The sequence below is a fragment of the Mesobacillus foraminis genome (assembly GCF_004340465.1).
Taxonomy (GTDB): Bacteria; Bacillota; Bacilli; order Bacillales; family Cytobacillaceae; genus Mesobacillus_B; species Mesobacillus_B foraminis.
Genome location: NZ_SLVV01000015.1, coordinates 1 through 57,671, shown reverse-complemented (window position 1 = coordinate 57,671; position 57,671 = coordinate 1). Strand labels below are relative to the sequence as shown.

General features: G+C 45.8%; 49 protein-coding genes, 1 rRNA gene and 1 riboswitch (1 of these 51 running past the window's edge). Of the genes, 5 read left to right on the top strand and 45 right to left on the bottom strand.

What is annotated here, in order from left to right:
• The 6 genes from EV146_RS23645 to EV146_RS23620 form a co-directional block, all read right to left on the bottom strand.
• A protein-coding gene (locus EV146_RS23645) for a malate synthase (protein ID WP_132011202.1) crosses the window boundary here: on the bottom strand, positions 1-80 show its start. It extends 775 nt beyond the left edge of the window; only the first 80 of its 855 coding nucleotides appear in the window; the start codon lies at positions 78-80; its stop codon lies off the left edge, out of view.
• A gap of 407 nt (positions 81-487) precedes the next feature.
• Positions 488-1,858, bottom strand: a complete 1,371-nt coding sequence (gene rlmD / locus EV146_RS23640) for a 23S rRNA (uracil(1939)-C(5))-methyltransferase RlmD (protein ID WP_132011201.1) — start codon at positions 1,856-1,858, stop codon at positions 488-490.
• 72 nt (positions 1,859-1,930) lie between these two features.
• Entirely contained in the window at positions 1,931-4,069 is a 2,139-nt protein-coding gene (gene recQ / locus EV146_RS23635; protein ID WP_132011200.1) for a DNA helicase RecQ, read from the bottom strand.
• Between the two features lie 149 nt (positions 4,070-4,218).
• Complete coding sequence (locus EV146_RS23630; RefSeq protein WP_132011199.1) at positions 4,219-5,697, bottom strand: nicotinate phosphoribosyltransferase; 1,479 nt, start codon at positions 5,695-5,697, stop codon at positions 4,219-4,221.
• A gap of 41 nt (positions 5,698-5,738) precedes the next feature.
• Complete coding sequence (locus EV146_RS23625; protein WP_132011198.1) at positions 5,739-6,290, bottom strand: cysteine hydrolase family protein; 552 nt, start codon at positions 6,288-6,290, stop codon at positions 5,739-5,741.
• 507 nt (positions 6,291-6,797) lie between these two features.
• Positions 6,798-7,760: a diacylglycerol kinase gene (locus EV146_RS23620; RefSeq protein ID WP_132011197.1), complete on the bottom strand. Its 963-nt coding sequence runs from the start codon at positions 7,758-7,760 to the stop codon at positions 6,798-6,800.
• Between the two features lie 289 nt (positions 7,761-8,049).
• Here EV146_RS23620 and putP point away from each other — a divergent pair, with 289 nt between their 5' ends.
• Both putP and EV146_RS23610 read left to right on the top strand, forming a co-directional pair.
• Positions 8,050-9,546 (top strand): sodium/proline symporter PutP, encoded by a 1,497-nt coding sequence (putP, locus tag EV146_RS23615; protein WP_132011196.1) that lies wholly within the window; start codon positions 8,050-8,052, stop codon positions 9,544-9,546.
• A gap of 288 nt (positions 9,547-9,834) precedes the next feature.
• A complete protein-coding gene (locus tag EV146_RS23610) occupies positions 9,835-10,056 on the top strand; it encodes a hypothetical protein (protein WP_132011195.1) in 222 nt (73 codons plus the stop codon).
• Between the two features lie 4 nt (positions 10,057-10,060).
• Here EV146_RS23610 and gatB read toward each other — a convergent pair whose 3' ends face one another.
• The 5 genes from gatB to aceA form a co-directional block, all read right to left on the bottom strand.
• Positions 10,061-11,488, bottom strand: coding sequence for an Asp-tRNA(Asn)/Glu-tRNA(Gln) amidotransferase subunit GatB (gene gatB / locus EV146_RS23605; protein ID WP_132011194.1), 1,428 nt, complete (start codon positions 11,486-11,488; stop codon positions 10,061-10,063).
• 12 nt (positions 11,489-11,500) lie between these two features.
• Positions 11,501-12,952, bottom strand: a complete 1,452-nt coding sequence (gene gatA, locus EV146_RS23600) for an Asp-tRNA(Asn)/Glu-tRNA(Gln) amidotransferase subunit GatA (protein WP_132011193.1) — start codon at positions 12,950-12,952, stop codon at positions 11,501-11,503.
• A gap of 12 nt (positions 12,953-12,964) precedes the next feature.
• On the bottom strand, positions 12,965-13,255 hold the full coding sequence (gatC, locus tag EV146_RS23595) for an Asp-tRNA(Asn)/Glu-tRNA(Gln) amidotransferase subunit GatC (protein ID WP_121610167.1): 291 nt from the start codon (positions 13,253-13,255) through the stop codon (positions 12,965-12,967).
• 173 nt (positions 13,256-13,428) lie between these two features.
• Positions 13,429-13,878: a YueI family protein gene (locus EV146_RS23590; protein ID WP_132011192.1), complete on the bottom strand. Its 450-nt coding sequence runs from the start codon at positions 13,876-13,878 to the stop codon at positions 13,429-13,431.
• 227 nt (positions 13,879-14,105) lie between these two features.
• Positions 14,106-15,401 (bottom strand): isocitrate lyase, encoded by a 1,296-nt coding sequence (gene aceA / locus EV146_RS23585; RefSeq protein ID WP_132011232.1) that lies wholly within the window; start codon positions 15,399-15,401, stop codon positions 14,106-14,108.
• 404 nt (positions 15,402-15,805) lie between these two features.
• Between aceA and EV146_RS23580 the strand changes: the two genes are divergently transcribed.
• Positions 15,806-16,576 (top strand): DeoR/GlpR family DNA-binding transcription regulator, encoded by a 771-nt coding sequence (locus EV146_RS23580; RefSeq protein ID WP_132011191.1) that lies wholly within the window; start codon positions 15,806-15,808, stop codon positions 16,574-16,576.
• A 39-nt stretch (positions 16,577-16,615) separates the two neighbouring features.
• Complete coding sequence (locus tag EV146_RS23575; RefSeq protein WP_132011190.1) at positions 16,616-17,005, top strand: tautomerase family protein; 390 nt, start codon at positions 16,616-16,618, stop codon at positions 17,003-17,005.
• Between the two features lie 86 nt (positions 17,006-17,091).
• Here the strand turns inward: EV146_RS23575 and EV146_RS23570 are convergent, their stop codons facing one another.
• The 19 genes from EV146_RS23570 to EV146_RS23485 all read right to left on the bottom strand — a co-directional run bounded on the left by EV146_RS23570 (position 17,092) and on the right by EV146_RS23485 (position 41,920).
• Complete coding sequence (locus EV146_RS23570; RefSeq protein WP_241994033.1) at positions 17,092-18,159, bottom strand: Gfo/Idh/MocA family oxidoreductase; 1,068 nt, start codon at positions 18,157-18,159, stop codon at positions 17,092-17,094.
• 75 nt (positions 18,160-18,234) lie between these two features.
• Entirely contained in the window at positions 18,235-19,257 is a 1,023-nt protein-coding gene (gene iolG / locus EV146_RS23565; protein WP_132011188.1) for an inositol 2-dehydrogenase, read from the bottom strand.
• A gap of 15 nt (positions 19,258-19,272) precedes the next feature.
• Positions 19,273-21,018 (bottom strand): solute:sodium symporter family transporter, encoded by a 1,746-nt coding sequence (locus EV146_RS23560; protein ID WP_132011187.1) that lies wholly within the window; start codon positions 21,016-21,018, stop codon positions 19,273-19,275.
• A gap of 67 nt (positions 21,019-21,085) precedes the next feature.
• Positions 21,086-21,949: a class II fructose-1,6-bisphosphate aldolase gene (fba, locus tag EV146_RS23555; protein WP_277873243.1), complete on the bottom strand. Its 864-nt coding sequence runs from the start codon at positions 21,947-21,949 to the stop codon at positions 21,086-21,088.
• Positions 21,950-21,993: 44 nt separating this feature from the next.
• Positions 21,994-22,902: a myo-inosose-2 dehydratase gene (iolE, locus tag EV146_RS23550; protein ID WP_132011185.1), complete on the bottom strand. Its 909-nt coding sequence runs from the start codon at positions 22,900-22,902 to the stop codon at positions 21,994-21,996.
• A 16-nt stretch (positions 22,903-22,918) separates the two neighbouring features.
• Positions 22,919-24,829, bottom strand: a complete 1,911-nt coding sequence (gene iolD, locus EV146_RS23545; protein ID WP_132011184.1) for a 3D-(3,5/4)-trihydroxycyclohexane-1,2-dione acylhydrolase (decyclizing) — start codon at positions 24,827-24,829, stop codon at positions 22,919-22,921.
• A gap of 14 nt (positions 24,830-24,843) precedes the next feature.
• Positions 24,844-25,833 carry a 5-dehydro-2-deoxygluconokinase gene (gene iolC, locus EV146_RS23540; protein ID WP_132011183.1) on the bottom strand — a complete coding sequence of 330 codons (990 nt, stop codon included), beginning with the start codon at positions 25,831-25,833 and terminating at the stop codon, positions 24,844-24,846.
• A gap of 24 nt (positions 25,834-25,857) precedes the next feature.
• Complete coding sequence (gene iolB / locus EV146_RS23535; protein WP_132011182.1) at positions 25,858-26,676, bottom strand: 5-deoxy-glucuronate isomerase; 819 nt, start codon at positions 26,674-26,676, stop codon at positions 25,858-25,860.
• A gap of 156 nt (positions 26,677-26,832) precedes the next feature.
• The gene (iolA, locus tag EV146_RS23530) at positions 26,833-28,305 is read right to left on the bottom strand and encodes a methylmalonate-semialdehyde dehydrogenase (protein WP_132011181.1); all 1,473 of its coding nucleotides are present in this window, start codon (positions 28,303-28,305) and stop codon (positions 26,833-26,835) included.
• 417 nt (positions 28,306-28,722) lie between these two features.
• On the bottom strand, positions 28,723-30,270 hold the full coding sequence (gene pruA / locus EV146_RS23525; RefSeq protein WP_132011180.1) for an L-glutamate gamma-semialdehyde dehydrogenase: 1,548 nt from the start codon (positions 30,268-30,270) through the stop codon (positions 28,723-28,725).
• A gap of 238 nt (positions 30,271-30,508) precedes the next feature.
• A complete protein-coding gene (locus EV146_RS23520) occupies positions 30,509-31,477 on the bottom strand; it encodes a nuclease-related domain-containing protein (RefSeq protein WP_158287200.1) in 969 nt (322 codons plus the stop codon).
• A gap of 235 nt (positions 31,478-31,712) precedes the next feature.
• Positions 31,713-31,853 carry a hypothetical protein gene (locus EV146_RS27305; RefSeq protein WP_158287199.1) on the bottom strand — a complete coding sequence of 47 codons (141 nt, stop codon included), beginning with the start codon at positions 31,851-31,853 and terminating at the stop codon, positions 31,713-31,715.
• A 234-nt stretch (positions 31,854-32,087) separates the two neighbouring features.
• Positions 32,088-33,302, bottom strand: coding sequence for a CamS family sex pheromone protein (locus tag EV146_RS23515; protein WP_132011178.1), 1,215 nt, complete (start codon positions 33,300-33,302; stop codon positions 32,088-32,090).
• A gap of 55 nt (positions 33,303-33,357) precedes the next feature.
• Positions 33,358-35,364, bottom strand: a complete 2,007-nt coding sequence (gene ligA, locus EV146_RS23510) for an NAD-dependent DNA ligase LigA (RefSeq protein WP_132011177.1) — start codon at positions 35,362-35,364, stop codon at positions 33,358-33,360.
• 111 nt (positions 35,365-35,475) lie between these two features.
• Positions 35,476-37,773, bottom strand: coding sequence for a DNA helicase PcrA (gene pcrA / locus EV146_RS23505; RefSeq protein WP_132011176.1), 2,298 nt, complete (start codon positions 37,771-37,773; stop codon positions 35,476-35,478).
• 117 nt (positions 37,774-37,890) lie between these two features.
• Entirely contained in the window at positions 37,891-38,577 is a 687-nt protein-coding gene (pcrB, locus tag EV146_RS23500) for a heptaprenylglyceryl phosphate synthase (RefSeq protein WP_132011175.1), read from the bottom strand.
• A gap of 168 nt (positions 38,578-38,745) precedes the next feature.
• The gene (locus EV146_RS23495) at positions 38,746-39,057 is read right to left on the bottom strand and encodes a YerC/YecD family TrpR-related protein (RefSeq protein ID WP_132011174.1); all 312 of its coding nucleotides are present in this window, start codon (positions 39,055-39,057) and stop codon (positions 38,746-38,748) included.
• 36 nt (positions 39,058-39,093) lie between these two features.
• Entirely contained in the window at positions 39,094-40,122 is a 1,029-nt protein-coding gene (locus EV146_RS23490; RefSeq protein ID WP_132011173.1) for a DUF3048 domain-containing protein, read from the bottom strand.
• A 58-nt stretch (positions 40,123-40,180) separates the two neighbouring features.
• Complete coding sequence (locus EV146_RS23485; RefSeq protein WP_132011172.1) at positions 40,181-41,920, bottom strand: adenine deaminase C-terminal domain-containing protein; 1,740 nt, start codon at positions 41,918-41,920, stop codon at positions 40,181-40,183.
• Positions 41,921-42,098: 178 nt separating this feature from the next.
• Here EV146_RS23485 and EV146_RS23480 point away from each other — a divergent pair, with 178 nt between their 5' ends.
• Positions 42,099-42,386, top strand: coding sequence for a YgaP family membrane protein (locus EV146_RS23480; protein ID WP_132011171.1), 288 nt, complete (start codon positions 42,099-42,101; stop codon positions 42,384-42,386).
• 37 nt (positions 42,387-42,423) lie between these two features.
• On the opposite strand, the gene purD is transcribed toward EV146_RS23480, so the two are convergent.
• The 15 genes from purD to rrf form a co-directional block, all read right to left on the bottom strand.
• On the bottom strand, positions 42,424-43,695 hold the full coding sequence (gene purD, locus EV146_RS23475; RefSeq protein WP_132011170.1) for a phosphoribosylamine--glycine ligase: 1,272 nt from the start codon (positions 43,693-43,695) through the stop codon (positions 42,424-42,426).
• 163 nt (positions 43,696-43,858) lie between these two features.
• Positions 43,859-45,397, bottom strand: a complete 1,539-nt coding sequence (gene purH / locus EV146_RS23470; protein ID WP_132011169.1) for a bifunctional phosphoribosylaminoimidazolecarboxamide formyltransferase/IMP cyclohydrolase — start codon at positions 45,395-45,397, stop codon at positions 43,859-43,861.
• Positions 45,394-45,978, bottom strand: coding sequence for a phosphoribosylglycinamide formyltransferase (purN, locus tag EV146_RS23465; RefSeq protein WP_132011168.1), 585 nt, complete (start codon positions 45,976-45,978; stop codon positions 45,394-45,396). The genes purH and purN overlap by 4 nt, the downstream gene beginning before the upstream one ends.
• Entirely contained in the window at positions 45,975-47,018 is a 1,044-nt protein-coding gene (gene purM / locus EV146_RS23460) for a phosphoribosylformylglycinamidine cyclo-ligase (protein ID WP_132011167.1), read from the bottom strand. Before purM ends, purN begins: the two co-directional genes overlap by 4 nt.
• A gap of 96 nt (positions 47,019-47,114) precedes the next feature.
• Complete coding sequence (purF, locus tag EV146_RS23455; protein ID WP_132011166.1) at positions 47,115-48,527, bottom strand: amidophosphoribosyltransferase; 1,413 nt, start codon at positions 48,525-48,527, stop codon at positions 47,115-47,117.
• Positions 48,512-50,728, bottom strand: coding sequence for a phosphoribosylformylglycinamidine synthase subunit PurL (purL, locus tag EV146_RS23450; protein WP_132011165.1), 2,217 nt, complete (start codon positions 50,726-50,728; stop codon positions 48,512-48,514). Before purL ends, purF begins: the two co-directional genes overlap by 16 nt.
• Positions 50,712-51,398: a phosphoribosylformylglycinamidine synthase subunit PurQ gene (purQ, locus tag EV146_RS23445; RefSeq protein ID WP_132011164.1), complete on the bottom strand. Its 687-nt coding sequence runs from the start codon at positions 51,396-51,398 to the stop codon at positions 50,712-50,714. Before purQ ends, purL begins: the two co-directional genes overlap by 17 nt.
• Positions 51,395-51,649, bottom strand: coding sequence for a phosphoribosylformylglycinamidine synthase subunit PurS (gene purS, locus EV146_RS23440; protein WP_121610199.1), 255 nt, complete (start codon positions 51,647-51,649; stop codon positions 51,395-51,397). Before purS ends, purQ begins: the two co-directional genes overlap by 4 nt.
• Complete coding sequence (gene purC / locus EV146_RS23435) at positions 51,637-52,362, bottom strand: phosphoribosylaminoimidazolesuccinocarboxamide synthase (RefSeq protein ID WP_132011163.1); 726 nt, start codon at positions 52,360-52,362, stop codon at positions 51,637-51,639. Before purC ends, purS begins: the two co-directional genes overlap by 13 nt.
• A 103-nt stretch (positions 52,363-52,465) precedes the next feature.
• Positions 52,466-53,758: an adenylosuccinate lyase gene (purB, locus tag EV146_RS23430; RefSeq protein ID WP_121610201.1), complete on the bottom strand. Its 1,293-nt coding sequence runs from the start codon at positions 53,756-53,758 to the stop codon at positions 52,466-52,468.
• A 41-nt stretch (positions 53,759-53,799) separates the two neighbouring features.
• Positions 53,800-54,957, bottom strand: coding sequence for a 5-(carboxyamino)imidazole ribonucleotide synthase (gene purK, locus EV146_RS23425; RefSeq protein WP_132011162.1), 1,158 nt, complete (start codon positions 54,955-54,957; stop codon positions 53,800-53,802).
• Positions 54,944-55,432, bottom strand: a complete 489-nt coding sequence (gene purE, locus EV146_RS23420) for a 5-(carboxyamino)imidazole ribonucleotide mutase (protein ID WP_121610203.1) — start codon at positions 55,430-55,432, stop codon at positions 54,944-54,946. The genes purK and purE overlap by 14 nt, the downstream gene beginning before the upstream one ends.
• Before the next feature lie 141 nt (positions 55,433-55,573).
• Positions 55,574-55,675, bottom strand: a riboswitch (purine riboswitch).
• A gap of 148 nt (positions 55,676-55,823) precedes the next feature.
• Positions 55,824-56,042: an NETI motif-containing protein gene (locus EV146_RS23415; protein WP_132011161.1), complete on the bottom strand. Its 219-nt coding sequence runs from the start codon at positions 56,040-56,042 to the stop codon at positions 55,824-55,826.
• Positions 56,039-56,581, bottom strand: a complete 543-nt coding sequence (locus EV146_RS23410) for a DUF2179 domain-containing protein (RefSeq protein WP_132011160.1) — start codon at positions 56,579-56,581, stop codon at positions 56,039-56,041. Before EV146_RS23410 ends, EV146_RS23415 begins: the two co-directional genes overlap by 4 nt.
• A gap of 995 nt (positions 56,582-57,576) precedes the next feature.
• Positions 57,577-57,671 (bottom strand): 5S ribosomal RNA (gene rrf, locus EV146_RS23405); the annotation flags it as partial.

Sequence of the window (57,671 nt, the reverse complement as noted above, 5' to 3'; positions counted from 1 at the left end):
TCAATACTAGAATCATTTTGTTTAACTATACTTCCCATGCCAAAACGCTTGTGTGTAACTTTCTTATTGATTAGATTCATTATTCTAGTCCTCCTTGCAGAATAAAACTCTGTTCCTATTAGTTAAATAAATTGATCAATTTATTTAACTAACTTTCCTTTAAAGTTCACACAACTGTTTGCTTTTTCTCCGGATTAAAAAAGGTTATAAAAAAAACGTATCCATCATTCTATCTGCAAAAAAATACAGCGGAGATCGGATACGATAAAAAAACCATTATAAGACTATTATAACATTTTTAAAAAATATTGCAAATTTATTATTGACAACCTATTTTATTGTGAGTTAAAATAAAAAGTTTTACTCTAATTACTCGCAATTGGCATACCTCAAAGTATGTTCTTTTTTGTTAAAAGACACTTTACAAGGTCTCCTATGCGGGTACAAAAAATGGCCCAGTATGCACCTACTAGGCCGTAAAATTTTATTATCTCAGCACAAGCTTTGCAACACATTCTACATGTGTTGTCTGCGGGAACATATCGACCGGCTGCACTTCGAGCGTAGTGTAGCCTCCGTCCTCCAGGATCCGCAAATCACGGGCCAGCGTTGCTGGGTTGCAGCTGACATAGACGACTTTCTTTGGCTTCATTTCAATGATTGTTTTTAACAATGCCTCATCACAGCCTTTACGCGGCGGGTCCACCACAAGGACATCTGCCCTGACCCCATCTTCGTACCATTTGGGGATGACCGTCTCCGCTTCCCCCACCGCAAATTTCGCGTTGGTGATTTCGTTCAGGGCGGCATTCCTTTTGGCGTCTTCGATTGCCTCCGGGACAATTTCGACTCCATAGACCTTCCCGGCTTTTTGAGCAAGGAACAATGAAATCGTACCGATGCCGCAATAAGCATCAATCACTGTTTCTCCCCCGCTGAGACCTGCATATTCCAATGCTTTATCGTAAAGCACCTTGGTCTGGTCAGGGTTCACCTGATAAAAGCTTAAAGCCGAGATGGCAAACTTCACATTGCCAATATAATCATAAATGACTTCATTGCCCCAAAGAATGTTGATTTTGTCCCCTAAGATGACGTTTGTCCGTTTTGAATTGATATTATGGACGATGGACTTAAGCTTTGGAAGCCTGGCGGTCATTTTTTCAATCAGCTGATTTTTTTGAGGAAGCTCCGCTGTCCGGGTAATCAGGACCACCATCAGCTCTCCTGTCTGTTTCCCGTAGCGGGCCATGATATGGCGGAGATCGCCTTTATGGGTTTGCTCATCATAAGCCTTGATGCCAAGCTCGCTGCAGATTTCCTTCACGGTCTGGATGGCCTCGTTGACCTCCGGAAGCTGGATCAGGCTTTCATCTGTATCAACGATTTCATGGCTGCGCGGCTTGAAAAACCCGGCAACCAGCTTTCCGTCCTTTTCTCCTACCGGCACCTGCGCCTTATTCCGGTAATGCCATGGATGCTCCATTCCAAGCACAGGATGAACTTTTACATTATCCAGCTTACCAATGCGAGTGAGCACTTGCTCCACCTGGCTTTTCTTATATTCCAGCTGTCCTTCGTAGCTAATATGCTGAAGCTGGCAGCCTCCATATTTATGGGCATCTTCCTCGGAGACTTCAACGCGGAAATGGCTCCGTTCAAGGATTTCCACCAGACGGCCAAAGCCATAGCCCTTATTTACCTTAATGACCTTGATCTTTGCCTTCTCGCCCGGCAGGCCTCCAGGCACAAAAATCGGGTAGCCTTCCACCTTGGCAACTCCCGCTCCATCGTGCGTCAAATCTGTAAATTCTGCGTCTATATAATCGTTCTTTTGAACCGGCAATGTTTTGCTCATCCAATCTTCCTTTGCAGTAAATTCGCTATCCACGATTTTATCACATCAGGGAGGCAAATGCGAAATCACCTATTACTCTGCAGGAGCCTTCTCCTTTTCGCGCAGCTTGTATAAAAAGGCTTTTATCATAAAATAGCTGATTTTATCCGGAAGCAATTCCTTGATCGGCTTGAGCCTTTCCCGTCCAGCCTCTCCAACTGCATCGTCCAATAGCGCCAGGAATTCTTCAGGTATCAACAGGCTATAGTCGACTTCCATTCCATGCTGGATGCATTGCATCAAGTGATTTTCAATTGTACTTTCCGCTAGCTCCCGTTTTCCGGCTATTTCTGGTACAGTCATCCCTTCCTGATGAAGCTTGTAGGTTTCAAGATGGGAATCGGTGACAGCCTTTTTCGCAGGCTTGGCAGGCTGGGATGGGGCAAGCACCTTTTCTCTCTCAGGATGGGCGGCACAATAAGCGGCGATGGCTTTGATAAATACCTCTCCATACTTTTCGAGCTTATTGGCACCAACGCCGGAAACACCAACGAATTCCTCGTTATCCTGAGGAAGCTTGGCGCACATATCCTTCAGGGAGGAATCTGAGAAAATCACAAACGGTGGCACTTTCTCTGCTTCGGCCACTGATTTCCTGAGCTGCCTCAGTTCTTCAAACAGTGGATCGTCATTCGATACCTGGCGAATTTTCACCGCTTCTTTCCGGAATACCTGCTGCTTTCCAGTAAGGACATCCTTTCCGGCAGCTGTCACATAAATCGTTGGATAAGTCCCGTGCTCCACCCCGATCAAATTGGCAGAGATAAGGAATTCAATCAGTTCGCCAGCCTGTTTGGCACTTTGATCCTTCATGATTCCGTAGGTTGGCAGTTTATCAAAGCCAAGTTCAACTATTTTCTTATTTTTTGACCCGGTCAGGACTGCAGCGGTCAATGCCTTGCCAAACCTCTGGCCCATCCTGATGATGCAGCTCAGCACCATCTGGGCTTCGCGGGTAACCTCAACACTTGAGCGCGAGTCTGTGCAATTTCCGCAGCGTCCGCAGGCATAGGCTTCATGCTCCCCAAAATACTCGAGGATAAAAGCCTGCAGGCAGTTTTCCGTATGGCAATAATCTGCCATCTGCTGCAGCTTTTGAAGCTCCTGTGACATCCTTCCCTGCTCTGAGGACTGGTCAATCAAGAATCGTTGAATCTGGACATCCTGAGGAGAGTATAAGAGGACACATTCACTGTCCAGGCCATCACGCCCTGCACGTCCTGCTTCCTGATAATAGCTTTCCATGTTTTTTGGCATTTGAAAGTGGACCACATAGCGGATATTGGATTTATCGATGCCCATGCCAAATGCAGAAGTCGCCACCATTACATCCGCTTTATCCTGGAGAAACCTTTCTTGTTCCGCAGACCGCTCTGCGTCGCTCATTCCTGCATGATAACGCGCAGCATCAATATTTTCCTTACGGAGCCATTCATGGAGCTGGTCAACGGTCTTTCTGGTTGCTGCATAGATAATCCCTGCTTCTTTGCTGTTCTTTTTCACATAATCCTTCAGATAGGCTTGCCTGTCCTGGCCTTTGATGACCGAAAAGGACAGATTGGTCCGTTCAAACCCAGTCAGGACTGAATGGGCGGGATCGATGTAAAGCGAAGCACAAATATCCTCACGAACCTGAGGTGTTGCCGTTGCAGTCAGAGCCAGCACCACGGGGTTCCCCGGCAAATTGTTGACCATCCGGGCAATCTGAAGATAGCTTGGCCGGAAATCGTGGCCCCATTGGGAAATACAGTGTGCCTCATCGACTGCCACAAGAGGGATATCGATTCGTTTCAGCGTCTCGGTAAATTCCCGTGATTCAAGGCGTTCAGGCGCAACATATAGAAGCTTGTACCCTCCCTGGACAGCCTCTTCCATTGTTTCGGCCGCCTCCCTTGCACTTAGGGAACTATTGATAAAGGCGGCGGGTATTCCCAGCTGCAGAAGTGTATCCACCTGATCCTTCATAAGGGAGATCAGAGGCGAAATAACCAGAGTGGTTCCAGGCATGATCAAAGCCGGAATTTGATAGACGATGGATTTCCCTCCGCCTGTAGGCATGACGCAGACTGTATTATTTCCTTCCAGAACAGAGGTAATTGCCCGCTCCTGACCATTGCGGAAGGAGGAATAGCCAAAATAGTTTTTAAGATGTTGAAGGGCTTGATTTAGCAAGATTGATGGCTCCTTTCGAATGCAGACTTTCTAATTTCTTGGGGGAAGTTTTGAGATGTTGTCGGGGGATTTTCTGTTTTTATAGTAACATACTTTCGTCGATTGGAGGCGAAATGAAGGGCTAGCCCGATATAGGCCAGCCCTAATTTTTACCGATGATGACTTTCTCCGAGAGCAGCGACTTTGTCCCTGACTTCTTCAATGTTGCGCATCTTGTTATCCCAGCATTTTTGGCTGAGGTCCACGGGATATTCCTCCGGGTTAAGTGAGCGCTGATATTCATCCCACAACAGGTTTAGGGAGTCAGATGAGTATTTTCTGATTTCTTCCAGATCCGGGAGGGTATATACCTGCTCGCCGTTCACAAAAATATCCTGGTGGAGGTCCCTCGCCTCAAAATTGGTTACAAACTTGCTGATATACGTATGGGTCGGGTGGAACATTTTTAAGCGTTCCTCGCCTTGAGGATTCTCCTCTTCAAGGGCGATATAATCCCCTTCCGAACGTCCGTTGGTTTGATTGATGATCCGGTAGACCTTCTTCAAGCCTGGAGTTGTCACCTTTTCAGGGTTTGAGGAGATTTTAATCGTATCATTCATCTTCCCATTCTCGTCTTCAATGGAGACAATTTTATAAACGGCCCCAAGCGCCGGCTGATCATAGGCAGTGATTAGCTTTGTCCCAATCCCCCAAGTGTCGATTTTCGCTCCCTGGGCTTTCAGGTTCATGATCGTGTATTCATCAAGGTCACTGGACGCCACAACATGCGCCTCCGTGAAGCCTGCTTCATCAAGCATCCTTCTTGCTTCTTTGGATAAATAAGCCAGATCCCCGCTGTCCAGACGGATTCCGATAAAATTTATTTTATCCCCGAATTCCTTTGCCACCCGAATGGCGTTCGGCACTCCGGAACGAAGGGTATCATAAGTATCCACTAAAAAAACACAATCCTTATGTGTCTCGGCATATTTGCGGAAGGCTGTATACTCATCGCGGTAAGCCTGAACCATGGAATGGGCATGGGTACCTGAAATCGGGATGCCAAATACCTTGCCGGCCCTCACATTGCTCGTTGCTTCAAACCCCGCAATATAGGCGGAGCGGGCACCCCAGATGGCGGCCTCCATTTCCTGGGCACGCCGTGAACCGAATTCAAGGGCCATCTCATTAAGAAGAACATGCTTGATCCGTGAAGCCTTCGTCGCAATCAGCGTCTGATAATTAACAATGTTCAGGAGCACCGTTTCAATCAGCTGAGCTTCCGCAAGCGGTGCATCAATTCTGATGAGCGGCTCACCCGCAAAAACAATTTCCCCTTCCTTCATGGAGCGGATTGTTCCGGTAAACTTCATATTTGCAAGGTATTCAAGAAAATCATCCCCGTACCCGCATTCGGATTTAAGATATTCTATATCATCCTCCGTGAACTTAAAGTTCTTGATGATGCTGACAATTTTCTCAAGCCCTGCATAGACCGCATATCCATTTCCAAAAGGGAGCTTCCTGAAAAAGAGCTCGAAAACGGCCCTGCGATTATGGATTCCATCCCGCCAATACGTCTCCACCATATTAATTTGGTAAAGATCCGTATGAAGCATAAAACTATCATCATTATATTTGCTTGCCATTAAACTAACCTCCGAATTCCGCTTCATGTTGAACGATCTGTCTACTTTACGTTTGCCCCCATGGCACCCTCAAAATGACCAAGTGCCCAATGATGCCCTTCCTGGTTGAAAGAGGCCACTGCATCTTTATATACAACGATTTGAAACCCGCGATTATAAGCATCTACTGCTGTATGCAGGACACAAATGTCGGTGCATACACCCACAAGGTGGACTTCTGTAATTCCCCGTTCACGCAATTTGATTTCAAGATCTGTTCCGGCAAATGCGGAGTAGCGGGTTTTATCAAGATAACAGACATTGTCACGCCCCTGGTGGTCTTCATAAACTTTCTTTAAGCTTCCGTATAAATCTCTCCCTTTGGTTCCGCGGATATTATGTGGAGGATACAGCTTTGTTTCAGGATGGAATTCATCCCCTTTATCATGCACATCAATAGCAAATACAACGAGGTCTCCGTTCGCAATAAATTCCTCCGTCAGTTCCACAACCTTTGATTCAATCCGCTGCCCAGGCTCTCCGCAGGTCAAAGCCCCGTCATCCGCTACAAAATCATATGTATAATCAATATTAATAAGTGCTCTCTTTTCCATCGTGTCCCCTCCGTTCTCCGCTCTTTTTCAATTTTTCTTTTATTTTACCCTTTATTTTCTTCGATTCGCGGGAATTCATCAACTTTTTATATTTAAAAAAGTAAAATACATAAAATATCCTTATTTTTCGGATGGAGGGAAACCGTGTCCTGCTTTTTTTTCTAAGTGAGGGCTCCCCAGGTCTTCATGGGAGATGATGACAGCTTCTCATTGGATTCCTATTGGATTTCGTCAACGGCATGATGCTGTCTACTTTTTATTGAGGTTTGCTCCAGTTTCATCTTCAACGATGATATGATGTCATCCTCTTTCGGATTTTCGCGTCGATTTGGTCTTCATTGCCGCTATGACGTCTATATTCTATTGAATTCTGGCCCCATCTTCACCAATCCAATGATATGATCTTGCTGCCTTCATCTTGCCTTCATCACCCATCGGCCCTCAAAACCAAAAAAGGCCTGAATCCCAAATGAATTCAAGCCTGGCAACCCTCTCGCATGCGTGCTGTCAGGATTGGTTTTCTGCTGGTTGACCCGGAATGTCCGTCTCAGCCCAAATATCCGGCCTGTCTTCCGGACGAATTTGATCAAGCGGAACAAAGACGTCAATATGCCGGTAAAGGTTCTCAAATTCCGCAGGGAGGTTGCCCCCGTATTCTCCGTCGAGGTTCAGCTGCATGGTTTCTTTTGAATGCACTTTGATCCTGTTTGCCTTGGTATAAATGACATTGGGGTCATTAATATGTTCACCCCTGACAGCCAAAGTGGCAATCCTGATAAAGTCAGCAAGGTTTGTTTTCTTTAAAACGAGCAGTGAAAACATCCCGTCGTTGATCGAGGCATTGGGAGCGAGCCTTTCAAACCCTCCTACCGAGTTTGTCAATCCGATGAGAAACAGCATGACTTCGCCTTCAAACAGTTTTCCGTCATACTCAATGCTTACTTCGGAAGCCTTCAGCGATGGCAGCATTTCGATTCCTTTTAAATAATAGGCCAGCTGCCCAAGCATAGTCTTCAGCTTGCTTGGCACTTCATACGTCAGCTCCGTTAGACGCCCGCCTCCAGCGATATTGATAAAGTACTTTTCATTGATCCGGCCCACATCAACAGGAATACTTTCACCTTTTATAATAATGTCGACGGCCGCTTCGATGTCACGCGGGATATGGAGTGCCCTCGCAAAGTCATTGGTTGTGCCGGTAGGGATCACGCCAATTTTTGGACGGTATTCCTGTTCGGCAATACCGTTGATGACTTCATTGATCGTTCCGTCTCCGCCAGCAGCAATGACCAGGTCATAACGCCTCTCCACAGCAACCCTCGCCGCATGCGTTGCATCGCCTTCCCCCGTTGTTGCATGGCAGGAAGCCTCATATCCTGCTTCCTCAAGCCTCATCAGCACATCTGCCAGGCTCTTTTTAAAAATTTCCCGCCCGGAAGTAGGATTATAAATAATTCTTGCTCTTTTCATACCCATCATCCTATAGAAATGAATTATTAATACTTTTTTATCCTTTAACATCATAGCCTAAAAGCAAAATAATAAGCAATTTTGACTGACATTGAAAAACGGCATGCTCTTCTCACAGGAGAATCAGCATACCATACCCATTATATGGGAAGAAGTCTGCTTGTACAATCATCAGGTCCCAGAATGCTCCTTTTGACTTAGCAAAGAATCTATTTATATTTGTATTGCGGTGGTAGAATATTCAGTATATTATTGTATTTTTATACCTATTTATTTGAGGAGGTTAAACATGTCGAATGAGATTTTTCAGCTTATCTCCATTGGCATATACATGGCGGCCATGCTTTTTATAGGCTGGTATGCATACAGGAAAACGAACAACCTGACAGATTATATGCTCGGCGGCCGTTCCTTGGGCCCTGCGGTCACGGCCCTTAGCGCTGGAGCGGCAGACATGAGCGGATGGCTCCTGATGGGACTCCCGGGCGGCATCTATGTCACCGGACTTGCTGACGCCTGGATTGCCATTGGCCTTACAATCGGAGCCTACCTGAACTGGCTGCTTGTTGCACCTCGCCTGCGGTCCTATACAAAGGTTGCAAATGACTCCATCACCATTCCGGGTTACCTGGAAAACCGCTTCAAGGATACGTCCAAACTGCTGAGGATTGTCTCCGGGCTCGTCATATTAATCTTTTTTACCTTTTATGTTTCATCAGGTATGGTATCTGGTGCGGTGTTTTTCCAAAGCTCCTTTGATTTGAATTATTATACAGGCCTCTTCATTGTTGCTGTTGTTGTTGTTGCCTATACCCTGTTTGGCGGCTTCCTTGCGGTTAGCTGGACCGACTTTGTCCAGGGACTCATCATGCTGGCTGCTTTGATTCTGGTCCCAATCCTTGGGTTTGCGAGGACTGGCGGGCCGGCAGAGACCTTTGACACCGTCCGTTCCATTGATCCTGCCTTGCTCGACCTTTTCAAGGGCACGACACTGCTTGGGATCATCTCGGCTGCAGCCTGGGGACTTGGATATTTCGGCCAGCCGCATATCATCGTGCGGTTCATGGCGATATCATCGGTAAAAGAAACCAAGAATGCACGCCGCATCGGGATGAGCTGGATGATTTTCACCCTGATCGGAACCATCTTGACAGCCTTCATCGGCCGGGCATTCTATCTACAAAATACGCAATACAAGTTAGAGAACCCGGAAGCCGTGTTCATTGAACTGGGACAGATTTTCTTTCACCCATTGTTCGGCGGATTCCTCCTGGCAGCTGTCCTGGCAGCGATTATGAGCACCATTTCGTCACAATTGATTGTGACATCCAGCGCTCTGACAGAGGATTTATACAAGGTTCTGCTGAAGAAAGACGCGAGTGACAAACACCTCGTATTTTTTGGGAGAATGGCTGTGCTTGGCGTATCTGTTGTTGCTGCTCTACTAGCCCTTAACCAGGATAACACCATCCTGAGCCTGGTGGCATATGCGTGGGCCGGCTTTGGAGCCTCGTTTGGCCCGGTGATCCTTTTAAGCCTGTTTTGGCGGAAGATGACCAACTGGGGTGCCCTTTTCGGGATGATCACAGGGGCGGTTACAGTCATCCTCTGGAAAAATCTCAATCTTGGCGATATCCTCCTTGGTCAGCCATTATATGAAATTGTACCTGGCTTCATAGTGAACCTTGCTGTCTCCATTCTTGTGAGCCTTGCTACCTATCAAAGGAATGACGAGATTGAAAAAGAGTTTACTGAAAGCATTGAAGGCTTGAAACAAGGGAACTAAATCGGCAATACCTGCTAAAAAAACGGCCCTTGGGACAAAAAAGGGCCGTTTTTTTCGTTGAAAAAGATCGACAGTTTCATTTTCCGGGAAATACCTGTCGTTTTTAATCGTTTATGACAAAAATCTGGCGAATGGACGCCAGCACTGTTTGTCGACAAAAGGGGTTTGGAATGATCCCATTCCGAACCCCTTTTAATTAGTATTGAGTTTCACCTCAGATTAGACACCCCTTCAATTTGCGGTTATGACACACTGACTATTAAAACCCTGTTGATTGGAGTGGAAAGCGTGAAGACTCCTGCGGGATCAGTGGGACAGGTAGACCCCGCAGGAGCAGCAGCGACGAGGAGGGTTACCGCCCGCCCCGCGGAAAGCGAAACGCCTGGAATGGAAGTCAACAGCCCAGTTTTACAACCGGACAAAATAAAAAAAGACTGTGACAAACTCGATTTTCATCGAGAGTCTGTCTACAGTCTAAGCTGGCGAATGGACGCCAGCTTTTATTTTTAAAACCTTACCTTTTACTCAATTCCTGCGCCAGTAACTTATTGACAAGCGGAGGATTCGCCTGGCCTTTGGTTGCCTTCATGATCTGGCCAACCAGGAAGCCTTTCGCTTTCTCTTTCCCGCCTTTAAAATCTTCAACGGATTGCGGGTTTGCATCAATGATTTCCGTAATGATCTTCAGCAGTGCACCTTCATCGGAAATCTGGACAAGACCTTTTTCTTTAACGATTTTCTCAGCATCACCGCCGTTTTCAATTAACTCCTTGAAAACAGTTTTAGCAATTTTAGAGGAAATGGTGCCATTTTCAATCAGCTTGATCATGCCTGCAAGGCCCTGCGGCGTGAGAGGAACCTCGTGAAGCTCTTTGCCTTCTGCATTTAAATAGCCTGAAACCTCTCCCATCACCCAGTTGGAAGCCTGTTTCGGATCGGCTCCCTCCTGCACGGCAGCTTCAAAGAAATCAGCCATTTCCTTTGTCACAGTGAGGACGTTGGCATCATAGGAAGGCAAGCCCAGCTCTTCGATGTAACGCTTCTTCCGAGCATCTGGAAGCTCGGGAATCTCCGCCCTGACTCTCGCTTTCCAGTCTTCATCGATATAAATATCCATAAGGTCAGGTTCCGGGAAGTAGCGATAGTCCTCGGAGCCTTCTTTGACACGCATCAATACCGTTGTATTGGTTGCTTCATCATAGCGTCGGGTTTCCTGCTGGATTTCCCCTCCGGCATTCAGGATTTCAGCCTGTCGTTTCTCTTCATACTCAAGGCCTTTCCGGACAAAGTTAAAGGAGTTCAGGTTTTTCAGTTCGGTTTTTGTTCCGAATTCTTCCTGTCCGACCGGACGGAGGGAGATGTTCGCATCGCATCGCAGTGACCCTTCCTCCATCTTGCAATCAGAAACACCTGTATATTGAATGATTGACTTTAACTTTTCAAGATAAGCATAAGCTTCTTCCGGAGTGCGGATATCCGGCTCCGATACAATCTCAACGAGCGGTGTGCCCTGGCGATTATAGTCCACCAGTGAATAGCCGTTTCCATGGGTAAGCTTTCCGGCATCCTCTTCCATATGGATCCGGGTAATGCCGATCTTTTTCTTTTCGCCATTTACTTCGATTTCGATCCAGCCATGTTCGCCAATCGGCTTGTCAAACTGGGAAATCTGATAGGCTTTTGGATTGTCCGGATAAAAATAGTTTTTGCGGTCAAACTTTGTTTCTGTCGCCACTTCACAGTTCAGGGCCATACATGCCTTCATTGCGAATTCGACCGCTTTTTTATTTACAACCGGCAAAACACCCGGATAGCCCAGGTCAATGACCGTCGTATTGGTATTTGGTTCTGCGCCAAAATGGTTCGGCGCATTTGAAAAAATCTTCGAGTCTGTCTTCAGTTCAACATGGACCTCAAGTCCAATTACCGTTTCAAAGTTCATCCTTCTCACCCCTTACAAAACTGGTTTTTGTTTATGGAAGCTTGTTGCCTGCTCATATGCATGGGCAACGCGGTAAACAGAGCTTTCATCAAAGTGCTTTCCGATAATCTGCAGTCCTAACGGCAGTCCGCCCGCAAATCCGCATGGAACGGAAATCGCTGGAACACCTGCCAGATTGACCGGAATCGTTAGAATATCATTCATGTACATGGTCATAGGGTCATCAATGTTCTCGCCAATCTTAAAAGCAGGAGTCGGAGTTGTTGGCCCTACAATCACATCATATTTTTCCAGGACGTCATCGAAGTCCTTCTTGATCAATGTCCGTACCTTCTGCGCTTTCTTATAATAAGCATCATAATAGCCTGAGCTGAGCGCAAACGTTCCAAGCATGATCCGGCGCTTTACTTCTTCACCAAAACCTTCTGCCCTGGTCTGTTTATACATTTCAATCAGATTTTGGGCATCCGGAGTTCGGTAGCCGTAGCGGACCCCGTCAAACCTGGACAGGTTGGCAGACGCTTCTGACGAAGACAGCAAATAATAAGTGGCCAGCGCATACTTCGAATGCGGAAGTGAAACTTCTTCCCAGGTTGCCCCAAGGCTTTCAAGTACTTTAAGCGCATCCAGGACACTCTGCTTGGACTCCTCACTGACCCCTTCCCCAAGATATTCCTTCGGTACAGCGATTTTTAACCCTTTTACATCGCCGGACAGTGCATTTAGGTAGTCCGGAATATTCACATTCGCAGAAGTTGAGTCCATTTGGTCATGCCCGGCAATTGCCTTTAACAGGTAGGCATTGTCCTCAACCGTACGGGTAACCGGACCGATCTGGTCAAGTGAGGAAGCAAATGCTACTAAGCCAAAGCGGGAAACAAGTCCGTATGTAGGCTTCATTCCAACCACGCCGCAGAACGCTGCCGGCTGGCGGATGGAGCCGCCTGTGTCGGATCCAAGCGAAAACAGGACTTCCCCTGCAGCAACGGCAGCAGCCGATCCGCCTGAAGAACCGCCGGGCACCGTGTTAAGGTCCCATGGATTCTTTGTATTTTTATAGGCAGAGTTTTCATTGGAAGAGCCCATGGCAAACTCGTCCATATTTAATTTTCCGATTGTAATGGTTTCTGCCTGGTGAAGCTTGCCCATTACGGTTGCATCATAAATAGGATCAAAGTTTTCGAGAATCCTGCTGGCACATGTTGTAGTCAGATTCTTTGTGACAATATTGTCCTTGATTCCGATCGGCATTCCATAAAGCAGCCCTTTATCATCGGAGTTCTTTTCGTCCAGCTCTTTTGCCTTGGCCCGGGCGCGTTCCTCATCCAGGGTTAAGAAGGCCTGGACCTCGCCATCTACTTCCTTAATTCGTTTATACGACGTTTCAACAAGGTCAGAAACGGTTATTTCTTTTTTATGTAAAAGTTCATGAAGCTCTGAAACCTTATGATCAAATAAACTCATCTTTTCCCCTCCTTACTCCATAATAGATGGTACTTTAATCTGGCCATCCTGATGGTCAGGGGCATTCTTAAGCACCTCTTCATTTGGAAGCCCCGGTTTCGCGGCATCCTCCCGCATAACATTGCGGATATCGAGAACATGTGAAGTCGGCTCGACATTTTCTGTGTCCAGCTCGTTCAACTGCTCGGCAAACGTAATAATTTGATCAAGCTGTCTTTTAAATTTTTCTGCTTCTTCCTCTGTAACAGCCAATCTGGCTAGATGGGCCACATGCTTGACCTGATCCACTGAAATCCTTGACATAAAAGCCACCTCCTTGAAAATTCGCACAACGGGCAATTATATTGATAATAGCAAACTTTTCCACGTTAAAGCAATACGAACCGTGGCGTTAGAGCTATTTTATCATATGTAAAATGATTCGTTTGAAGAGAACGAAAAAATCCTCCGGACCCGTTGCAATCCGGAGGACTGTACTACTTCCTTCCAAACAATGTTTTAACCTTCGAAAAAAGGCTCTTCTCCCCAGCCTGCGCTTTCGGCAATTCTGGCCGGGGCTTCTTTGACAATGTAATATCCTCTTTATCAATGGCATACTCATATGCCAAAACTAAACCATATTCGGAATCATATTCCTTATTGGTCACAATTGTATACGCCACACCGGCATTCCCGGCTGCCTTGATATATTTGGACAGGGCAGAATAATCTATATTCCCGTTTAAATAGAGATGGGCTTCTTTATTCTCGGACAGCAGTGTTTTGAGCTGAGGCTCAAGACCCTTTCGATACACTTCTGACTGTGTCATGGCGACCACGACTCTCTCCCTCAGCGTCCCAAGATACTTCCGCCTTTCGTCCGGCTTGATCTGCTTGGGCCCATGGATCCCCTGCTGCAGATATTCATCTACATTTTGGTTGCTCATAAAGTCACCTCCGCGCAGTTTCCTATTACTATGTATGATTAGGTGCAGGCTTTTGTGCCGGATGTGCTGCTTCCCACCATCATACCATCTTCCTATATTCAATTTTAACCCACTCCTCATAAAAAAAACCTTCCCCTGAGATGGGAAGGTAAAAGGAGGAGAGATATTGGCAAAAAAACAACTACGGTGTATCGGGCATTGACGGCGAAACAGACCTCTTTAAGCTTCTAACTCCGCCTTTGTCCGGCTGCAGTGAACTGTTCTTCTTCCGTTGAACCTTTCAAGGCGGTAGTAGAAGAGGTCCCGCCTGAAATAACCATGCTTACCTGGTCAAAGTAGCCTGTTCCGACTTCACGCTGATGCCTTGTTGCTGTATAGCCATATTGCTCACTGGCAAACTCCGCTTGCTGAAGCCTGGAATAAGCAGTCATGCCGTTTTCTTTATATCCCCTGGCCAGCTCGAACATGCTATGGTTCAGGGAGTGGAAGCCAGCAAGTGTCACAAACTGGAATTTATAGCCCATATTTCCGAGTTCTATCTGGAACTTTTCAATCTTTTCATCATCAAGTTTCTGTTTCCAGTTGAATGAAGGAGAACAATTGTAAGCCAAAAGCTTGCCAGGGAACTTTTTATGGATAGCTTCAGCGAATCTTCCCGCTTCTTCGATATTCGGTTCTGAAGTCTCACACCAGATCATATCGGCGTAAGGAGCATAGGCAAGCCCGCGGGCAATGGCCTGGCCGAGACCTGCCCTCGTACGGAAAAACCCTTCCGGAGTACGTTCGCCGGTAATAAACGGGGCATCAGCTGGATCCACATCACTGGTGATCAGATCGGCTGCATTAGCATCTGTACGGGCAATAATTACAGCAGGCACTCCCATTACGTCTGCGGCAAGACGGGCCGCAATCAGGTTCCTTACGGCGGTTTGAGTTGGAAGCAGGACTTTTCCGCCCAAATGGCCACATTTCTTTTCAGAGGAAAGCTGGTCTTCAAAGTGGACTCCGGCTGCTCCCGCCTCAATCATCCCTTTCATTAGTTCGTACACATTCAGCTGACCGCCAAAGCCTGCCTCGGCATCGGCCACAATCGGCGCGTACCAATCAATCGAATGGTCCCCTTCAGAATGGGTAATTTGATCAGCACGCTGAAGGGCCTGGTTAATCCGTTTGACTACAGCTGGAACACTGTTGGCTGGATAGAGGCTTTGATCCGGATACATGTGGCCCGAAAGATTTGCATCCGCGGCAACCTGCCAGCCGCTCAGATAAATTGCTTTTAAGCCTGCTCTCACCTGCTGGACTGCCTGATTCCCTGTCAGTGCACCAAGCGCGCTGACAAAGTCTTCTTCATTAACAAGCTTCCACAGCTTCTCCGCACCCCGCCGTGCAAGTGTATGTTCAATATCCAGCGAACCTCTTAATCTGATGACTTCCTCTGCACAGTAGGGCCTATCAATTCCAGCCCAGCGGTCATTCGTATTCCAGTTTTCCTGCAATTGCTTTACTCTCGCTTCCGTCATCATAAATTCCCCCTTACAGATATTCAAACTATGAATAATAAAAACAAATTCTTCACAGCTGCCATTGCCGATTTGAAAATAGAATCAGCTTGTTTATTTTGTTATAATACAGAATTTGAACTTGTAAAGTTATTATATAACAGATAAGAACGTTTTCAACTATTTTCAGTTTAATTTTTAGAATATTCTTTCGACAAAAAATTGCCTTTGTGAAATATCCTGTCGGCACTCTGATTAATATTCTAGATAAGCAGAAATAGGACAGGCCAGAAACTTAGACAGTCTTAAGGTTTGATTGCCATATATTTTATGATTATCGTCATAAAAATGATGAAGTTTTGGTTATTTGTTGATATAATGTATATAAACTATCTAGCAACTGTTTAAAATGAAGGAGTAAAAATATGTTAAAAACGAAGCGAATCAATCAAATTCAAGATTATGTACTTGAACATGAAACCGTTTCCCTCGATGAACTCGTTGAAGTATTTGGCGTTTCAAAGAATACCATCAGGCGGGATGTTCAGATGCTGGTTGAGCAAGGGGATCTGAAAAAGGTGTACGGAGGAGTCGCTGTCAATCATTCCACTCTTATTTCCTTTAATGATCGGAAGGTTCGCAGCCAGCTGGAAAAGCAAAAAATCGCCAAACTAGCCGCTGATTATGTGGAGGATGGAGATATTATCTTTCTGGATTCCGGAACCACCACCTTTGAGATGCTGGAGTTTATCAAGACGAAACAGATTACCGTGGTAACCAATAATATTGATTTTATTGTTGAAGCGATGCCTTATGAGAATCTCAACATTTTCTCCGCCGGAGGCATGGTCGAGCGGAAAACGAAGTCGTTTGCCAGCTTCAAGGGCGAGGATATTTTTAAAACCTATAATATTAATAAAGCGTTCATGGCATCAACAGGAATATCATTAAGGAATGGTGTGACGAACTCATCGCCTCTTGAAACTGAAATCAAAAGCTCTGCTGTTAAAAAATGCTCCGAAATCTTTTTATTGGTAGACAGCAAAAAGTTTGATAAATATGCCCTGACAACTTATTGCGAACTGAAGGAAATTGACTACCTGATAACCGACCAGCTTCCGAACGAAAATTACCAGCAGTATGCAATGGAGCATGATATTAAACTGGTGGTTCCTGAGGAAGCACCTGCAAACTGATTTGTCCGCATCTATTCTTGAAAGTGGAGGTTACTGTACATGCCGTTATTAAGATTTGACGTTATCGAAGGCAGGGATGAACACTCTTTAAAACAGCTATTGGATGCTGCTCATCGCGCCATGGTAAAAGCTTTTGATGTACCCGAACAGGACCGCTATCAAATCGTTCACCAGCACCCTGCTCATGAAATGATCATTGAAGACACCGGTCTTGGCTTTAACAGGAGCAAAGACATGGTCATCATCAGTGTCACAAGCAAGCAAAGGACCAATGAACAGAAGGTCAGGCTTTACGAATACCTAGTGAAGGAGCTTGGCGAAAGCTGCGGCATAGCGCCTAATGACATCATGATTTCCATTGTTACCAATGAAGACGCTGACTGGAGCTTCGGAATGGGAGAAGCGCAGTTCTTGAACGGGAAGCTATAAATCCAGTATGCAGCATAAAAAACTGCCGGGCCGTAACAAAAGGCCAGGCAGTTTTTTAGCGCTCAAATGTTTCCACTGACTCTCGATTAACCATTTTTGACAAGGCTGGCTTCCCTAACCTTTACAAGCTGGCGTGTCTCGAATGATTGCTTGCAGGCATAGCCCAGTCTGGTGGATTCAACACCGTCTCGTACCGTAACCTCAGGCTGCCGGCCTTCCATTATGCAATGTATAAACTCTTCCGTTTCACTTAGATAGGCCTGTTCGAAGCGTTCCAAAAATCCGTCATAGCATTTCTTGACTGCACCATTCTCATTAAACAGCACAATTTGGTTCCGTTCCGGCACGGTTCCGATACGGATGCTGCCTTTTGTTCCGATTATTTCCGTCTCAATATGATATCCATGGGCACTGTTCCTGCCGGCAACAAAAATTCCCATTGTATTGTTTTCAAAACGCACCATTGCCGCACCCGTTTCCGCATCCTTAATTTCGTCAAACTCCTGCCGCGCATAGCCGCCGCCGATGGCCCACACCTCCTGAGCCTCCGACCCCATATACCAGCGTGCTAAATCTAGATCATGGATGGACATGTCCAAAAACAGGCCGCCGCTATAATTGGCTTTTGCAAATGCCAGGAAATTGTCCATTTGACTGGCCGGGTCAAGGCCATAGCAGCGAATTAAAATGGGCTCGCCAATATCCCCATTCACAATTTTCCGCTTGGCATCAGCATATGAACGATCATACCTGCGCATAAAACCCAGCATAAATACCTGGTCAGGATGGCTTTCTACAGCCGCCATTACTTGTTCGGCTTCTTCGAGATAGAGTCCAAGCGGCTTCTCACTGAACACGTGGAATCCGGCATCAAGCGCCTTAATAATCTGGTCGCAATGAAAACCTGATGGGGAGGCAATAAATATCGCATCTAGGTCCTTGTTCCGCAGCATTTCATCATAATTTGTATAACTAAAAGGAACGTCCCACTTCTCCTTGAACGCCGAGATTTCATCTTCTACTACACTGCAAATGGCAGACAGCTCACAGTTCGGAACTCTGCTGGCGAGATTTTCAGCATGCTGCCGTCCTAAACGTCCAAGACCTACGATCCCTACTTTGACTTTTTTAGCCATTCCCTCTATCCTCTCCATTCTTCATAAAAGACAAGCAGCTGTTTTCCCCAACTACTTGCCTTTGAAGTTTTGCTATTTTACCTTGCCTTTAGTTCATACCGGAACACTGGACAGTTCTGCAAGGGACACCGTTCTGGCTTCTTTCCAGGATACACGTGCTGCCACTGCCAGCAGTTCTGCCTGATAGCCATCCTCGCCTGTGCATACCAGCGGTCCGTCTTCAAGAATGGCTTTCGCAAAGTCATTGATTTCTTCTACATAAGCGTCTTTGTATCGGTCCAGGAAAAAATATTTTGGATGGTCAGAAGCGATAGACTCCTTGGTTGAAATACGGATATTAGTCTGCGTCTCATTTTCGGCCGAAACTACTCCCTTGTCCCCGAAGACTTCAATACGCTGGTCGTAGCCATAAACGGCTTGACGGCTGTTATCGATGACAGCAAGTGCACCATTTTCAAACTTAAGGGTAATGATGGCTGTGTCAATATCGCCATTGACACCAAACATAGGATCAACCAGGTTTGCTGCAGCGACCGACACTTCGGTTACATTGCTCCCTGACAGGTAGCGAACCATGTCAAAATCATGAATCGTCATATCGATAAACATTCCGCCAGATCTTTGAACATAAGCTTCAGGCGGCGCTTCAGGATCCCTGGAACAAACTTTGATTACATGAGGAGTGCCAATCACTCCAGCCTGGACTGTTTCGCGGACTTTACGGAAATGCTTGTCATAGCGGCGATTAAAGCCAACCTGGAACTTGACGCCCGCTTCCTTGACAACCTCCAGCGCCTTTCTTGTTTCTTCAATATTAAAGCTGATCGGTTTTTCACAGAAAATATGCTTCCCTGCTCTTGCAGCTGCTTTAATATATTCCGCATGTGTGTCTGTTGATGAGCAAATAAAGACAGCATCGATTTCAGGATCGGTAAAAATATCCTGGGGATTTGTTGTGATGACCGGGACCAGGTTTTCATAATGTGTGCCCTTTAAATGCTCCACCTGAATATCAGAAAGGGCTTTCAAATTATACAATTGAGAACCTAAAATATTATCTGCATGCAGCTGGCCAATCCGGCCCGCCCCAATAATTCCAACCGTTACTTTTTTCATAACTGCTCCTCGTTTCTATATGATTTTAACAGCCTCTTGATTAACTTTTTCCGTTTGCTGAACTGGCGGATCCAGCTTCTTATTCGTGTTGCGCCAGAACCATGCTACTCCGCCAAGCAGAGCTAGATTGACAGCAAGGAAGACAATCTGGGTGGAAGAATAGCCCCCGCTTGATTCCGCTACACCAATTGGAGAGAAGAAGGCATACACGCCGATCATTAGCAGAACAAGGAATGCCGAGAAGGATTTAACATGTTTCCAAGGTGTTAAATCTACCACTTTTGCATCTTCAAGAATATATGGCGTTTCTCTTGGCCTGATCCTTCCCAGCAGCAGCATGACAAAAATATCTACAGCCAGAAGGATGGATAAGACATAAAGGAAATTAACATCTCCAAGGAAAACCTTTGTCAGCGAGTAAAGAACCACATGCACTCCAATAACGACTTTCCCGGCATAAGATGGAACCCTTTTGCTGAAAAAGCCAACCAGAACCATTGCCACGATCGGCAAATTGTAGAACCCGTTCATTTCCTGAAGATAAGAGTACAGCCCTGACGGAGCGAACATAATAAATGGCGCAATAATTACTGATGCAGCTGCTAACCCAACTGCAAAAATCCGTCCTGCTTTTACAAGCTCCTTCTCTTCTGCATGCGGTTTAAAAATGGGTTTATAAATATCAAGCGAGAACAGTGTGATCGCACTATTCAACGTATTATTAAATGAACTCAGGATGGCACCGAACAATACAGCCGCTAAAAAACCCGACAATGCAACTGGCAGCACATCGACTACCAATGTTGGGTAGGCTGAATCGGCCGTTCCAAGATTATTCCCGTATAATAAATATGCAATAATCCCTGGCAGAACTAAAAATGTCAGGCCAAAAACTTTAAACAGCCCGGCATAGAGAACCCCTTTTTGTCCTTCCTTCAGGTTTTTTGCCGCGAATGTCCTCTGGATGATCGATTGGTTTGTAGCCCAATAGAAGATGTTGTTGAAGAGCAGCCCTGTCAGCAGGACACTCCATGGAACAGAAGATGAATCTCCGCCAATAGCGTTTAATTTTGCGGGATTGGCGTGCAAAAGCTTGTCAACGCCATCTGCCAGATTGCCGCCGCCAAGGGCGAAAAGACCCAAGAACGGGATGAGCAAGCCCCCGATAATCAATCCGATGCCGTTAATGGTGTCACTCATCGCTGCCGCTTTAAGCCCGCCTAAAATGACATAGCCCAGGCTTATGACCCCAATAGCAAGCGAAATGAGCAAAACGAGCATGAATGGACTCATATTGCTGATAGAAGTTAAGGAGAAAATACTGTCAAGGACTAATGCGCCTGAATATAGAACGGTAGGCAGGTAGGCAACCGCATAGCCCAATAAAAATAAAATGGATACAATTTGCCTAGTCCTGAGGTCATAACGGCGTTCCAGGAAATCCGGAATGGTGGTAAGGCCAGCTTTCAAGTACTTAGGCAATAAGACCAGTGCCATGATGATCAGAGCTACCGGTGATGAAACCTCCCAGGCCATAACAAGCATGGATTCCCCATAAGCCTGTCCATTTAATCCAACAATTTGCTCTGTCGACAGATTGGTCAGGATTAATGAAGAGGCAATGACAATCCCCGTTAAACTTCTTCCGCCAAGAAAAAAACCATCTGATGTCGTTAGATCAGTACCCTTTGTTTTATACCATGAGAACCACATGACAAAGATTGTATAAGCCAAGAAGCTTAATAGAATTACCCAAATCACAGGTGACCTTCCTCCCATCCTGGGCAAGGGGATATTTTATTTTAAGCATAAAATATCCTCCTCTCCCTTATGCTTTCACGCTAGTTTTCAAACCAGCTTTCTGACTTGATCCAAACTCTTTTATTTTAGCTTTGACTGTATTTGTAACCGCTTCCTTTCCCGGCGTCAGAATCGCTCTTGGGTCATACACTTCACTGTCATTTGCCAGCACCTCGCGAACCGCCCTGCTCCACGATTGAAGGCATTCCGTATTCACATTGATTTTCGCATGTCCCAGTTCAATCGCCTTTTGAATTTGGTAATCGGGGATCCCTGAACCTCCATGGAGAACGAGAGGTACATTCGTCAGCCCGGAAATTTCCTTCATCTCATCAAAACCTAATTTAGGTTCCCCTTTATATGGACCGTGAACCGAACCGAGCGCTGCTGCCAGGGCATCGATTCCCGTTTCCTTAACCAGCCTTAGGCAGTCAGAAGGAGCCGCATAATGGATACCGCCTATTAAACCATCTTCATTGCCGCCAACGGTTCCTACCTCTGCCTCAACCGAAACGAGGTGCGGCCGGGCATACTCAACAACCTGACTGGTCATTGCGATATTCTCCTCAATCGGATGATGAGATCCATCAATCATGACCGACGTAAACCCGGCATCGATCGCCTGTTTACATCTTTCAATGCTCATGCCGTGATCCAGATGGAGGGCAACGGGGACTGTTATGGACATCTCTTCGACCAGCCCTTTTACCATAGAAGCAATGATCTTAAATCCGCCCAGGTAATCTACTAATCTGTCAGATGCTGCAACAATTACAGGAGCCTGTTCTTCCTCTGCAGCCTGTAAAATCGCTTCAGCCCACTGAAAGCTATTAATATTGAATTGTCCGATGGCATAGCCTTCCTTTTTTGCTTCTATCAGCATTTCTTTCATCGATACCAACATCCCTAATCACCTCTCTTTAGCCCTTTATTTGGTTACTTCACCGTTTCCGGCTGACTTTTAATCAGCTTCTCATCAATATACTTCCTGGCAATCAAGGCATATTCCAATGGATTTGCAATGGCTGGATCCTGTTCGGCCTCGACGACAATCCACCCTTTATAATGGTGGTCCAGCAAAGTTTGGTAGACTTTCGTAAAGTCGATGCAGCCATCACCAGGAACAGTAAACATCCCGTTTAAAAAGGATTGCATAAACGATTTGCCTTCCTGTCTGCACTGAGCCAGCGCCTCTTTGCGGACATCCTTGAAATGGACATGCTTAATGCGGTCTATATGTCTGTCCAGCAGACTGGTAAAATCGTTATCTGAAATAAAAATATGGCCAGTATCATAGAGAAGATGGACATGATAGGCGTCTGTGTTCTCCATCAGCCGCTCCACTTCAGCCGCGGTTTGGACACCCGTCCCCATATGATGGTGGTAAACCAGCTTAAGGTCATACTGCCCGGCGATTTTCCCAAGCTCATTGAGGCCCAGGCACAGAGTTTCCCATTCCTCATCCGTAAAAGAAGGTTTCTCGGAAAATACGTTTTTATCAGTACCTTGAATACTGTAGGTTTGCTCGGATACAACGGCAACACTTGCCTTGACTTCTTTTAAATATTGGCAATGTCTATGGAAGGCTTCAGCTGTCACTGCTAAGCCATCCCTGATGATAAAGCTTGAGAACCACTGTCCGGCAATTTTTAAGTTTCGCAGGTGTAATTCTTTATTCAAAACATCCGCTTCCGGAAAGAAGCCGCCAACCTCAGTCCCTTGGAACCCAGCTACGACAATATCACTTAAGAGCTGCCGAAGATTATTCTCTGCGCCGATTTCCGGCATATCGTCATTACGCCAACCGATAGGAGCGATGCCCCATAAAATTTGCTGATCCTGCATGTCGACTCTTCCTCTCTTAATATTGTCTGGCTTCTTTTAACTGTTCCTGTCTCATCTCATGGGACTTTTGAATACTTTCTTTGTTTGAAACCTCGGCGACCCCTACGTTCCACCAGCTGTCATAGCCATCTGTCATGGTCTTTGGAAGGACCTTCACCTCAATTAAGGTCGAACCCCTCTGTTTCTTCGCATCCTCGAGGGCTTCTTTCAGGCCTTCAGCTGTATTTACTCGATAAACCTTCGCGCCATAACCTTCAGCTACTTTGGCATAATCAATATTCAAAATCTGGTTGTCCTGCGTCCGGAATTCACATAAATAGCTGCCCATTCCATTTCCCATCTGAAGATTGCTTATACAGCCAAAACCTGAATTGTCAAAAAGGACAACATTGATTTTGTGGCCATATTGAATAGCTGTGATTAATTCGGAATGCAGCATCAGGAAGCTTCCATCACCCACCAGTGCATATACTTCTCTGGCCGGGTCTGCCAGCTTCACGCCCAGCGCCCCTGACACCTCATATCCCATGCATGAATAGCCGTATTCAAGGTGGTAAGAATTAGGAGATCCAGGATTCCAGACCCTCTGCAGGTCACCTGGAAGCGAGCCTGCTGCAGCAATGATATTGCTTTCTGGAGCAATCGTTTCATTAACGGTAATCAACGCTTTTGTTTGCGCAAGCTCTGTATTCAGAGCATCTGCATACTCATTTAATACTTCCTGGGAAAAGTGGCCTTTTATTTCCGGGTTAAAATTCTCGCGTGTAAATGACACCTTGCTTAATCGGTCCCTCTCGGTCAGCCATTCCTGCTTCAATTCATCAATGTTCCCGCCGAACTCGCTTGTGTATCCCTCCAGCATCGGGGCCAATTGCTCCAAGGCTGTTTTCGCGTCCGCTACCACCTGAAAGGCATCCAGTTTGTAAGCCTGCATTCGACTGACATTAATGTTTAGGAACTTGGTGTTTTCAAAATTAAAAGCCGTTTTTGAAGAAGTTGCGAAATCCGTGTAGCGTGTGCCGATTCCAATAATTAAATCAGCCTCGCGAGCTGCTTTATTGGCCGATAAAGTGCCTGTAACACCCAACCCGCCCAAATTATTTTTAAAAGAAGCCTCTACGGTAGATTTTCCTGCCTGTGTCTCCACCAGCGGGATGCTGTGCTTTTCAGACAGAGACTTCAGGATCTCCGCTGCCTGCGAGTACTTCGCCCCGCCGCCGACCAAAATAACAGGCTTCCTGCTTTCCTTGATCAGCTCGGCTGCTCCTTTCAGCTCACGGTCAACAGGAGCCTTCCTGTCAAGGTAATGAACGCGCCTTTCAAAAAACTTTTCATCGTAATCAAATGCTTCACCCGCTACGTCCTGTGAAAGACAAATGGTCGCAGGGCCAGCTTTGGCCGGGTCTGTCATCACTTCGAATGCACGAATTAAACTGGACATCAGCTGTTCCGGACGGGTAATGCGGTCCCAGTACCTTGATACAGGCTTTAGTGCATCGTTCGTTGTAACTGCAATGCTGTATTCTTGTTCAATTTGCTGTAAAACCGGATCAGGCTGCCGAGTGGCGAAAGTATCCCCCGGCAGGAACAAAACAGGAATATTATTAGCAAGCGCTGTACCGGCTGCGGTTGCAAGATTCGCTGAACCAGGCCCGACAGAGGTCGTCACTGCATAAATCCTCTGGCGCAGTTTTTGTTTGCTGTATGCTACAGCGGCATGTGCCATCCCTTGTTCGTTCTTCCCCTGGATCACTTTCAAATGCCCCGAGTCCTGCTCAAGAGCCTGGCCTACCCCCAGAACATTTCCATGTCCAAAGATGGTGAAGATTCCTTCAACAAAAGGGAATTCATTTCCATCCACATGGATATATTGTTGATTTAAAAACTTTACAAGCGCTTGTGAAGTTGTCAATCTAATCGTTTTCATGTCCGTTCACCCCATTAAACTGAAATCGTTTCAGCACTAGCTATTAATTCCTCAATTTCCTTTACTGTCGGCATGGCTTCGGAAGAACTATGTTTGCTCACCACAATTGAGGCGGAGGCACTTCCATATTTTAAAGCGGTTTCAATATCTTTGCCGGAAATCAGGGCATAAAGGAAAGCGGAAGCATATGAATCTCCTGCACCGAAGGTCTTCAGCACCTGGGTCTTATAAGCCTGGCCTCTGAAGGTTTCCCCTGATTTCGCATAGGCATAGGAACCCTCAACCCCATGTTTAATGACAACCAGGTCAGGGGAATGTTTAAATAGATAATTAATTGTGTCAGCGTTCATGCCATCTTTGGCGTTTTCCATGACATCGAACTCGTCGCGGGTCCCAATGACAACATCGGATTGTTCTGCAACCAATGAGTAATATACGGCGGTTTCTTCAGTTGACTTCCAGGTATATGGGCGATAATCCAGCTCAAAAATGACTTTTACACCATTTCTTTTTGCTAGATTAATAGCTTTTAAAACCGCTTCGCGCGAAGGGCTTTTTGCCAGTGCCGTACCTGAAACGAGCAAAACCTTTGATCTCTTTATGTAATTTTCATTCACTTCTGAAGGAGCGAGGTAAAGGTCGGCTACATCCTCACGGTACATCAGGATGCTGCATTCCTCCGGGCTTTTAATCTCTGTAAAAGCAAGCCCCGTCTTATGGCCTTCCGTATCGATCACCATGCTGGAAGTGTCAATCCCGACACCGCGCATATACTGTTCTATGAACCGGCCATGCTGATCATCGGCAATCTTTCCAATGAAACCGGCCCTCAAGCCAAGTTTTGAGCTTCCAATGGCAATGTTGGCAGGCGAACCGCCGACATATTTGGTGAAGGTCATCGTCTCCTCCATCGGGCGATTGTATTCGGTTGCATTTAAATCAATGCAGGCACGGCCAATGGCGATGATATCAAACTCTTTATCGGTATTGAACTCATATTTCATCTTAAAAACAGCTCCTCACGTGTTCTATGAACGCTTTAAAATCCATTCATGAGCAGGGTCATTGTGGAATTTCCAGATACGTTTCGGCCCGGCCATTACATTTAAATAATAGGACGTATAACCATCAGGCACCCCAACAGGATGGTATCCAGCCGGAACAATGACAACATCGCCATGTTCAACACACATCGTCTCATCTATAGAACGGTCATCTGTGTAGACACGCTGGAAAACAAAGCCCTGATTCGGGTTCATTTCATGGTAATAGGTTTCTTCCAAAAAGGATTCTTCAGGCAAGTTATCCTGATCATGCTTATGCGGTGGATAGCTGGACCAGTTTCCACTTTCGGTGAATACTTCAACCACCAGCAAACTATTTGCTGAAGGATCCGAGTCCGGCAAAATATTATGTACAAGGCGTTTATTATTCAGGATTCCCCGATTCTCAATACCATTATCGGATGCCTTGATCAGCTTCGTTGGCCGCTGTTGTTCAGAAGCGGAATAACATAATGCCACCCTCGCATCACTTGCAGCCTCTACCTCAAAGCTGCGGTCGTTGGATACATACACACTGTCTGTCGGCTTTTTCTCGAATACATTTTCTCGTGTACCAAGGTTTTTAAAGGTTTCCTCCTGGTCGGAAACATTGATTTTACCAGTTAATGCGACAATGCAGCACTCCGTCTTCCTCAAGCTTTCTGTATATTTGGTTCCTGCAGGGAGATCGACCACTTTAAATCCTACATATTCCAAAGGTGAATTTTCAGCTGTCACTTCGTGAACAATTGTTATTCCTTTTGGTGTTTCATTATTATTCGGTTTTCGAAGCAATTTACTCACGCTGCATTTTCCTCCTCTTTCACTCTTCTTTGAGGCAACCTTGTTCAAACAAAGAGAAGTTGATTCTCTTTGCTTGAACTCCTTTTTGAATTATATCAGAATTGTTCATCTATTCACTCATTAATTTACTTAAATAACTTTTATACAATAAAATCATTATTCAAATGTTGGAGCTACGTAACGTGCAGTTACCACTTTTTTTCGTGTATAGAAATCAACACTGTCTTTTCCGTTCGCATGCAGCGTACCGTAAAAGGAAGATTTCCATCCTGAGAATGGGAAGAATGCCATCGGCGCCGGGACGCCCAGGTTGACTCCCAACATCCCTGCATCAATATTTTCACGGAAGTACCGGATAGATGAAGCGTTGGATGTATAGATGCATGCCCCATTGGCAAATTCAGACTTATTGGCTGTTTCGACAGCCTCTTTCAGATTTTTCACTCGTACAATGGAGAGAACTGGAGCGAAAATTTCATCTTTCCAAATCTCCATATCCGTTGTAACACCATCAAAAATGGTCGGGCCGACAAAGAATCCCTCCTCCGGCACATCACTGCGGCCGTCGCATACAAGTGTTGCCCCTTCTTCTACACCTTTCTGGATATAACCCAATGTACGCTGTTTATTTTGCTCGCGGATCACCGGCCCTAAGAAAATGCCATCGTCCAGGCCGTTGCCAATCTTAACATTCTTTGCCTTTTCCACAAGCCTTGCAAGGAAGTCATCGGCAACCCCCTCTTCAACCGTCACAACAGAACATGCCATGCAGCGCTCCCCGGCCGAACCAAAAGCAGAGGCGATGATATTTGTTGCCGCATCATCCAGGTCTGCATCATTTAAGACGATGGAATGGTTCTTTGCACCGGTAAGGGCTTGAACACGTTTTAAGTTTTCACTGCCGCGTTTGTATACATATTCTCCGACTGGCTGGGAGCCGACAAAGGAGATCGCTTTGACTTCCGGATGATCCAGGATTCCATTGACTACATCATGAGCCCCATGCACGACATTGAATACACCGTCTGGCAGCCCTGCCTCCTTGAAAAGTTCAGCCAATTTCTCGGTTAAAAGCGGAGTTCTTTCGGATGGCTTGAGAATAAAGGTATTGCCTACCGCGATAGCCATCGGGAACATCCAGCAAGGAACCATCATCGGGAAGTTGAATGGTGCAATCCCGCCGACAACTCCAATTGGATAACGGTAATTGGTTGCCTCTACATCCGTCGCAATATTGGTCAGAGAGTCTCCCATCATCAACGTTGGAGCACCAGCGGCAAACTCGACATTTTCAATCCCGCGGCCCACTTCTCCAAGGGCCTCTGTATAATTTTTACCGTTCTCAATTGTAATCAGTCGAGCCAGCTCTTCTTTGTTCTTTTGCAGCAGCTGGTGATAGTTGAATAAAACTCTTGCCCGCTTCTGGACAGGAACATTTCTCCATTTATCAAATGCTTTTGCTGCAACCTCAACCGCATATTCAACATCTTCTTTCGTAGAGAGCGGAACCTGTGCGATGACTTCTTTCGTCGCGGGATTGTAGACATCCTCATATTGAGTGGTTTTGCTTTCGACCCACTCACCATTTATATAGTTTCTTAGCTTTCTCAAACCTGTCGCCACTGCCATGATTATGTTCCTCCCTGATATTAGTATTTTGATAGGATTACTTTTTAAAAGAACTTGGTTGGTGAAGTTTTGGTTACCTTTAAATCCATTTGGCACATTAAACTCAAAACCTGTTATTAATCCCAGTATGATATATAACTTGTTTTTACCCGTTCTGACGGGCAGAACCAGAGGCCCATTATGTTTTACTGGTTGATCTCATACGGTTTATCAAGTCTTGGTTATATATTTGTATTGTTTGGGTAACTCTTTATAAATACATCATAATATTACAAGCGCTTTCAGTCAACTATTTGTGTAACTTTTTACTAATTTTCTAAATAGATAGTAAAAACTTCCCCTTTTCACTAGGTAATTTTAATTACTTTTAGACTAAAAAAGAGACAGACTCATTTCGAGTCTGTCTCCGCCATTTTGTTAAAACATTTCAGACGTTGTTTTAGCCTGCATGTGAAGCAGCAGGTAATCAGGACCTCCTGCTTTTGAATCCGTACCTGACATATTAAAGCCGCCAAATGGCTGATAGCCCACAATGGCACCTGTACAGCCCCTGTTAAAATAAAGGTTCCCAACATGGAAATCTTCGCGGGCCTGCTGGATTTTATCCCGGTTTTTGGTGATGACTGCACCCGTTAGGCCATATTCCGTATTATTGGCAATTTCAAGAGCATGGCTGAAATCCCTGGCCTTCGTAAATCCTGCAACCGGCCCAAAGATTTCTTCCTGCATGAGCCGCGAGTCCGGTTCAAGATCCGCAAAAATCGTAGGCTTAATAAAATATCCCTTGGAATCGTCTCCTTCTCCGCCTGCGGCCAGCCTTCCTTCCTGCTGGCCTATCTTGACATATTCCATAATTTTATTGAAAGCTCCCTGGTCGATGACGGGCCCCATGAAATGATTATGATCCTCAGGGTTGCCAATTGAAAGTCCTTTGGTTAATTCAATTACCCGGTTCAACACTTGATCATAAACTTCCGCCACCACAACTGCCCGGGAGCAGGCAGAACACTTTTGACCTGAAAAACTAAACGCAGAAGAAACTATGGCCTGGGCCGCCAGTTCAAGGTCCGCTTCATGATCTACAACGATTGTGTCTTTCCCGCCCATTTCCGCAATCACACGTTTTAGCCAGATTTGCCCTTTATTCAATTTGGATGCCCGCTCGTTAATTCGCAGTCCAACATCTCTGGAACCTGTGAAAGAAATAAAACGGGTATCCTTGTGATCAACAAGATAATCCCCAACTTCTGCACCGCTTCCCGGAACAAAATTAAGCACACCTTTTGGCAGCCCTGCTTCCTCCATGACCTCTACAAACTTTGCCGCAACAACCGGCGTAGTGGAAGCTGGCTTGAGGAGAACGGTATTGCCGGCAACAATTGCAGCCACTGTGGTTCCTGCCATAATGGCAAGCGGGAAGTTCCAAGGAGAAATAATCACACCCACTCCAAGCGGTATATACTCATACCGATTAAATTCATTGGGACGGCTGTTGACCGGCACCCCATTTTTAATGGTTAGAATCTGCCGGGCATAATATTCAAGAAAGTCAATCGCTTCCGCTGTATCTGCATCCGCCTCACGCCAAGGTTTTCCCGCTTCCTTTGTAAGAAGGGCCGAGAATTCATGCTTGCGGCGGCGAATAATGGCAGCCGCCTTAAATAGGACATCAGCCCGCATTTCTGGCTTCGCCTTTCTCCATGTTTTAAAAGCCTTGACCGCAGCCTGCATCGCTTTTTCAGCGAGCTCAATGCTGGCCTTCGAAACCCGTCCAATCACCTCTTCCTTGTTAGACGGGTTAATTGAAACAATTTTATCCTCAGTCGTAACACGCTCTCCGTCAATTAGTAGATGGTAATCCTTGCCCAGGTACCCTTCAACAGTCTTTAAACCATCAAGATAAGCTTTCCGGTTCTCCTCTGCCGTAAAATCAGTAAAAGGCTCATGTTTGTATGGCTGAACCACCCGATCCCCTCCTTTAAGCGTTTACAATACAATTCCATACTAACACGAATCTAAAAAACTATAAAAGTGATAGCGGTTGAGGGAGGATTCTTGGAGGATTATAGACTTTTGATTAAGAGCCCCCTCTCTTCAGGATAAGGGAATTTTGTACTCTAAAAATTTTATAACCATTACCAGTGGCCGAAGAGAGTCCCACAGTATTTGATATATTCATTTACAAAAATCTTAATAACAGGATTTAATAAGTTCCAAGAGAATAATAGACCCGGTCCCTCCTTTTCCCGGTGAAAGGGATATTCATTTGGGATAGAATATCAGAAGCCACATGGGATGAGGTTATATGGAGATACTCCCTAAGTTCTCTGTTCGTCAGCCCTGTTTGAAACAGTAAAAAGTAGTCATTAATTGCCTTCATATGGGCATCCCTTGAACGGAGCCTACAAATTTCACAGTACCATGAACCACGAATCCGTTTCATCGGCAAGGATTTACACCCTGGACAAGCGACACCAATTTTAATGTCAGCTGCAGGTATTTCAAATAGTTTAAGGATGTCGGGATTCTCAGGTGTATGGGCATTTAGCAGGCTTTCTGCAACCTTCTCCAGAGCTTGCGGAGCTATTTTGAATGGTTTCCGCAGCTGGTCAATCCTCTCAATTTCGGGAATTAGCTTCCATCCATGAATGATTCCCTTGAAAATATGTTCATTTCCTTCATTTGTTTGAAGAATGGATGAAGAATTGCTCATAACCACCAAATGCTCTATGGGAAGGTTGAGTATACCAAAGCCAGCCAGCCACTGCTTAAGTTGTAATTTTTGGCGCTTCACCTGATATAGCGGGCAAGGAAAGGCTTCTATTTTTTGGTTAAGTGTTCTTATCAGTTGGTTGGTAAACTGGTCGAAGAATATTGTTCCGGAGTAATTCTTAATCTCGAGAAGAAGGGCAAAACGGGTGCAGATAAGGAGAGTATCTATTTGAAAAAAATGATCCCCGTGAGGGAGGCGTAAATCGTGGAGTATAAAGTAATTTTCTTTCGGCAGCAGGGTTAAATAATAATCTATATTCAATTCTCCTTTATACCCCGCCTTCCTTTTCGAATAGTCCCTTTCAATCTCGTGATATTTCGGGTGATTCCTCAGAAGACGCAGTAAAAGTGCTTCCTCCTTTTTAAGAACAAGGGGTTTTGTCCTAGGCTTAGATAGCAATATGCATACCTCCATTAGATAGATATTTTACTATTCTGTTTGGAGGACGAGAATCCCTTTCAGCTAAAGCCTATTAATGAAATATTAAATTTAAATGTTCATTATTTATCCAAATGTGGAGAGTTGTAGTCTGATTGACTGCTCTTTTTGCCCCATCGATTATTTCCATTTCCTCTGATTATTTTTCCATTCACTATGATGTATTTTCCAACTAACCTCTTTTATCTTCCAAAACCTACTTTTTATTTTCCCAATCACTCCTTTTATTTTCAAAACAGCGGTCTTTGATCCCTTCCTCTACTTTATTTTCTAAAACCACTATCTTTTTTTCCATTCGCTCTAATTTATTTTCCAACTCCTCTATTTTATCTTCCAAAATCTACTTTTTATTTTCCTAATCACTCCTTTTATTTTCCAAGCAGTGGTCTTTGCCCCCTTCCTCTACTTTATTTTCCATTCGCTCTAATTTATTTTCCGATTCCTCTATTTTATCTTCCAAAACCTACTTTTTATTTCCCCAATCACTCCTTTTATTTTCAAAACAGCCAGTCTTTGCCCCCTTCCAAAAGCCAATCAAAAAAAAAAGCAAAGAGCCCAAGGCTCTTTGCTTTTATTGGTAAACATGTACAAATGGTTCATCCTGGTCGGGCTCTCTCACAATGACGGCTTCCTGGCCATTTACGGAGGAGATGTTCACTTCTACTGAGACATATTCAGGGAAGTGCTCCATCACCAGACCGGTTACATACTGGGTAAAGCCTATGGCTTCTGACTTTCCGTAAAACTGGATTGGGATGTTGATGCTGAGTTCCTGGAGCTGGTCATCAAGGTAAAAGCCTTTTCCGACCACTCCATTGAAGTTTGGAAAGTATTCTTCTACATCCTGCTTGAAGTTGGAGAACCAGGTCATGTCATCCCGATGATTTTGTTCAGCGTCATCAGATGGGAACAGAACATAATTCTCGTTTACGTCCTCCCAGCCTCCGATGCTGCTGCTGCCCTTCTCAACTTCCGCATAGGCAAAGAAGCTGCCGGGAATCACGGATGAGCGGCTCTTTTGTTCAAACAGGGCAATCGTAATCGGAACATTCTTCAGCTCATTCATTTTCCTTAAGCGTTTGACTACTTCTTCAGCGATTTTCTTTCCTTCCCTCTCGACTACATCATGGTCAATCTTCGTTTCATAGGTAGCACCGTACTGTTCCTTTTGATAATAATGAATGGAATTTAGCGCAAGTCCGATTACGACTCCGCCTAGCTGGTAGGTGCCCTTTTTCCCATCAACCTGTTCTAAATAATTGTGTTCAAGAATATGGGCAAGATAGATTGGGTTCTGTTCATTACGCGTTGCGATATCCCCTTTTCCCGGGTCAATCGGATTTAGCCCAACATTATCTGCTTCAGTCATTTTTCTAAATTTTTCTGTTTCTTTGTCCTTGACCTGTTTATCCTTCAGCTGTTCTTTTGTGAATTTTCGGTTCAGCCATGATTCAACTGTATCCCCGTCCAAATACTGTCCTTCTTTAAAAACATACTTGTTCGTATCGAAGGAGTTTTGCGCGACCCGCATGAGCCCTATCTCGAATTCATGGATGTCATATCGGGTGTTTAAATTGTTTACCACCATGCCCCGCGCTTCCCCAGGCTCAAAAGGCATGATTGTACGGTAGTATTTATCCGATATCTTATACTTCGGTATGATCGCTTTTTCTTTTGTTTCGTCGTTCTTTTCCTGGACAACCTGATCCTCTTTTTGAAAATTGGGCGCACACGCCGCCAGCAAAAGGACAACGGACATAGTGACCATGAGCAATAGTTTCCTCATGCCGTTTCCACCTCTTGTATATTAGCCCTTAGCTCTTGTAATGTTCAGCTTAGGCCTATTTATTCAGTTCCTCAAGCAGTCTCTCTTCATCCCATATTTCTATTCCAAGGCTTTCTGCCTTCGTAAGCTTCGAACCAGCTTCGGCTCCTGCAACAACCAAATCCGTTTTCTTGCTGACGCTTCCGGCGACATTTCCGCCAAGCGCTTCAATTTTCTCCTTGGCCTCGCTGCGTCCCATCTGTTCAAGCTTCCCGGTAAGAACCACTGTTTTTCCGGCGAAAAACGAATCCGATTCCTCCGCTGAAACAGGTCTGGGACCTTTATATTCCATATTGAGGCCAGCCTCTTTCAGTTCAACGATCAATGAACGCACTTCTTCACTGTCAAAGAACGTGACAATGGAATCAGCCATTTTACCGCCAATTTCATTTATAGCAACTAAATCTTCAACGGAAGCCTCCATCAGCCTCTCCATTGTGCCGAACTCCTGCGCAAGGGTCTTGGCAGCTTTTGCTCCCACCAGGCGGATGCCCAGTCCAAACAGCAGCTTTTCTAGGGAATTTCCTTTGGAAGCTTCAATTGCAGCAAGCAAATTGCTGACAGACTTTTCCCCCATCCGTTCAAGGCCCAGCAGCTGCTCTTTTGTCAGCTTGTACAAGTCTGCCACATCGACAATCAGTTCTTCGGCAAACAGCTGGGAAATAACTTTTTCCCCCAGGCCGTCAATATTCATTGCGGGGCGCGACACAAAATGGATCAGCCCCTCCCTGATTTGGGCAGGGCACTTTGGATTGATGCAGCGGAGAGCCACTTCCCCTTCAATCCGCACAAGCTCACTTTCACATTCAGGGCAATGGGTCGGCATATTGAATTCAACTTCATTCCCCGTACGGCGTTCTGCCAGTACATTAACGACTTCGGGAATAATGTCTCCCGCTTTTTTTACAACCACCTGATCGCCAATTTTAATGTCCTTTTCCCTGATTAAATCCTCATTGTGCAACGATGCCCGCTGAACGGTTGTTCCAGCTACCTGCACAGGCTCGAGGATCGCAGTTGGCGTGACAACACCGGTCCTGCCGACACTCAGCTCGATGTCTTTCAGGGTTGTCACTACTTCTTCGGCCGGGAATTTATAGGCGATAGCCCAGCGCGGGCTTTTGGCGGTGGCCCCTAGCTCACGCTGTTGAGCCAGCGAATCAACTTTAATGACGATTCCGTCAATATCATATGGCAGATTTGGGCGTTCCTCGACCCAGCTTCCGACAAACTCGATGACTTCTTCGATATTGCCTACTTTGCGGCGTTCTTTATTTGTTTTAAAGCCAAGTGTTTCAAGAAAATCCAAGCCCTCGCTGTGAGAGTCCACTCCCGTTTCTCCTCGATCAGCAATTGCATATAAAAAGATATCGAGATTTCTTGAAGCCGCAATTTTTGGATCAAGCTGGCGCAGGGAGCCCGCTGCCGCATTCCGCGGATTGGCGAATGGCTCTTCCCCTCTATTGATTTTAGCTTCGTTCAAGGCAATGAAGGAGCGCTTCGGCATGAATGCTTCCCCCCGCACTTCAAGGGATACAGCCTTGTTCAGTCGGAGCGGAATGGACCGGATGGTACGTAAATTAGACGTAATATCCTCCCCAATTGTTCCATCTCCCCTAGTGGCTCCCAAAATAAACTGTCCATCAACATAACGGAGCGCAACAGCAAGACCATCGATTTTCAGCTCGCATACATAGGAAACATCATCGCCAACGGCCTGGCGAACCCTGCGGTCAAAATCTCTTAAGTCCTGATCATTAAATGCATTTCCGAGACTCAGCATCTGGGATGTATGCTCAACCTTGTTGAACATCTCAAGGATTTCCCCGCCTACACGCTGGGTGGGAGAATCCTCGGTCCGAAGCTCCGGAAACTGCGCCTCAAGCTCGACCAGTTCCCTCAGCAGCCGGTCATACTCTGCATCCGGTACGGAAGGCTGATCCAGCACGTAGTATTCATATCCATATTGATTCAACAAGTTACGAAGCTCGGACGCTCGTTTTTCTGCTGTCTGCAAGTCCATAAATCCAGCCCTTTCATCAAAGAGGTAAATGGGAAAAGCCTCTTTTACAGGGAGGCTTTTCGATATTTTTCCTTATCTGCCAGAAAAAGATTCCGGAGCTTAAGGTATGTTTTACGCTTTTGTAATTGGAGCAAATTTTGCCAGCAAACGTTTTACACCTGTTGGGCTTGGGAAAGCAATATCGAGCTCTGTTCCTTCGCCGGAGCCTTTCACGCTGACAACCGTTCCTGTGCCCCATTTGCCATGCTGTGCTTTATCCCCGACCTTCCAGTCAAGCTGGTCTCCTCCGGTTGAGGCAGCAGCCGGCCTTACGACAGCACCGCGGGCAGGCTTTGCCTGCGAGCCGAATGAGGCAGGGGAAGCAGATGTACTCCTTTGGGACGCCCCAAACGGGGAAGCCTGCTGCCTCGAGCGACTGCCAAATGGCGACGCCTGGCTTTGACTCCGGCCACGTCCTGCAGGTACGGCGGTTTCGATTAAATCCTCCGGGATTTCATTGATGAACCGGGATTCCGGATTCATATTGGTTCTGCCGAACAATGTCCTCATCTGGGCATTGGTGATGTACAGTTCTTCCTCCGCACGGGTGATGCCTACATAGGCAAGACGGCGTTCCTCCTCCATTTCCGCTTCTTCCATTAAGGAACGGCTGTGAGGGAATACGCCTTCCTCCATCCCAATTAAAAAGACAACCGGGAATTCAAGTCCTTTTGCGGAGTGAAGCGTCATTAATGTAACGGTGTCCGTATTCTTCTGCCCGTCCTCATCCAGACGGTCGATATCCGCCACCAGGGCCAGGTCCGTCAAGAAACCGACCAAACTTTTATCCTCGCTGCTTTCTTCAAAGCTCTTTGTAACAGTGAGAAACTCGTCAAGGTTTTCAAGGCGGCTTTGAGATTCGATTGATTTTTCCGCCTTCAGCATTTCCCGGTAGCCGGACTTATCAAGCACTTCCTCCACAAGCTCGGTGACAGACAGGAATTCCTGCATATTTGTATAGTTGCTGATCAGGTCACGGAACTCAGCCGTTGCCTTAGCCGCTTTCGGACTTAGGCCAATCAGTTCCAGGCTTTCGAGCGCCTGGAACATGGAAAGGTCATGCATCGCTGCAAAGTTGGCAATTTTGTCAACGGAGCTCGATCCAATCGCGCGCTTGGGAACATTGATGACCCGCTGCAGGCTGATGTCATCATCAGGATTGGAAATCAGCCGCAGATAAGCAAGAATGTCTTTAATTTCTTTCCTGTCATAGAACTTGATGCCTCCGACGATGGAATACTCAATGTTCGATTTCAGGAAGGATTCCTCGATGACACGGGATTGGGCGTTTGTCCGGTAAAGAATCGCAATATCAGATAGCTTCCGATTCCCCGAACGAATCAGCTCCTGAATTTTCCCGATGACAAACTGTGCCTCTCCCTGCTCGCTGTCAGCACGGTAATACACAATTTTATTTCCTTCAGAATTCTCGGTCCACAGGTTTTTAGGCTTGCGGTTCAGGTTGTTTTCTATGACCTTGTTGGCCGCGAGGAGAATTTTTTTTGTTGAACGGTAGTTCTGTTCAAGAAGGATGACATTCGCATTCGGATAATCCTTTTCAAAAGAAAGAATGTTTGCAATGTCTGCCCCGCGCCAGCGATAGATGGACTGATCCGAGTCCCCTACGACGCAAAGATTCTGAAAGCGGGCTGCCAAAAATTTTACGAGCATATATTGTGCACGGTTTGTATCCTGATACTCATCGACGTGGATATACTGGAACTTGCGCTGATAGTATTCAAGCACTTCCGGCACACGCTGGAACAGCTGGATGGTTGTCATGATTAAGTCATCGAAATCCAACGCCTGGTTCTTCCGCAGTCTTTTTTGATATTCCGTATAAACATCGGCAACGACATTGCCATAATAATCCCCGGCATTTTTGGAAAATTCCTCAGGAAGTATCAATTCATTTTTTGCCGATGAGATGGCGCCAAGGATTGCCCTTGGATCAAATTTCTTTGGATCAATATTCTTTTCTTTTAAAATGGCCTTAATGACAGATTGCTGGTCCGTCGAATCAAGAATCGTAAAATTCCTGTTAAAGCCCAGCCGGTCAATGTCCCTTCTTAAAATTCGCACGCACATGGAGTGAAAGGTTGAAATCCAAATGTCATCGGCAGCACCGCCCATCACTTTCTGGATCCTCTCTCTCATTTCCCGTGCTGCTTTATTTGTGAAGGTAATTGCTAGAATATTATAGGGATTGACCCCTTTTTCCACCATTAAATATCCGATACGGTGCGTCAACACCCGTGTCTTTCCACTGCCGGCCCCAGCCATCAAAAGAAGAGGGCCGTCTGTTGTCTTTACCGCATGCTGCTGCTGCGGATTCAGGCCATTCAGTAATCTATCAGTTAAAAATTGCATTAATTATTCACCACCATACAAACATTTGTTCTTATTTTATCGCAGATCAATGGGCATTGAAACCCTATTGATCAATATTTCATCCAATGTCCCTGATTCCACCAGTAAGCCAAAGTCCTATGCTTGTACCGCTTTTACCGTAGCCAAAGCTTCATCAAGGCTGTCATACAGCGAATTCCCTACGACAATAACATCCGCATGCTTTCCCATTTCAGCCGCCTGTTCAGCTGATGCGATGCCCCCTCCGTAAAACAAGACTGTTGTTTCAAGAGTTTTCTTAACTTCGGAAACGAGCTTCGGATCTCCATATCTTCCGCTGTATTCCAGATAAAAAATGGGGAGGTGAAACATCTTCTCTGCCATCATGCCGTATGCCCTGACATCATCAACGGTCAGCTCCGTATTGGCCTTTGTTAGCTGTGCAGCTTTGCAGTCTTCATTAAGGATGCAGTATCCTTCGATCAAAATTTCATTCCAGTCCATCAAATCGCCATATTCCTTCACGGCTTCGTGATGCAGGCCTGTAATCCATTTCGATTCCGTGCTGTTCAGAACGGTCGGGATAAAATAAAGGTCAAAGCCCGGTGTAATACATTCTACATCCGAAACTTCCAGGATGCACGGAACCGTATAACGGCGAATCCGGGCCATCAAGTCAAGAACCCCTTCCAGCGTGACTCCGTCCGTACCTCCTACTATGATGGCGTCTGTTCCCGACTCACAGATCCTGTCAAGGTCGCTGTCGGATATCTCCTTATTGGGATCAAGTTTAAACACATGCCGCCACTTGTGAATGTCATACATCCTGGGTTGCCTCCAATCTCTAATTCCATTACACCATTATAGCATTTGTTCCAATCAATCAAAAAGGAAACCTTAGGAATCTTATTTCCTTTTTGAGGATATTATGTTCCCTTAGGCCGAACTCGCCCAAAAAGAAAACCGGAGGGATATAATCACCTCCGGCTTGCATTATTCATTTGTTGCGCTTGCCTCTTCTTTAATTCTTTCAAGTGCCATTTCGTAAGCATCGTTTCCGTAATTAAGGCAGCGTTTCACCCGTGAAATTGTAGCAGTGCTAGCGCCTGTTTCCGTTTCAATCTTGTGATAGGTATTTCCATCCCGCAGCATCCGCGCAACCTCTAGACGCTGTGCCAGAGACTGAATTTCGTTGACTGTGCAAAGATCATCAAAAAAACGGTAACATTCTTCCATATCCTGAAGCGATAAAATGGATTTAAACAGCTGATCCAATTCTCGGCCTCTTAACTTATCTATTTGCATTCACCAAACTCCTTTAACTCTAATTTAAATAGTATGTCAGGATTCGCTTTCAAAGGATATATCGTCTATTGATGGAACAATATTGATCCATGTCTTTCCGGGAAGAAAGCCTGCTTCCTTTCCGTTCATGAACGGCAGGATCCGGCCGTCGACATTTTTCCATTCCACTTCGTTGACCATTCCCTTTTGGAAAAGGTAGCCCCGGCCCCCCGAGGTAAGGTCGATGGATTTTCGCCCTTTCTTGTCAACCGTCTGGTGGCCCATTTCCACAATGAAAATGTTATCGATCAGAACAGACTGTTTGGAATCCAGATCAACCGTTTCTTCCCCGTCATTAAAACGGTGAAAATTTTGGCTCTCATTGTCGTACTCATAGATAACATCGAATGCTGGATCCCCATAGGACACCATGATTTCCCCCGCTTCCTCCCCGCTCAGCTTTTCTGCTTGATCTTTCGTCAAAAAAGGCAGGGCCGCAGGTGCCTCATCCATATGGTATCCATTTTCTTCTGCGCCTCTTTTTATATTGTCATAGGTGATGTACGAGTTATGGGGTGCTTTCCTGAAATCGGCGCGCTTGAACAGAGTTCCATCATACTGAATCCCATTCAGGTGGTCAATATATCCGCTTTGGAGCAATTCCTTTGCTTCAGGGCTGTAGCCATGAGCGATATACAAGCTGTCATACCCTTTTGCAAGCTCAATAAAATAATCCCTGGCACTTCTCACTGGTCCGACCTTTTCTGGTTTCTCACTTTCAAATATGGCAAGGAATCTTGTCACTTTCCCTTCGGCAAGGACCTCGTAGATGACATCTGCTTTATCCAGGCCAGATTGCGGCCTGGCGACTGGATGGTTATTCACCATAACGGCAAATGCTCGGTCAGTGCTTTCGGTTTCTGTGACGATGCCAGTCAATGGGGATCGATAGGAATCTTCCCTGACCTCTTTGCCGACATCCTCGACTTCTTTCCCGGAATGCTCCTGGGCTTCTTCCTTCTGCTGGCTGCATCCCGTAAAAATCATCAAGGCTGCTGCAGAAACAGCTAACCATTTCTTGACCATAGTGAAACACCCCTAGTTTGTAACCCCTATATTGTTTATCTCTATATACTTTTATATTTTAACGCATTATCGTTGGAAAGAGTACCGTTTTCTTCATGACATCATAAATCCCCTGCTGCGTTACACGGATATAGGGAAGATGAGTGGAGGAAAAAAACAGCAGGGAATAGATTGGGTCGGCAAACCGGTATCCCTTTTCCTCTAGATATGAGAACAACTCTTTTTCCATTGCAATTAATTCGCTGACAGGCTGATTGGACATTAATCCTTTTAAAGTTAGAGGCACCTCGCATTGAGGCTTGCCATCTTCACAGATTACAATTCCGCCTCCCAATTCTTTCATCCTGTTAAAAGCTGACAGCATATCTTCCTTGCTTTTCCCAATGAGAATGATATCTCCTGTACTTGAGAAAGAGCTTGCCAATCCGCCCAGTCCTGTGGCAAATCCCTTTAACAGGGTATTGATTCTCCATTTGCCATTCCGGTCCATCAGCATGAAAAAGCATTCATCATGCTGTTCGGAGAGCTTGTTGTCCGAAACATCGATGGCGATGGAATATGGCTTTGTGATTACGGAATTCTCCATCTTGATTCCGAAGGGCATTGAAAATTGAAAATCGTCCAAATCCATACTCCAGTCAATCTCCAGCTTATCAAGGCCCACTTCATCCCAATGGACTTCCGTTGAGATTGGTATTTCCTTTCCGTCCCTTTTCACCCATTGCCCTTTTGCCAGTACCGAAACAGGAGTAGGCTCCTTCTTGTCACTTAAGAAATTGAGGCTTGCTACTCTCCCTGTTGCAATATTCCCGTGCAAATGTTCAAAATTGTAATACCTGGCCGGGTTGATTGTCGCCATATTGTAGGCATCAATTTCCGGTACCCCGCAATCCAGCGCAATCCTGATGAGTTTGTCCGTGATCCCATTATCGTAGCAAGCTGATGAGGACCCATCGGTATTTAGCATAAAACGATCATAAACAGCAATATCCCGCTCATGGATTTCTTTCAGCAGCCTGGGAAGATCCGGCCTTATCGAGGAGTGGCGCAAAGATACCATGTACCCTTGCATAAGACGCCGCTCAACCTCTTCCCCTGTCATCGCTTCATGATCACAGTCAGCTCCGAACAGCATCATTTTTGCCAGGGTTTTCTCGGAGGCGCCTGGGAAATGTCCTTCAATTTTTTTATTGAGCCGCTTTGTTTCCTGCATCCAATGGAGCATCAAGTCGTCTCCATCCATCAATTTGGGCCATCCTGTCAGCTCTCCCCCCTGAACAACATGGTCACATTCGAGCCAGGACTTTACATTCCCATTTGAAAAGACCGTTTCCTCATCCTGGATTTCGGACTGGCTGTCAAATCGGCACCACCAGTACATATTGACTGGATGATGGCGCATTTCCTCAATGAAGGAAAACGCTTTCTTTTTATCCAATTGCAAAGCCAGCAGCATATTGTCGTTGATAAGTGTGGTTGTTCCATGCTGTGCTGCATAATCGGCAAAAGACTGGGGATTATATAACTGAAACGGATGTGCATGCGGCTCAATATAGCCGGGGACAATCACCCCTTCACTGCAATCCACGATTTCACATTTATCTGTACGAGCTGGCAGCTTCTCACCGACATACACGATTCGGTCTTTGTAAATCCAAATATTAGCAATCATCCATTTACGGAAGATTTGGTTTAAATACGTTGCATTTTTTAAGAGAATCGTCGGTGAAAGGGTGCCGTCCAAAACGGCTGCATGGTTCCGCAGCTGTTTATTTTTCCATCTGTAACGCTGTTCCATACGGTCTTCCCTCTCCATCTAATTTACTAGGCTGTTGCCTTTATAGTTTTTTTAGTATAATAAGCTCCCAAAAAGAAAGCCCTTTCATTTCTATCCATATCGTATCATATTTTATATTTTAACGCATTAAAGAATTTACATTTTGAAGGAAAAAAATTTGGCAAAGGAGATGTTCAAGGTGAAAGTGACGCAAAACATCGGGATGGTCAACTCCCTGGTCCGCATTACTTGCGGGTTGACGATGCTCAGCTGGGCAACGGCAAAGATGGTGAAAAAGCCAAACAGCAATTCTTATATGATCATGGCCATTCTTGCCGCAATGAAGGTTGGGGAAGGAATTGTGAGGTATTGTCCTGTTACGGCTCTCTATCAAGACTATCAAGATGGACAAGAATCGCTGAACCACAGCCACAGATATGGCGGAGGGGACGCGGACAGCCAGCCGGATGTCATCAATCCCACCTGAATAGGAAAAGCCCCCAAGGCAGGGGGCTTTCTTTATTCTAGGAATGAACTCGGTTAATCGCTCTGCTGCCAATATCATTTCGGTAAAATACCCCTTCTGGCGTCAGCTTTTTAAGCTCTCCATATACTTGTTTCTGAGCTTCTTCGAGCGTTCCCGCTTTTGCTCCGGCGAGAAGCACGCGGCCTCCATTGGTAACAAATCGGCCTTCCCTATCTTTTGCTGTTCCGGCGTGGAACACCTGGACACCATTGGAAATGCTCTCGATTCCAGTAAGAACTGCACCTTTCTCATAGGCTTCAGGATACCCCTTTGATGCCACAACAACTCCAAGAACCGCTTCTCGATGCCATTCAACGTCCGGAACTCCGCCGTCAAGAAGCTGTAAAATGACATCAACAAGATCTGACTTCATTCGAGGAAGAACCACCTGTGTTTCAGGATCGCCAAACCTTGCATTGAATTCGATCACCTTTGGCCCATTGTCTGTCTGGATCAACCCTGCATAAAGAATTCCTGTAAAACTGCGCCCCTCTTTTACCATAGCACGAGCTGCCGGTTTCACAATCGTTTCCACAGCTTCCTTGACAGAATCCTGTTCAATGAAAGGAACTGGGGAGTAGGCTCCCATTCCGCCAGTGTTAGGTCCCTGGTCTCCATCGAACGCACGCTTATGATCCTGGGCGATTTCAAGCGGGATAACCGTTTCGCCGTTAACAAAAGCCATGAGGGAGAATTCCTCACCCGCTAAAAATTCTTCAATGACCACTCTGGATGAAGCACTTCCAAACTTCGCATCAAGCAGCATTTCTTCAAGTGAACTGAGCGCTTCTTCCTTTGTCATGGCAACTGTTACACCTTTGCCGGCCGCCAGCCCGTCCGCCTTGATTACAATTGGTGCGCCTTTCAATTCAATGTAATCCCAGGCTTTATCAAAATCCGTAAATACTTCGTACTCCCCTGTGGGAATTTGGTATTTTTGCATAATATCTTTGGCGAAAGACTTGCTGCCTTCAATTTCGGCTGCAAGCTTTTTCGGACCGAAAACCTTTAGGCCTTCTTCAGAGAATCGGTCAGCTAGTCCTTCAAGAAGCGGTACTTCTGGACCAATGATGGTCAAACCAACTCCTTCTTCCTTGGCGAAAGCAATCAGCTCATCGTGACTGCTTTCGTCGATATTGATGCAGACAGCACAATCCGCCATGCCGGGATTTCCTGGAGCTGCAAACACCTTCTCAACTTTTGGACTTTCGCTTACTTTATGACAGATAGCGTGCTCACGGCCTCCCCTGCCGATAACAAGGACCTTCATTCGTCCACCCCCGAAAATATTTTCCGTAAAAATTCAGCTTTTCAATTTTTCACTCGCGGAAAGCCTTGTTTAATCTTTGGAATAAACAAAGCTTTCACGACAAGCACTAAACATTGCTGCTTAAAAAAGCTGGTAACTTTACACTTTTTTAAAGCTCTGCAGATTAATGTTTAAAATGGCGCACTCCTGTAAATACCATGGCAATTCCATATTCATCGGCTTTTTTAATGGAATCTGCATCCTTGATGGATCCGCCAGGCTGAATGATAGCCGTAATTCCAGCGTTAGCTGCTGCTTCAACGGTGTCATTCATCGGGAAGAACGCATCGGATGCAAGAGCAGCACCTTCTGCTTTGGCACCTGCTTGCTCAAGGGCAATTTTAGCCGCGCCAACACGGTTCATCTGCCCGGCACCAATTCCTAAAGTAGAATCCTTATCAGCTACGACAATAGCATTCGATTTCACATGCTTCACGACTTTCCAGCCAAGCTTCAGTGCTTCCCACTCTGCCTCCGTAGGCTCTCTCTTCGTCGGGACTGAAATGTTCGCTTCTTTAAGGCCATATGCATCATACTCCTGTGCAAGCAGGCCTCCTTCGATGGAAGTCAGCTTCCTTTCCGTCTTTCCTTCCTGATCAAAAGGAATGGTCAGCAAACGAAGGTTTTTCTTTCCTGTTAAAATTTCCAGAGCTTCCTGGCTGAAGGATGGAGCAATGACGATTTCCAGGAAGATCTCGTAAAGCTTGCGTGCTGTCTCGCCGTCTACTTCACGGTTAAAGGCAATGATTCCGCCAAAAATGGAAACTGGATCAGCCTCGAAAGCCTTTAAAAATGCTTCATAAACATTGGTGCCTGTTCCAACTCCGCATGGGTTCATATGTTTAACAGCAACTGCGGCCGGCTCATCAAATTCCTTGACGATCTGAAGGGCAGCGTCTGCATCATTGATATTGTTGTATGACAGTTCTTTCCCGTGCAGCTGCTCTGCGTTCGCGATTGAAAAAACAGAGCCAAGCGGCTTACGGTAAAATGAGGCTTTTTGGTGTGGGTTTTCTCCATAGCGAAGAGTCTGTTTAAGTTCATAAGTAACAGTCAGCTTTTCAGGATTCTCTTCTCCTGCAAGGTTTGTCATGTATTCTGCAATCATCGCATCATATGAAGCAGTATGACGGTAAACCTTTGCTGCGAGACGGCGGCGGGTAGCAGCCTCTGTCTTCCCATTGTTCCTGAATTCCTCAATGACAATTGCATAATCTTCAGGATCGACAACGACTGTAATATATTCATGGTTCTTTGCAGATGCGCGCAGCATCGCTGGACCGCCGATGTCGATATTTTCAATTGCGTCCTCAACAGACACATCCGGCTTTGAAATCGTCTGCTGGAACGGATACAGATTGACACAGACTAGTTCAATCGGAGTAATCCCGTGCTCTTCCAGCTGCTGGCGATGTCCTTCTTCCCCTACTTTCGCAAGCAGGCCTCCATGGATATTCGGGTGCAATGTTTTTACACGTCCCTCAAGGATTTCCGGAAAACCTGTAACATCACTGATTCCAATGACAGGAACGCCGCCCTCAGCCAACGCCTTTTTGGTGCCTCCTGTGGAAACAATCTCGAAGCCAAGCTCTGTAAGTTCCCTTGCGAAATCAACGATTCCATTTTTATCTGAAACAGAAATTAGTGCGCGTTTTTTTGTCATTGTATTGTCTCCTTTGTCCCATTTAAGAGCTTCTCAATCACTGCTGGATATAATGTATGTTCAATTTGCTGGATTTTCTTTTGAAGCGTCTCCCTTGTTTCTCCCGGTTCAATTGTAACACTTTCCTGAGCGATGATTTGGCCGGTATCCATACCCGAATCAACGAAATGGACAGTGGCGCCGGTTTTATCAGCGGCGGCCGTCAATGCCTGCCCAATGGCATCTTTCCCTGGAAATTCCGGAAGAAGTGATGGGTGGATATTGACGATTCTGCCTTCATATTTTTCTAAAAGTGTTGAACCTACCAGTCGCATATAGCCTGCCAGGGCGATAAAGTCAATTTTCATCGTTTCAAGGTATTCGAGAATATCAGACTCATAGGCTGCTTTATCGAAGAAATTCTTTGGATTAAAAACAAACGCAGGAACGCCTTCCTTTTCCGCCCTTTCAATGGCAAAAGCATCAGAACGGTCGCAGACAAGCAGAGCAACCTTAGCGTTCAGGGCTCCGCTTTTATTAGCGTCCAGGATGGCCTGGAAGTTACTCCCGTTTCCTGAAGCAAATACGGCTATCCGTTTCATTTGCTTCCTCCCTGAATCTGTACATTGACTCCAGCCTGATCGGTTACGGAACCAATTTGATAGGCTTTTTCTCCGCAGGACTCAAAATGACGGATGATTTCCTGTGCCTGCTCTGCCGGCGCCGCTACAACCATTCCAATTCCCATGTTGAAGATGTTGTACATTTCTTCCCGATCAAGGCTGCCAGCGGATTCAAGCAATGTGAATACAGGCGGTATCTCCCAGCTGCCCTCCTGAATCTCTGCCCCAAGTCCTTCCGGAAGCATTCTTGGAATGTTTTCAATAAATCCTCCGCCAGTGATATGGGCCATTCCTTTTAAGCTGAACTTCTCCAGCGCTGAAAGCAAAGGCTTTACATAAATTTTGGTTGGACGCAGGAGCTCGTCACCTAGTGTACAACCCAGTTCTTCAACATGCTGATCCAGCTTGTAGCCGCCATCCTCTAAAAACACTTTGCGGACAAGAGAATACCCGTTACTGTGGATTCCGCTGGATGAAAGGCCGATTAATGCGTCTCCGCTTTTAATTTCCGAACCATTGACGATTTTTGACTTTTCTACCGCTCCTACCGCGAAACCAGCCAGATCGTATTCCTCCGCACCATACATCCCCGGCATTTCGGCAGTTTCGCCGCCGACAAGGGCACAGCCAGCCATTTCGCAGCCGTCAGCAATACCTTTGACAATCGCCTCAATCCGTTCAGGCTCTGCCTTTCCACATGCAATATAGTCAAGAAAGTATAAAGGCTCCGCACCTTGAACTGCGATATCATTGACACACATTGCTACAGCATCAATCCCGATCGTATCATGACGATCCATCATAAAAGCAAGCAACAGCTTTGTTCCAACTCCATCTGTACCTGAAACCAGTACTGGTTCCTGAAGACCAAGGCTAGAAAGGTCAAACATTCCTCCAAAACCGCCAAGACCACCAATCACTCCCTGACGAGCCGTCCGCTGTACATGCTTTTTCATCCGTTCGACAGATTCATAGCCTGCCTCAATATCTACCCCTGCTTGCTTATAGGCATTTGCCATTCTCCCAACCTCCGCATGTTTTTCTATCATGATCGTTCTTTATGAATAGAAAAACGGCATCCTTTATTATGCCGCTTTAACTATTGACCTGTAAGTCTAGCACTTTCTGCCGGTTGCCATTTCCTCTGGATAGATCTCTGTTGGATACTTGCCCGTAAAACAAGCCAGGCATCGGCCTTTTGTTTCTCCTTCTCCCTCGCTGCCAACAGCTTTTACCAGGCCATCCACGCTTAAGAAAGTGAGTGAATCGGCTCCAATGATTTCCCTTATTTGCTCAACGGATTTATCCGAAGCAATCAGTTCTTCGCTGGACGAAGTATCAATTCCGTAAAAGCACGGATTTTTGATTGGCGGTGAGCTGATCACAACATGAACCTCTGTCGCTCCTGCTTCCTTCAGCATTGTCACGATTCTTCGGCTCGTTGTGCCCCGGACGATCGAATCATCGACCATAATGACACGCTTGCCCTCAACAACCCCACGTACAGGAGACAGCTTCATTTTTACCCCCTGCTCACGGAGTGATTGAGAAGGCTGAATGAACGTACGCCCTACATAACGGTTTTTAATCAATCCCATTTCGTATGGAATCCCGGCTGCTTCCGCATAGCCAATGGCAGCAGAAATGCTGGAATCAGGTACACCTGTAACAACATCCGCCTCGATTGGGGCTTCTGTGGCAAGCTGTTTACCAAGACTTTTACGGGCCGTGTGAACATTAATTCCATTTACATTGCTGTCTGGTCTTGAAAAGTAAACGTATTCCATCGCACATAGAGCTGTATTGGAATTAATGGTAAACATTTCAGATTGAATTCCATCATCATTGATGATCAAGAGCTCCCCTGGCAGGACATCACGCACAAACTCTGCGCCAATGATATCAAATGCACAGGTTTCCGAAGCCACTACATAGGCATCCCCCAGCAGCCCAAGAGATAAAGGCCTTAAGCCATGCGGATCCAGGGCGACCATCATTTCCGTCTCGGTCATGATCAGGAATGCATAAGCCCCTTTCAGCATGGAAAGTGCATTCTTTACCTGATCCTTCAGCTGCGAAAAACCGCTCCTTCTGATCAAATGGGCCAGTACCTCTGTATCAGAGCTTGTCTGGAAAATGCTCCCCTGGCCTTCGAGCTGGTGCTTGAGGTTGTTGGCATTCACCAGGTTCCCGTTATGGGCAAGCGCAAGGCTTCCGTTCTGCGAATTGAACAGCAGCGGCTGTACATTCTCGTAGCCGCCGCCCCCCGCCGTCGCATAACGGACATGGCCGATGGCAGAGTTCCCCTCGAGTTCCTGGATGGCATTCTTTGAAAATACCTCTGTAACAAGACCCTCGCCCTTTTTCCCTTTCAGCTGCCGGCCGTCCGTAACAACGATTCCGGTACCTTCCTGGCCGCGGTGCTGGAGGCTGTGCAAACCGTAGTAGGCGATTTGGGCGGCATTATCATGCCCCCAAATCCCAAATACGCCACACTCTTCATTCAAACCTTTTAATTCAGCAAGCATGGGATAGCTCCTTTCCAGGCATTTTTCATCCTGTCAGCTGCAAGCTCGACTACCTTCTTCCCTTCAACCGAAATACGAAGCACAGGAGCATCTGTCACCTTCCCGATCAGGACTGCATCTGTTGCTGCTTCGAACGCCGCCTGATGTTCCGGTTTGACTGATAAAATAAAGCGGGATTGCGACTCACTGAACAATGCCGCCGCTGCTTCCCCTTCAAGCTCGACATCGGCTCCAAGTCCGTCAGATCCGATTACGCTTTCTGCCAAGGCAATACCTGTCCCACCTTCTGCGATATCATGGGCAGAGGATACAAGTCCTGCACGGATGGCATCAAGAATTTGATTTTGGCGCTTGCTCTCTACTTCAAGGTCAATGGCTGGGGCTTTTCCAAAAATCTTGCCATAAACAAGCTTCTGCAGCTCACTGCCGCCAAACTCCTCTTTTGTTTCACCTAAAAGATAAATCAGGTCGCCAGACTCCTTGAACTGCTGGGTAGTTGTATGGTCAATATGCTGTACGAGTCCGACCATTCCAATGACTGGTGTCGGATAAATGGCCGTTCCGTTTGTTTCGTTATATAGAGAAACATTTCCGCTGATAACTGGAGAATTGAAGGCCCGGCATGCTGCACTCATGCCGTCTGCCGCTTTTTCAAGCTGCCAGAAGATTTCCGGCTTTTCAGGATTGCCGAAATTCAGGCAATCGGTGATGGCAAGCGGTTCTCCGCCCGAGCAGACAATATTTCTGGCTGCTTCTGCTACTGCAATCTTACCGCCTGTTTCAGGATCAAGATAGATGTAGCGTGAGTTGCAATCTGTCGTCATCGCCAGCGCTTTTTCAGTTCCACGGATGCGGACAACCGCTGCGTCAGAACCAGGAGCAACTACCGTATTTGTGCGAACCATATAATCGTACTGGTCATAAATCCATTCCTTGCTGGCAACGGTCGGCTGTTCCAACAGCTGTAGAAGAGTTTCTTCAAAGTTGTCCACAGCAGGAGTTTCCGGCTTCATTTCCTGGTATTCACGGAAATACTCAGGTTCTCTTGACTCTTTGTAATAAACCGGAGCATCTTCAGCAAGTGCATCAGCAGGCATTTCTGCCACAACTTCCCCTTGATGGATCAGGCGGAGCATTTTATCATCTGTTACATGACCTACCGCTACTGCTTCAAGCCCGTACTTTTCAAAAAGGTCAACAATCTCTTGCTCTCTTCCTTTTTGAACAACCATCAGCATCCGTTCCTGGGACTCGGACAGCATCATCTCGTAAGGTGTCATGCCTGTTTCACGCTGCGGGACAAGGTCTAGGTTCATTTCAATCCCTGAACCTGCTTTGCTTGCCATTTCAGCAGCAGAGCTTGTCAGGCCTGCTGCACCCATATCCTGGATTCCGACCAATGCATCGTTTTGGACGACTTCAAGGCAAGCTTCCAGCAGCAGTTTTTCCATGAATGGATCTCCTACCTGGACCGCAGGGCGTTTTTCTTCGGATTGCTCCGTCAGCTCCTCGGATGCAAACGTAGCTCCATGAATTCCATCCCGGCCAGTCTTTGCACCTGCATACATAACGGTATTTCCAACACCATGCGCCTGGCCTTTTTTAATGTCCTTATGATCGATGATTCCAACACACATTGCATTAACCAGCGGGTTCCCTTCATAGCAAGGATCAAATTGCACTTCTCCGCCAACTGTAGGAATCCCGATGCAGTTTCCGTACCCTGCAATGCCGGCTACAACTTCCTCGAACAGGTACTTGCCTCTAGCTGACTGAAGCTCTCCAAACCGCAAAGAATTCAGCAGGGCGATCGGACGGGCACCCATGGAGAAAACGTCACGGATGATGCCGCCAACGCCTGTAGCTGCTCCTTGATAAGGTTCAATGGCAGAAGGGTGATTATGACTTTCAATTTTAAAAACAACTGCCTGTTCATCGCCGATATCGACGATTCCGGCTCCCTCGCCAGGGCCCTGGAGGACCCGGTCGCCTGTTACAGGGAATTTCTTAAGAACAGGCTTTGAGTTTTTATAGCTGCAATGTTCAGACCACATGACGGAAAAAACTCCAATTTCCGTATAGTTTGGCAAGCGTCCGAGAATTTCTTCAATCCGCGCGAACTCTTCGTCAGAGACACCCATTTGCTGATAAATCTTTTCTGTCTTAATTTGCTCCGGACTTGGTTCAAGCTTTAACCGCATGTGATTCCCTCCATTGTTTGACAATTGACTTGAATAGCTTCAGGCCGTCTGCTCCGCCCAGCAGCGTATCGACAGCCCGTTCTGGATGCGGCATCATGCCGAGGACATTCCCCTGTTCGTTTACAATACCGGCAATATCTTCAATGCTTCCATTTGGGTTAGTGCCATGGTACGTAAAGACAATCTGATTGTTTTGCTTTAAGCTGGCCATTGTCTCCTCATCGCAGTAGTAGTTGCCTTCCCCGTGGGCAACAGGTATCTGGATGACTTCTCCCTGCTCATATGCAGAACTGAACATCGTGTTATTATTTTCTACCTTCAAGCCAACAGGCCGGCAAATGAATTTCAAGCTTTCGTTGCGGCGCATGGCTCCCGGAAGCAGGCCTGCTTCGAGTAAAACCTGGAATCCGTTGCACACTCCAAGAACCGGCTTGCCAGCCTTGGCTGCCTTGATGACTTCGCTCATGACCGGGCTGAACCGGGCAATCGCTCCTGTCCGTAAATAATCCCCAAAAGAGAAGCCACCTGGAAGAAGAATCGCATCATATCCATCGAGGCTGGTTTCATCATGCCATACGTACTCTGCATCTTCACCGAGCTCATCCTTAGCAGCATGGTACATATCAACATCACAGTTCGAACCTGGAAACACGATTACCGCAAATTTCACTGTGCAACACACTCCTCGATTTCGTAGCGATAATCCTCAATGACCGGGTTGGAAAGGAGGCGCTCGCACATCTCTTTTACTGTCTCATGTACATCACGGTCTGTCTTTTCAAGCGACAGTTCCATGTATTTGCCGATGCGGACATCTTCGACAGCACCGTAGCCCATGGTTTTCAATGACTTTTTAACCGCTGTTCCCTGTGGATCCAATACACTTTCCCTTAACGTGACATACACCTTTACTTTGTACATGCTTTTTCTCCTCCCAAACGTCCCAGAATCGTTTCGTAAGCTGTTGTTAAACTTCCTAAATCGCGGCGGAATACATCTTTATCAAGCTTTTGGTTTGTTTCCAAATCCCAAAGGCGGCAAGTATCAGGTGAAACCTCATCAGCCAGAAGGATATTTCCTTCAGCGTCTTTCCCAAACTCAAGTTTAAAATCTACAAGGCGTACGCCAATTTCCTGAAAAAATCCTGTCAGCACTTGATTAACTTCCAAAGCTTTTGTTTTCAAGTACTCCACTTCTTCGCTTCCTGCAATTTGCAGGATATCAATTTGGTCATCCGTTACCAGTGGATCACCGAGATCGTCATTCTTCAGGCAAAACTCCACTAATGGACGGTGAAACTTCTTGCCTTCTTCCACTCCCAGACGTTTCGAAAAACTGCCCGCTGCGTAGTTGCGCACAATCACCTCGAGCGGAATGATTTCTACTCTCTTGACCAGCTGCTCTGTTTCGGAGACCTTTTTGATAAAATGAGAGCTAACTCCTACTTCATGAAGCTTTGAAAATAGCAAACTAGTAATCTCGTTGTTTAAGCGTCCCTTGCCGGCAATCTCCGCTTTTTTCTCTCCATTAAAAGCAGTTGCTGAATCCTTGTATTCAATCCAGACAATATTTTCGTCATTTGTGAGATAAACTCGTTTTGCTTTTCCCTCATATAACAGTGCTTGTTTTTCCATTTTTGGCGCCCCCTAATAGTGAAGATTGGGAATCTTCAATCACCTGTTGGTTTAAAAAGGCAAGGAAACCTTGCCTTTTATTGAGTTGAACTAATTCTTTCTCTTATAATCCAAGACGTTCAAAGATTGTATCCACATGTTTAATGTGATAGTTATAGTCAAAGCAATCATCAATTTCCTCTGTACTTAATAGGCCGGTGATTTTTGAATCACTTTCAATCAGGCTGCGGAATGCAACCTGCTTTTCCCAGGCTTCCATTGCCCTTGGCTGCACAGTGTCATAGGCTTCCTCGCGTGACATCCCTTTTTCAATTAAGGCAAGAAGGACACGCTGAGAGTAGATCAAACCGAGTGTGCGATCCATGTTCCGCTTCATGTTTTCTGGATACACAGTCAGATTTTTGATGATATTTCCAAACCTGTTTAACATATAGTTAAGAGCAATCGTTGCATCTGGCAGGATAATCCGCTCTGCTGAAGAATGGGAGATATCGCGTTCATGCCACAGCGGGACATTCTCGTAAGCTGTCATCATGTAGCCGCGGATCACTCGTGCCAACCCTGTCATATTTTCCGATCCGATCGGATTGCGCTTGTGCGGCATCGCCGAAGATCCTTTTTGTCCTTTTGCAAAGAATTCTTCCACTTCGCGTGTTTCACTCTTTTGCAATCCGCGTACTTCAACCGCGAACTTTTCAACGGAAGTTGCAATCAGTGCCAGAGTGGACATGTAATGCGCATGGCGGTCACGCTGAAGGGTCTGGGTTGAAATTGGTGCTGGCTGAATCCCAAGCTTTTCACAAACGTAGCTTTCAACGAAAGGATCAATATTCGCATAAGTACCGACTGCACCGGAAATCTTTCCGAATTCCACCCCTGCTGCTGCCTGCTTGAAACGTTCGAGGTTGCGTTTCATTTCTTCATGCCACAGGGCAAGTTTTAATCCAAAAGTCGTCGGCTCCGCATGGACCCCGTGTGTTCTTCCCATCATGACCGTATATTTATGCTCCTGAGCCTTGTTTTTAAGGATTTCTACAAAGTTCTCCAGGTCTTTTAAAATAATCACATTTGCCTGCTTTAAAAGATAGGATAAAGCTGTATCGACAACGTCGGTGGAAGTCAGTCCGTAATGGACCCATTTCCGCTCTTCACCAAGTGTTTCCGAAACGGCTCTCGTGAAAGCAACAACATCATGTCTTGTTTCTTCTTCAATTTCTTTGATGCGGTTGATATCGAAAGAGGCATTTTCGCGCAGCTTTTGAACATCCTCTTTAGGGATATCTCCAAGCTCTGACCAGGCTTCACAAGCGAGGATTTCCACTTCCAGCCAGGCCTTAAACCTATTCTCTTCCGTCCAGATTGCTCCCATTTCAGGTCTTGTATAACGATCTATCATCTAATTTGTCCTCCGATCTTTTCTGCAGCTATAAAATGTAATCAATTCTTTTGGGCACTGTACTCGGGCGTTCTTTCCCAGATGCCGCTGTCGGCTGCTTCTTTAACCGCCTGCTCCACAGTATCCCTCAGCAAGGTTACATGTCCCATTTTCCTTTGGAACTTTGCCTCTTTTTTCCCGTACAAATGAATTTTCCAGTCTTTCAGCTCACTAATTTTATTGATCAGGGCTTCCTGGTGCTCGCCCAGAATGTTTACCATCACAGCAGGCTTCAGCAGCTCAGTGCTTGCAAGAGGCCAGTTCGCCACTGCCCGGATATGCTGTTCAAACTGCGAGGTTTCACAGGCTTCAATTGTATAATGTCCGGAATTGTGAGGCCTTGGTGCCAATTCATTTATATAAATCTCATCATCTTTTGTTAAAAACATTTCCACTGCAAGTGTACCAGTAAGATTTAATGCCTCAGCCAGCTGCCGGGCCGCCTTGACGGCCTTCTCCTCTGCAGGCTTGCTGATCCTTGCCGGCACGACAGTTTGATGAAGAATATTGTTCTCATGCAGGTTTTCAGCAACCGGGAACACCGCTGATTCGCCTGACGGGTTCCTGGTGATGATGACTGAAACTTCTTTTTCAAATGGGATCCACTTTTCAAGCACACATGGCCCCTGATTCACCAGTTCTTCGGCTGCGTCCAGGTCAGATGGATGTTTAATGACCAGCTGTCCTTTCCCATCATATCCGCCTCTAGCTGTTTTGAGGACAGCCGGCAATCCAAGATCTTTTATATGCAGGTCGATGTCTTCCACATTTTTAATGACCGCATACGGTGCGACCTTTACCCCTGCAGACTGGATGGCGGCTTTTTCCTTAATCCTGTCCTGAGTTTCACGGAGCAGCCCGGTACCCTGAGGAACGTAGGCGTGATTCGTTAACCACTCAAGCGCTTCTGCATTGATATTTTCGAACTCGTATGTGATCACATCGCTGACCTGTGCCAGCCTCTCGATCGCTTTCAGGTCATCATAGGCACCAATAATCTGTTCGTCTGCTACCTGTCCGCATGGACAATCTTCTACAGGATCCAGTACTGCGATGCGAAAGCCCATTGCCTTCGCTGCCAGCGTCATCATCCTGCCGAGCTGTCCGCCGCCGATAATTCCGATTGTCTGTCCTGGTAAAATTGTTTTAGACAAGTTCATCACTGCTTTCCATAACAGCTTTTTTTGTATCTTCTCTTAGCTTATCCAGCCTGTCGGCAATCTTGCTATCAAAAGCGGATAACATTTGAGCAGCAAGCAACCCGGCATTCTTCGCCCCTGCCGTACCGATTGCGACTGTAGCCACAGGAACTCCCCCTGGCATCTGGACGATTGATAATAGAGAGTCCATGCCGTTCAATGCCCTTGTCTGAACAGGAACCCCAATGACCGGCAGGGTTGTCTTGGCTGCCACCATTCCTGGAAGGTGAGCTGCCCCGCCTGCACCGGCAATGATCACCTTCAGTCCTTCCCCTCTTGCCTTCTCTGCAAATTCAAACATTAAATCAGGTGTCCGATGAGCAGAAACCACTTGCTTTATATATGGTATATCCAGCTGATCAAGGATCTCACAGGTATGTTTCATCGTTTCCCAGTCCGATTTGCTGCCCATAATTACGCCAACCGCTGCCTTCATATTACATCCCCTGTCTTTTTTAACTAAAATAAAAACCCGCACAGATTCCTTCTCTTTACATGAAGAGAAAGTAGTCTGTCCGGGCTCTGACAAAGAGATTCCACCCAGGGAGTCCTGGATTCCTCTCTTTTCCCTTCCATATAGGAAACTACTTTCCCTCATAGTCCAATAATTTACGGTTATCGGGTAGAAACTCATGGGCCATATCCCCATTATTATACGAAGGAAAATTCAACTATTATTAATTCCACCTACATATTAACAACTTTTTTGATAAGTTGTCAATGAATAATCGAACAATTACTATCACTAAAATATAAATGTTCGTGTTTTAACTGTGGAAAAAGAGGAATTTCTTGGTAAAATTTAATTGTTCTCCTGCCCGCTGATTCTATTCTGCGAGCTTCGCTTCAAAAACAATCTGTCTTCCTGCAGGTTCATACTCCGTTTTTCCGTTAAGGACCACTTCCTTGAAAATCGGTTTTTCCACCCGTCTGACAGGTGTATAGCCTTCTTTGGCAATCCGGTCGAGGCATTGGTCAATGGTTTCATTTTCACCAACCTCAAACATCTTTTTTTTGCTTGTATTTTTCTTGTTTCCTTTGCTCATGAGAAAAGATTTCCTTTCCTTACGTTCTTCACCCAGAACCCGCCATGAATAGTCTTAGGCTCATACGCAATGATAAACGCTTTCGGATCCTGCTCCTGAATCGTTTTATATAGTTTTAATTCGAATTTGCGCGGCGTCAAGATCTGCAAGGCCATCCGGTCGCCTTCACGGCCATTCGCTGCCCAGGTGGTCACCCCGTAACCTTCTTCCCGAAGAACCTTTGGCAAGTCCCGGTCATACTCAGCCGTGATCACATTAACTGTGATATACCCCAATGCCAGCTTCTCTTCAATCTTCATTCCGACCACAACCCCGATTCCATAGCCCACTGCATACGCGATAAGGTTTTGAATCTGATTGAGATTATCGAGAACGAGCCCAAGCCCAACAACATAAATCACCACTTCTATCGTGCTGAGAAAAGCAGCCAAATAACGCTGGCCCTTTAAAGTTAGAATCATCCTGATTGTAAAAAAAGAAACATATACAATATTTATGATCAGAATAATTGCGACCATGACAAAACCATTTTCAAACATTCCATCCCCTCCAAACATATAAACTAAAGCAGGTCCAATAATCCCAGAAAAGCAGCGATTTGTAAAGTCAGCTGCAACATTCTTCTCTATTTATGCATTTCCTTTTTAGGATGAGTTAAAACAACCAAAAGATACACAGGTAACATTAAGTTGGAGCCTGTGGGGGAAAATCGATTTTATTTGAAGATACACACCCATGCCCTGTTAAGAATTTGACACAAGACCTTGCTCATTTTCGTTGACAAATGGAGGTAATGCGGAATCTGGCAGGGCGGAATTCTGCCGTCGATTGTGTCAGGTGGCAAGTTGATCGGGATTTATAAATCTAATGAGTTATAGGTAGTCTAATGTACTTCTTTTAACCGATTGTTGCGGGTTAACGTTTCATTTTTAAAATTATGTCTGGATTTCTTATCGATTATTGCGTCAATCTTGTTAAAACCCGTAAAAAGGAAGCCTCTCTATCTTAAAAGTAACCAAGTATTATGTGAATCCATCAAAATGGGGATTTGTTTGCGAAAAATCATACGGCTGTCACTTGATTTTCAAGGTTGATCTAACGATGAATAGGCTTGTTCATCATTTATCGATCGATTCCTTCAAATTATTGATCGGTTCTTCAGGTTTATGCATCGATTATTTTTGGTTATGCATTGATTCTTCTAGTTTATTGAAAAACCTGTGTCCAGTCTGTGAAAACAGGAAAAACCAAGCTTCTGTATTTTAAAAATAACTAGGAATTATAGATTCTTCTTAAAAAGGTGCCTGGTTTTATAAAATTTATGGTACAGACACCTGATTTTGAGGGTTCATCTAACGAGTAATGGGCTTGTTCATCTATTTATCGATCGATTCCTGCAAGTTATTGATCGATTCTTCAGGTTTATGCATCGATTAATTTTGATTATGCATCGATTCTTCGCGTTTATTGAAAAACCTGTGTCCGAGCTGTGAAAACAATAAAAAGACCAGCTTATACAGCTGGTCTTTCGTGTGCCTGGCAACGTCCTACTCTCACAGGGGGAAACCCCCAACTACCATCGGCGCTGAGAAGCTTAACTTCCGTGTTCGGCATGGGAACGGGTGTGAC

Coding starts and splice junctions, on each gene's coding strand:
- EV146_RS23580 (WP_132011191.1), top strand. CDS start 15,806: ATGTTAAAAACGAAGCGAATCAATCAAATTCAAGATTATGTACTTGAA.
- EV146_RS23630 (WP_132011199.1), bottom strand. CDS start 5,697: ATGGCAAGCAAATATAATGATGATAGTTTTATGCTTCATACGGATCTT.
- purH (WP_132011169.1), bottom strand. CDS start 45,397: ATGACAAAAAAACGCGCACTAATTTCTGTTTCAGATAAAAATGGAATC.
- EV146_RS23620 (WP_132011197.1), bottom strand. CDS start 7,760: ATGAAAAGAGCAAGAATTATTTATAATCCTACTTCCGGGCGGGAAATT.
- iolA (WP_132011181.1), bottom strand. CDS start 28,305: ATGGCAGTGGCGACAGGTTTGAGAAAGCTAAGAAACTATATAAATGGT.
- purM (WP_132011167.1), bottom strand. CDS start 47,018: ATGGCAAATGCCTATAAGCAAGCAGGGGTAGATATTGAGGCAGGCTAT.
- EV146_RS23490 (WP_132011173.1), bottom strand. CDS start 40,122: ATGGTCAAGAAATGGTTAGCTGTTTCTGCAGCAGCCTTGATGATTTTT.
- EV146_RS23495 (WP_132011174.1), bottom strand. CDS start 39,057: ATGCAAATAGATAAGTTAAGAGGCCGAGAATTGGATCAGCTGTTTAAA.
- iolD (WP_132011184.1), bottom strand. CDS start 24,829: ATGAAAACGATTAGATTGACAACTTCACAAGCGCTTGTAAAGTTTTTA.
- putP (WP_132011196.1), top strand. CDS start 8,050: ATGTCGAATGAGATTTTTCAGCTTATCTCCATTGGCATATACATGGCG.
- purE (WP_121610203.1), bottom strand. CDS start 55,432: ATGAAGGCAGCGGTTGGCGTAATTATGGGCAGCAAATCGGACTGGGAA.
- purK (WP_132011162.1), bottom strand. CDS start 54,957: ATGAACTTGTCTAAAACAATTTTACCAGGACAGACAATCGGAATTATC.
- pcrA (WP_132011176.1), bottom strand. CDS start 37,773: ATGCAATTTTTAACTGATAGATTACTGAATGGCCTGAATCCGCAGCAG.
- EV146_RS23415 (WP_132011161.1), bottom strand. CDS start 56,042: ATGAGCAAAGGAAACAAGAAAAATACAAGCAAAAAAAAGATGTTTGAG.
- purS (WP_121610199.1), bottom strand. CDS start 51,649: ATGTACAAAGTAAAGGTGTATGTCACGTTAAGGGAAAGTGTATTGGAT.
- rlmD (WP_132011201.1), bottom strand. CDS start 1,858: ATGAGCAAAACATTGCCGGTTCAAAAGAACGATTATATAGACGCAGAA.
- EV146_RS23410 (WP_132011160.1), bottom strand. CDS start 56,581: ATGTTTGAAAATGGTTTTGTCATGGTCGCAATTATTCTGATCATAAAT.
- purD (WP_132011170.1), bottom strand. CDS start 43,695: ATGAAGGTCCTTGTTATCGGCAGGGGAGGCCGTGAGCACGCTATCTGT.
- EV146_RS23485 (WP_132011172.1), bottom strand. CDS start 41,920: ATGGAACAGCGTTACAGATGGAAAAATAAACAGCTGCGGAACCATGCA.
- EV146_RS23515 (WP_132011178.1), bottom strand. CDS start 33,302: ATGAGGAAACTATTGCTCATGGTCACTATGTCCGTTGTCCTTTTGCTG.
- purN (WP_132011168.1), bottom strand. CDS start 45,978: ATGAAACGGATAGCCGTATTTGCTTCAGGAAACGGGAGTAACTTCCAG.
- purF (WP_132011166.1), bottom strand. CDS start 48,527: ATGCTTGCTGAATTAAAAGGTTTGAATGAAGAGTGTGGCGTATTTGGG.
- gatB (WP_132011194.1), bottom strand. CDS start 11,488: ATGAACTTTGAAACGGTAATTGGACTTGAGGTCCATGTTGAACTGAAG.
- purB (WP_121610201.1), bottom strand. CDS start 53,758: ATGATAGATCGTTATACAAGACCTGAAATGGGAGCAATCTGGACGGAA.
- gatC (WP_121610167.1), bottom strand. CDS start 13,255: ATGTCAAGGATTTCAGTGGATCAGGTCAAGCATGTGGCCCATCTAGCC.
- purL (WP_132011165.1), bottom strand. CDS start 50,728: ATGCGGTTAAAGCTTGAACCAAGTCCGGAGCAAATTAAGACAGAAAAG.
- iolC (WP_132011183.1), bottom strand. CDS start 25,833: ATGAAATATGAGTTCAATACCGATAAAGAGTTTGATATCATCGCCATT.
- pcrB (WP_132011175.1), bottom strand. CDS start 38,577: ATGTATGACATTCACAAGTGGCGGCATGTGTTTAAACTTGATCCCAAT.
- fba (WP_277873243.1), bottom strand. CDS start 21,949: ATGAAAGAAATGCTGATAGAAGCAAAAAAGGAAGGCTATGCCATCGGA.
- EV146_RS23570 (WP_241994033.1), bottom strand. CDS start 18,159: ATGGAGAGGATAGAGGGAATGGCTAAAAAAGTCAAAGTAGGGATCGTA.
- purC (WP_132011163.1), bottom strand. CDS start 52,362: ATGGAAAAACAAGCACTGTTATATGAGGGAAAAGCAAAACGAGTTTAT.
- gatA (WP_132011193.1), bottom strand. CDS start 12,952: ATGAGTTTATTTGATCATAAGGTTTCAGAGCTTCATGAACTTTTACAT.
- aceA (WP_132011232.1), bottom strand. CDS start 15,401: ATGACGGAAGCGAGAGTAAAGCAATTGCAGGAAAACTGGAATACGAAT.
- EV146_RS23575 (WP_132011190.1), top strand. CDS start 16,616: ATGCCGTTATTAAGATTTGACGTTATCGAAGGCAGGGATGAACACTCT.
- iolG (WP_132011188.1), bottom strand. CDS start 19,257: ATGAAAAAAGTAACGGTTGGAATTATTGGGGCGGGCCGGATTGGCCAG.
- EV146_RS23625 (WP_132011198.1), bottom strand. CDS start 6,290: ATGGAAAAGAGAGCACTTATTAATATTGATTATACATATGATTTTGTA.
- ligA (WP_132011177.1), bottom strand. CDS start 35,364: ATGGACTTGCAGACAGCAGAAAAACGAGCGTCCGAGCTTCGTAACTTG.
- EV146_RS23590 (WP_132011192.1), bottom strand. CDS start 13,878: ATGAGCAACCAAAATGTAGATGAATATCTGCAGCAGGGGATCCATGGG.
- iolE (WP_132011185.1), bottom strand. CDS start 22,902: ATGCAGGATCAGCAAATTTTATGGGGCATCGCTCCTATCGGTTGGCGT.